Raw genomic sequence first — 56,504 nt, 5'->3', positions numbered from 1 at the left:
GTGAAGCCAACCCAGGTGGCCCGCGAGCCGGTCGCCGCCGCTTCCGCCGCCGCGCCGAAGAAGACCGTCGCCATCGAGCCCCTGAAGCGCAAGATCGAGGCCGCCGAGCAGGTCGTCATGCGCACCACCCGCCAGGTGAACGAACTGGAAGCCCAGTTGGCCGACCCTGAGCTCTACAAGAATCCCGCCAAGGTGGCCGAGCTGACCAAGCGTCGCGACAACGCCAAAGCCAAGCTGGACGAGGCCGAGGCGACGTGGATGGAGCTGGCCGAGGAGCTGGCGGCGGCGGAGGCCTGAGCTTGGCCGCGGGTGTCCAAAGTTTAAGGTAAACCCGCGTGAACCAAGAAGTTTAGCGCTTCCGCGATACCTCGGGGCGCAGGGTGCGCCCCATGAGCACCGCCCATCCTCGCAACCATGTCGTGGCCAATCCGGAAGGCTTGTCCGCGTCCGTCGTCCTGGAGGCGTTCGCCGACTGGGTGAACGCCCGGATCGGCGAGGCCATGCGGATCGAGATGGACCTGGCCTTCCGCGACCGTCCGTTCGACATCGAGGTCGGCCGCGAGCCGGCCCTGGTCGGCTGGGAGCACAAGTTCATCCAGCCCGGCGCGGCCGCGCCGAAGGGCAAGATGTGGACGGTCTATCGCCTGCACGACCAGAACGGCCGCCCGGCCCACCTGCCCCATTCCGGCGACCTGGTCGAGGATCTGACGCCGCTGCTGGGCGAACTGGGCTATCTGGGCGTCTTCGAGGACGGCGTGGCGATGTTCCCCGGCGTCGGCAAGCGCTAGCCGCCTAACGATCCCAAGACGCCGGTCGGGCGCCGCGTCAGGACAACCAGGTCTAGGCGGTCACGGGGGCGGGTCCGCTCATGGCCTGGGCCAGGGTGGACAGCAGGGACATCACCGTCAGCGGCTTGGGCGTGGCGCCGTCGAACACGGGGTCCAGCGGCCCCAACCGCACATCGGCCGAGAAGGCGATGATCGGCGCGCCGGAGCTGGGCCCCTGCTCGGCCCGGATCCGCTGAGCGGCCGAGACGCCGTCCAGACGCGGCATGCGCAGATCCATCAGAATGGCGTCATAGGTCTCGGCGGCCGCGGCGGCGACGCCCTCCTCGCCGTCCCGGGCCTCGGCGACCTCGACCCCGACGGCCTCCAGCACCGAGCGGACCAGTTCGCGGTTGCCGGCGTTGTCGTCGACGACCAGCACGCGGCTGCCGGGCGGCGGCAGGGGAAGGTCGTCCTCGTCGGAGGCCTTGTCGTCGGTCTGGGCGACATCGGCCGGGATCTCGAACCAGAAGCGCGCGCCCTTGCCCTCCTCGCTCTCGACCCCGATCTCGCCGCCCATCAGCTCGACCAGCCCGCGCGAAATGGCCAGCCCCAGCCCCGTGCCGCCGTGCTGGCGATTGAGGGCCGCGTCGATCTGCGAGAAACGGGCGAACAGCAGCGCCTGATCCTCGGCCGCCACGCCGCGGCCGGTGTCGACCACGGCGATGCGCAGCCGGTTCTCCTGGTGAACGACGGCCAGGCTGACCTTGCCGGCGTCGGTGAACTTCACCGCGTTGCCGACCAGATTGACCAACACCTGTCGCACCCGCTCGGGATCGATCATCACCTGGGCCGGCAGCGCCGCCAGGCCGTCCGCGCCCAGGGTCAGGCCCTTGGCCATCGCCCCGGCGCTCGTCAGCTCGAGCACCTCGGCGACGAGGTCGGCGACGTTGGTGGGCCGGACATTCAACGCGATGCGTCCGGCCTCCAGCCGCGAGAAGTCGAGGATGTCGTTGATCGTCGTCAGCAGGGTCTGGCCGCCGGCGGCGATGCGGTCGAGATAGCGCCGGGCGCGCGGCGACAGGTCGGCTTCCTCGGCCGCCAGGTTGGCGAAGCCGATCACGGCGGTCAGCGGCGTGCGCAGCTCGTGGCTCATATTGGCCAGGAACTCGCCTTTCACCGCGGCGGCCGCTTCGGCCTCCGCGCGGGCGGCGCGCAGGTCCATCTCCAGCGTCTTGCGGGCGGTGACGTCGCGGATGATGTCGGTGATGCCGTTGGGGACGCTGGTCAGCGGGTCAAAGGCCAGGGTCGGGCGCGACTCCAGCCAGATCATGTCGCCGTCCTTGCGGAAGGCGCGGTACTCGACCGTGGCGGCCGGAGGGGCCAAGGCGGGGTCGGAGCACTCGCGCTGGACGCGGACCACCTCGCTGATCTTGGCCAGATCGTCGGGATGCAGGGTCTTCAGATAGCCCACGCCCAGCAGTTCCTCGGGCGGATAGCCCATGATCGAACGGGCCGCGGGCGAGATGTAGGTCATCTGCCCGTGCAGGTCGCTGTGGGCGATGATGTCCAGGGCGCTCTCGGCCAGCAGGCGGAACTTGGCCTCGCTGCGTTCGGCCGCGGCGCTGGTCTCGACCAGTTCGGCCATGATCGCGCGGCGCTGGCGCTGGAAGGCGGCGACCGGCAGGGCGACGAAGGTCGAGACGGCCAGGAACAGCTGCAGCACCGTCGACTGCGTGGCCGAGCCCGACAGGATCAGGTGGATGGGTCCGCGTCCCGCGATGGTCAAGACGAGCGCGATCGCCGCGACCAGGACCCCGCCCAGGACCGCGCCCAACACCTCCTGGCGCCATGCCGCCAGCAAGATGACCGGCGGCACCAGGAACAGCAGCGGATATTTGGTCTGGCCGAAGACCACGGCGGTCATCACGCCGCAGGCCAGGATCGACAGCATCCCGTCGCGGGTCAGCGGCTGTTCGCGCAGATAGAGCTTGGCTCGGAACAGAACCAGCAGGCACGGGCCGATGGTCAGCATGCCCAGGATGTCGTTCAGCACCCAGCCGGTCACATTGGTCAGCAGGTCGCCGCCACGCACAAAGGTGTGGATCGACGAGGCGACGCCGCCGGCGATCAGGGGCGCCAGGAATCCGCCCAGCAGCACGAAGGCCAGCATGTCGCGTGGCCGCCCCAGGTCGATCGCCTGGCCCGCCACGCGGCGCACGGCGACCGCGGCCAGCAACGCCTCGGAGACATTCAGCGTCACCAGTATGGCGTTGATCGTCGGGCTGTCCCCCGCGTGGGCGCCGGCCGCCAGGGCGCCCACAAGTCCGCCGACCACCAGCGCCGGCCAGCGCCGCGAGGGCGATGACAGCAGACAGGCGGCCAGGAAGCCGTTCGACAGCCAGATGGGCGTGACGTGACCATAGACGCGGGGGATTTCGACGCAGAGATAGGCCAGACCGGCAAAGCCAATTGCGACGCCCAACGCGGCCAGAAGCGTGGCCGCTAAGTCATCGCGAGTCTTGGGCTCGATCGTTGGCTGATAGACCATGCTCTGAACCGGCCGGTCAGGAATCTCCGGCTGATTCTTTTATTTCATCCGATCCGCTAAAACGCCAGAAAAGCTTGGGATACCATGGTTTCTAGCCGCATTTGACCTCCTGGACGACGCCGGTGTCGGCGTTGAACAGGATGTTCAGGCGGTCGGCGCGGTAGTCCATCGTCACCGGGCAGGTCGTGCAGGCCACGCGCCAGCGGGATGGATCGACCGGGGCCGGCAGGCTGGTGCGCGGCTTGCCGACGAAGGCCTGGGCCTCCTTCAGCCCGCATTGATCCTTGGCGGCCTCGGCGACCGGAGGTTTAGCCGGCAAAGCGATGGCCGGCGGCGCGGTGGGCGTGCTGGGCGGCGGCGGCGGGGCCGGCTCGGGCGCGCTGGAGCACGCGGCCAGGATCAGACCCAGGATCGCCGCCGACACTACGCGCTTCATGCCTGCTTCTCCCAACCGCGTTCGGCGCCCTGGCGCCAGTAGGACACCGGATGCCCGGCCTTCTTGAAAACGGACCAACGTCCGCGCGCCACCGCCAGCGCCTGATCGTCCCGGCCGTCGAACAGCAGGATGCAGCGTGACACCCCGGCCAGATCGCCCGGCTCGGCCCCGTCGATCAGGAACAGCGCGTCACCGGCGTTCGGGTTGCCATCATCGGCCGTCAGCAATACCGGCTGACGCTCGGCCATCGGCTCGCTGGCCAGGCCGTGCGGCAGGAAGCTGTCCTCCCGCCAGGTCCAGAGGTGCTGGTCCAGCGCCTCCAGCCGCCGCGGATCGCCGCCGCGCACCAGCGCCTTCCAGCCTCTGCCCAGCGTCTTTTCCAGAAGCTCGGGCAGCACCGCCTCGAGCGGCGAACGCTCCAGGTGATAGAACCAGACCTCGCACGGCGCGGCGGTCATGCTCAGCCTTCGTAGGCGTCGGCGACAAGGCGGTTGAGCAGACGCACGCCGTAGCCGGCCGCGCCGTCCGGCACGGTCGGATCCGTCGAGGGCTTCTTCCAGGCCACCGAGGCGATGTCGAGGTGAGCCCAGGGCGTGTTGTTGACGAAGCGCTGCAGGAACAGGCCCGCCGTGATCGAGCCGGCCGGACGGCCGCCGACGTTCTTCATGTCGGCGATCGGGCTTTCGATCTGCTTCTCGTAGGCGGCGGGCAGCGGCAGGCGCCACAGGCTCTCGCGCTCGGCCTTGCCGGCGGCGAGAAGTTTTTCCGACAAGCCGTCGTTATTGCTGAACAAGCCGGCGTAGTCATGACCCAGCGAGATGATGATCGCGCCGGTCAGGGTGGCCAGGTCGATCATGAACTGCGGCTTGAAGCGGTCCTGGCAGTACCAGAGGGCGTCGGCCAGCACGAGCCGGCCTTCGGCGTCGGTGTTGATGACCTCGATTGTCTGCCCCGACATCGAGGTGACCACGTCGCCCGGACGCTGGGCGTTGCCGTCGGGCATGTTCTCCACAAGGCCCAGGACGCCAATGGCGTTGACCTTGGCCTTGCGGCCGGCCAGGGCGTGCATGACGCCGGTCACGGCGGCCGCGCCGCCCATGTCCCACTTCATGTCTTCCATGCCGTCGGCCGGCTTGATCGAGATGCCGCCGGTGTCGAAGGTGACGCCCTTGCCGACGAAGGCGATGGGCTGGGCCGATTTGTCGGCCGCGCCCGTCCACTTCATGATGACCAGCTGGCTCTCGCGGCGGCTGCCCTGACCCACGCCCAGCAGGCTGCCCATGCCCAGTTCGGCCATCTGGGCCTCGCCGAGGATCTCGACCTCCAGGCCCAGGCTCTCCAGGCTCTTGGCGCGGGCGGCGAACTCTTCCGGATGCAGGATGTTGGCCGGCTCGGAGACGAGATCGCGGCTGAAGACGATGGCGTCGGCCAGGGCGGCCAGCGGCGCGTAGGCCTTCTGGGCCTTGACCGGGTCGGCGGCGGCGATCTTCACGACCTGGACCGAGGGCTTCTTCTCGGCCTTCTCGGTGGTGCGGTACTTGTCGAAGCGATAGGCGGCCAGACGCGCGCCGAAGGCGGCGCGGGCGGCGCTCTCGGCGTCGGCGCCCAGCTTCAGGACCAGCTCGGTGACGCCCGTGGTCTTGATGGCCTGATAGGCCGAGGCGGCGGCGGTCTCGACCGCTTCCGGCTCAACGGCGCCCGAGCCGTCGACGCCGACCAGCACCAGGCGAGCGGCTTCCAGGCCATGGGGCGCGACGACGTCCAGCGTCTGGCCCTTGGCGCCGGTGAAGCGGCCGCCGGCGATGGCGCGCGCCAGGGCGCCGCCGGTCGACTCGTTGGCGGCCTTGGCTTCCGGCGACAGGGCCGCGCCCTCATGAGCCAGGACCGCGAGGGCGGCCGTGGCGCCGGCCTGGGTGTCGACGGGGACGAACTCGATACGCATGCCGCGCTCCTGCATCTGGGCGACTTCTAGATGGCGCGTCACGACGCGCCGCCACTCAATCTTGAACTAGGCGGCATAGTCCAATGCCGCGCCATAGAAAAGGCTCCGTTGGGCCCCACTCGGCACAGCTAAGTCAGGTCCCCCGTTGTGTCGACGCGAAGCCCCCGTGTAGAACGACCCATCTTCGGGGTTCGTCCCACGAATCCATCCGCCCGAACCCCACTAGATGCGCCTCATAGAACGCTATCTCTTTCGGCAGTTGCTAGGCCCGACGCTGCTGGCGACGGCGGCCCTGGTGGCGCTCGCGCTGCTGGCGCGCAGCCTGTCGGAATTCGACGTCCTGGTGGAACAGCGCCAGAGCGCGCTGGTGTTCCTGAAGATCATCCTCCTGGCCCTGCCCCAGCTTCTCGGCATCATGATGCCGCTGGCCTTGTTCGTGGCCGCGCTGGTGGCCTTGAACCGTCTGCACACCGAGCAGGAGATCGTCGTCTGCTTCGCTGGCGGCATGAGCCGCTGGGCCGTCATCTCGCCGGCCATGCGCCTGGCGGTGATCGCGGCCCTGGTGTCGCTGGTTTCGGGCCTGTGGCTGCAGCCGTGGAGCGCCCGCCAGATCCGCGAGACATCCTTCGACATCAAGACCGACGTCGCCTCGACCCTGGTCCAGCCGGGCCAGTTCACCGAGCCGGGCCCCGGCCTGACGGTCTACGCCCAGTCGATCGACCGCGACAACAAGATCCAGAACCTGTTCATCCACCAGGAAATGCCCAGCGGCGGCGCCTCAACCTATTCGTCGCGCGAAGCCGAGATCGCCACCCGCCGGGGCGAGCCGGTGCTGATCATGCGCCACGGCTCCAACCAGCAGTTCTCGCGCCAGGGCGTGCTGCAATACACCTCGTTCGACGAGTACACCTTCGACCTGTCCAGCCTGTCGCACACCGACGAGCTGCTGCACTACAAGATCGCCGACCGCTATCCGCACGAGCTGTTCTTCCCCGACCTGACCCAGGACTGGGAGCAGCGGAACAAGGGCAAGCTGCTGGCCGAGGGCCATTCGCGCTTCGCCAGCCCGCTCTACAACATCGCCCTGATGACCATGGCCCTGGCCGCCGTGCTGGGCGGCTCGTTCAGCCGCATGGGCTATGGCAAGCGGATGGCCGCCGTCGGCGCCGCCGCGGCCGTGGTCCGCATCGTCGGCTTCGGCATACAGGCCGCGTGCGAGGACAACGCCTGGCTGAACATCCTGCAGTACCTGGCGCCGCTGGCCGCCACGTGGTGGGGCCTGTCGCAGATCTTCCGGCAGAAGGTCTCGCCGCGCCGCGCCGGCCGGATGGCCAAGGCCGCCCCCGCCCTGTCGGGAGCCGCGTGATGCTGACCATGGGCATGCTGGAGCGCTATGTCCTCAAGCGCACCATGAGCGCGCTGGTCGCGGCCCTGGCCGTGCTGGGCGCGATGGTGATGCTGATCGCCTTCGTCGACATCGCCCGCAACGTCGGCACGCGCGCCGACGCCAGCTTCTTCCAGCTTCTGTACCTGACCCTTCTGCAGGCTCCCGCCACCATTCTGGTGCTGGCGCCGTTCGTCTTCCTGTTCGGCACCATGTGGGCGTTCGTCGAGCTGAACCGGCGCAGCGAGCTGATCGCCATGCGCGCCGCCGGGGTCTCGGCGTGGCGGTTCATCATGCCCGCCGCGATGGCGTCGTTCTTCATCGGCCTTCTGAGCATCACCCTGCTCAACCCACTGACCACGGCCATGACCGCCAAGTTCGAGACCGAGCGCGACCGGATCATGAACGGCTACCTCAAGGAGGCCCCCAAGGGCACCTGGCTGCGTCAGGGCGACGACAAGACCCAGATCGTCATCCGCGCCCGTGGCCGCGACCTGATCGACGGCTCGGTGCGCCTGCGGGGCGTGTCGCTGTTCGTCTACACCCTGAACAACAAGGGCGTGATGGACTTCACCCGCCGCATCGAGGCCAACGAGGCGCGGCTCGAGCCTGGCTTCTGGCGCCTGACCGGCGTGCGCGAGGCCACGCCCGGCGCCGGAGCCATCCGCTCCGACAGCCTGTCGATCCCCTCCAACCTCGACGACCGCACCGCCTCGGAGCGCTTCAACACGCCCCAGGCCGTGGCCCTCTGGCGGCTGCCGGCGACGATCCAGCGGACCGAGGACGCCGGCTTCTCGGCCGCGCCGTTCAAGCTGCGCCTGCAGCAGGACCTGGCCACGCCGATCCTGTTCGCCGCCATGTCGGTGCTGGCCGCGGCCTTTTCGCTGCGCCTGATGCGGCTGGGCGGCCTGGCCGCCCTGGCGGGCTCCGGCGTCGCTCTGGGCTTTGGGTTCTTTTTCTTCAACGAGCTATGCAGCACCTTGGGCAAGGCCGATGTTCTGGCCCCGTTCATCGCCGCATGGACACCGCCGACCGTCGCGCTTTTGGCGGGCTTCACTTTGCTTTGCTATACGGAAGATGGGTGAGTCATTGCTGCCAGGGTCATTCATGACTGAAACGCGTCCCAGCGTCCCGTCCGCCTGCCGCGCGCTGTTGCTCAGCGGCGCGGCCTGGCTGGCGTTCGCCTGCGCGGGCGCGGCCCACGCCCAGCAAAGCCTGGCCACGATCCCGCCGACGCCGGTGGTCCCCGCCCCGCCGTCCGACGGCCTGGCCGACGAGGGCTATTACCTGGAATCCGACCTGCTGATCCGGGACGACGTCAACCAGATCATGACGGCGCGCGGCAAGGTGCAGAGCCGCTATCAGGGCCGCACGCTGCGCGCCGACGAGGTGATCTACAACGCCAAGACCGGCGAGATCACGGCCAACGGCCACGTCCAGCTGATCAATCCGGACGGCACCGCCGAGTTCGCCGATCACATGGAAGTCGACAAGGACATGAAGGCGGGCTTCGCCCAGAACTTCGCTGCCCGTCTCGACCAGAACATGAAGATCGCGTCGGTCACGGCCGTGCGGCGCAACGCCAACATCCAGGAACTGAACCGGGCGATCTACACCCCGTGCGAGGTCTGCGCCGAAAAGCCGACCCCGACCTGGTCGGTCTCGGCCGACAAGATCGTCCAGGATAAGCAGAAGCAGCTGATCTACTACAAGAACGCCACCATCCGTCTGTGGGGCGCGCCGATCCTGTACATGCCGCTGTTCTGGCACCCGGATCCGCAGGCCAAGCGCAGCTCGGGCTTCCTGGCGCCGAAGATCGACTTCTCCAAGGGCCGGGGCACCTCGTACAACCAGCCCTACTACTACGTGATCTCGCCGTCGTCGGACGTGATCATCGCGCCGCAGATCAGCACGGGCGTCAATCCGTTCCTGAACGTGAACTACCGCAAGCGCTTCTACTCGGGGTCGATCGAGGCGCGCGGCGGCTTCACCTACGACAAGGATTTCGACATCCACGGCGACCGCTTCGGTCAGTCGACCGCCCGCAGCTACATCCTGGCCAACGGCAAGTTCGACATCAACGAGAAGTGGAAGTGGGGTTTCACGGCCGAGCGCGTCTCCGACGCCCTGCTGTTCGACAAGTACAAGATCAACGACGTCTATGTGCAGCGCGGCCTGTTCACGAGCGACGACCACCGTCTGACCTCGCAGATCTACGCCACCCGCCAGGACGCCCGGTCGTGGTTCTCGGTGACGGCCGTCTCGATCCAGGGCCTGCGCGTCGTGGGCATCAATCCGACGACCAACTCGGCGAACGCCTTCGAGAACAGCGGCGCCTTCCCGTTGATCGGCCCACTGGTCGAAGCCCGCTGGGAACCCGACACGCCGGTCCTGGGCGGTCGTCTGCGCCTGCAAGGCTCGGGCGTCATGCTCAACCGCTCGGAGTCGCAATACGGCGAACCGCCCTACTACCTGCCTGACTACAAGGGCCAGAACGGCGTCGATTCCAGCCGCGCCAGCTTCAAGGCCGACTGGCGCACCAGCACCATCGTCGGCAACGGCCTGAAGGTCTCGCCCTTCGCCCAGGCCCGCGGCGACGCCTATTCGATCAAGTCGTACATCACGCCGGCCGCGGCGGCCCTGGGCGACAGCGACAACGACACCTACACCCGCGCCCTGGGCGTGGGCGGCGTGGACCTGAGCCTGCCGTTCTACAAGCCGCTGAAAAACGGCGGCAACGTCGTGCTGGAGCCCCTGGCTCAGGTGGCCGTGGGTTCGGACAGTTCGCGCGTGCCCACCATCGTGGCCCGCAACGGGACCACGACCTACCTCTACAACGAGGACAGCGCGACGCTGGAGTTCGACGAAACCAACCTTTTCTCGGCCAACAAGTCGCCGGGCTTCGACCTCTATGAGGGCGGCCAGCGCCTGAACGTCGGCGGCCGCGCCACCTACACCCTGCCCGGCGGCCGTAGCGGCAGCATTCTGGTGGGCCGCAGCTTCCGGTCGAAGTTCGATCCCCTCCTGCCGGCCCGCACCGGCCTGCAGGAAAAGTCGTCCGATTGGGTGGTGGCCGCGACGGTCACGCCGGTCCGCGGCATCACGGCCTTCGCCCGCACGCGCCTCGACTCGGACACCCAGGAGATCAAGCGCCTGGAAACCGGCGTCGACGCCTTCACCACCCGCGGCTACGCCTCGGTCCGCTACCTGAAGGACGAGCTCGATTCCAACGGCAGCCGCCAAGAGAGCTTCGAAGCCCGCGGCGAACTGAAGGTGACCAAGCACTGGTCGCTGACCACCTACGGCGCGCGTGACATGGTGGCCGACGTGTGGCGTCGCCGCGACCTGGGCATCGCTTACCAGGACGACTGCATCCGCATCGACGTCATCTACCAGCAGCAGGACCGCTACGCCTCGACGGCCACCGGCCTTCGCCTGCAACCTGACCATACGATCGTGTTTAGCCTTTCGTTCGCCACATTGGGCGCAGCAGGATACGTCTCCAAATGAGTGAACACGTCTTGGGGGGGCGTGCCGCGTCCGCGCGCGTCCGCCCAGTGTGTCTCGGGGGCGACGACCGCCTGGTCGGCCAAGGGGAAACGTCAGATTTGGCGTTCGTCACTTCCGAAAACGTGATAACCGACCGCGCCCGCCGGGTGCGGCCAGGGACTAGAGGAACGACACTATCCATGCGGTCTGCGCGTAGCGTCACGACTTTCGCGGCCGGCGCCGCGTCCATTCTCGCCCTGACCGTGGCGAGCCTCGGCCTGCCCGCTCAAGCCCTTCAGGCGCAACAGCCGGCGGCCGCGCCGCCGGAGGTGGCCGCGCCGCCCGCCCAGGCCGCGCCGCCAGCGCCAGCGCCAGCGCCAGCGAACCCGCTGTCCGAAAGCGTGGCCGCGGTGGTCAACGATGAGATCGTCTCCAGCTACGACCTGATGCAGCGCATGCGCCTGCTGATGGCCACGTCGGGCATGCAGGCCACCCCGGAGAACCTGCCGCAGATCGAGCAGGAAGCCCTACGCTCGCTGGTCGACGAGCACCTGCAGATGCAGGAGCTGAAGCGCCTCGAGAAGCAGCAGAAGATCACGATCATCTCAACCGACAAGGAAGTCGACGAGCAGATCAGCGATATCGCCCAGTCCAACAAGATGACCGCCGAACAGCTGAAGCAGTCGCTGGTCCAGCAGGGCATCGGCCTCGACACCTGGCGCGCCCAGCTGCGCGCCGACTCGTCTTGGCAGAGCTGGATCCAGGGGCGCTATGGCTCGCGCCTGCGCATCGGCGACGATCAGGTCAAGGCCTACCAGAAGCGCCTCGCCGACGCCGCGGCCAAGCCGCAGTACCAGGTCAGCGAAGTGTTCCTCGACGCCGCCCGCGTCGGCGGCATGGAGGTGGCGACCAACGGCGCCGCCCAGCTGATCAACCAGATGCAGCAAGGCGCGCCCTTCGCCGCCGTCGCCCGCCAGTTCTCGGCCTCGGCCACGGCCGCCAACGGCGGCGACGTGGGCTGGGTCAGCCCGGGCGAGATGCCGCCCGAAGTCGACGCCGCGCTCGAAGAGCTCCGCCCCGGCCAGCTGTCCAAGCCGATCCAGGTCAAGGACGGCGTCTACATCGTCTATCTGCGCGACAAGCGCGCGGGCTCGAAGACGGCTATCGTCGACCTCAAGCAGGTCGCCGCGCCGCTGGCCGCCGACGCCACCGAGGCCCAGGTCGCCGCGGCGACGAAACTGCTGACCGACCTGAAGCCCAAGATCACCAACTGCGCGAGCCTTGAAGGCGTCGCCGGCAAGGTGGACGGCCTGGTCGCCGGCGACCTCGGCGAGGCCGAGATCACCGACCTGGCCCCCGCCTTCCAGGAAGCGGCCAACAAGCTGGACGTCGGCCAGATCTCGGATCCGATCCGCACCGACGCCGGCATGCACCTGATCGCGGTCTGCGGTAAGCGCCAGGGCGGCGCCAACGCCCCGTCGCACGACCAGATCGAGAACCGCCTGCGCGGCCAGCAGCTGGCGCTGATCTCCAAGCGCTACCTGCGCGACCTGCGCAACCAGGCGACCATCGAGACCCGATAGGCCAGAACCGGTGACACTCCGCCCCCTCGCCCTCAGCGCTGGTGATCCCGCCGGCGTCGGCGCGGAGATCATCGCCAAGGCCTGGGGCGCCCTGCGCCAGGACGGTCCGGTCTTCGTGGTGGTGGGCGACGCCCAGCTGCTGGCCTCGGCCGGCGGCGGGGTGAAGGTGCGCGCCGTCACGGGTCCTCACGAGGCCGCCGGCGTCTTCGCCGAGGCCCTGCCGGTCATCGACATCCCCCTGCTCTCTCCGGTCGTCTCCGGCCAGCCTTCGCCGACCTATGCGCCACAGGTGATCCGCTGGATCGAGACCGGCGTGGGCCTGGCCTTGTCCGGCGCCGTTTCGGGCCTGGTCACCGCCCCGATCGCCAAGGCTCCGCTCTACGAGGCTGGTTTCAAGTTCCCGGGCCACACCGAGTTCCTGGCCGAGCTGACCGCCGCGGCGACCTTCGACGGTCCGCGCGGTCCGGTCATGATGCTGGCGGCCGGCGATCTGCGGGCGACTCTGGTGACCATCCACACCGCCCTCGCCAAGGTCCCGGCCGCCCTGACCGTCGAGAGCATCGTCAACAGCGGCCTCGTCACCGCCCAGGCCCTGCGCCAGGACTTCGGGATCGCCAATCCTCGTCTGGCCGTCGCCGCCCTCAACCCGCACGCCGGCGAAGGCGGGGCCCTGGGGCGCGAGGAGATCGAGATCATCGCCCCCGCCGTACGCGCCCTGAAGGACCTGGGGGTCGACGCCGTCGGTCCGGCCCCGGCCGACACCCTGTTCCATCCGGAAGCCCGCGTCCGCTACGACGGCGTGCTGTGCATGTATCACGACCAGGCTCTGATCCCGGTCAAGATGCTGGACTTCTGGGGCGGCGTGAACATCACCCTGGGCCTGCCGATCGTGCGCACCTCGCCCGACCACGGCACCGGCTTCGACATCGCTGGACGCGGCCTGGCCCGGCCCGATAGCCTGATCGCCGCCATCAGGCTGGCGGCCGACATCGCCGCCCGCCGCGGCGCCTGAGAGAAACGACCATGAGCCTGGCCGACCTGCCGCCCTTGCGCGAGGCCCTGGAGCGCCACGACCTGCTGGCGCGCAAGAGCTTCGGCCAGCACTTCCTGCTGGACCTGAACATCACCCGCAAGATCGCCCGCATGGCTCAGGTCGGCGAAGGCGACATCGTGGTCGAGGTCGGTCCTGGTCCCGGCGGCCTGACCCGCGCCCTGCTGGAGACCGGCGCCCGCGTCGTGGCCATCGAGAAGGACAGCCGCTTCCTGCCCCTGTTGTCGGAACTGGCCGAGGTCGCCGACGGGCGCCTGGACCTGGTCGAGGGCGACGCCCTGAAGGTCGACGCCCTGAAGGCCGCCGGCGGACCGGCCCACGTGGTCTCCAACCTGCCCTACAATGTCGGCACCCAGCTGCTGATCAACTGGCTGACCGGGCCGTTCAAGCCGCTGTCCATGACCCTGATGTTCCAGAAGGAAGTCGCCGACCGTATCGTCGCCCACACCGATGACGACGCCTACGGCCGCCTGGCGGTGATCTCCCAGGTCCTATGCGACGCCAGGACGGTCATGGACCTGCCGGCCAAGGCCTTCACCCCGCCGCCCAAGGTGGCCTCGGCCGTGGTCCGCCTCGTGCCCAAGGCCGATCCGCCGCCCGCCGACCTGATCGCCGCCCTCGAACGCGTCACCGCCGCCGCCTTCGGCCAACGCCGCAAGATGCTGCGATCGAGTCTGAAGGGGCTGGGCGGCGGCGCGTTGTGCGAAAAGGCCGGCATCAGCCCCGACGCCCGCGCGGAGGTCATCGACCTGGCCGGCTTCCTGGCGCTGGCCCTAGCGAGCCTGGCCCAAGCTTCAGCTTAGGTTCATCTGGACGGACGCTTCCTGGCCCAACACCGCCAGGGAGGCTCCCATGTTCGTCCGCCTGTCCATCGCCTGCGCCCTGCTCGGCTTCTCGGCCCTGGCGATCCTGGTCTAGGCCCCCTCGAACGCCGCGATGATCGGGCACGGGCCGGTGTCGGACGCCGCGCAGGCGCGCGCCAGCTTGTCGAGGGAGGCCCGCGCCGCCCGCAGCTCGGCGATCTTCTCATCCAGCGCCATGATCCGTTCCCGCGCCAGCGCCCTCGCGCGGGCGCGATCCTCGCCGGAGTCCAGCGCCAGCAACTCGCCGATCTGCTCAAGCGTGAACCCGGCGCCCTGCGCGGCGCGAATGAACTTCAACCGCCGCAGGTCCTCGGCGTCGTAGCGCCGGACGCCGCCGGACAGCGCCGAACCGCCGGACTTGTCGGGCGTTCGCAACAGACCCCGCCGCTGATAGTAGCGCACCGTCTCCACCCCGACTCCGCCTTCGCGCGCCAAGGTCGCGATCGTGTTGGCCATGCCTTGACTCCGTACCATGGTACGGACCCTACATGGGGCGGACCCAGTCGCGCGCCAAGGAGTTCAAGCGATGAGTCCCGTGAAAACCGCCGTACTGTACCGCATGGTCATGCCCGGGCACGTCTGCCCCTATGGCCTGAAGGCGATGCACCTGCTGAAGGCCAGAGGCTATGTCGTCGAGGATCATTGGCTGAAGACTCGCGCCGAGACCGACGCCTTCAAGGCCGAGCACGACGTCAGGACCACGCCCCAGGCCTTCATCGACGGGCAGCGGATCGGCGGTTACGACGATCTGCGCCGGCATTTCGGCGCGAGGGTCCGCGATCCCAAGGCCCTGACCTACACCCCGGTGATCGCCGTCTTCGCCGTCGCCGCCCTGATCGCCCTGGCGGCCAGCCAGGCGGCCTTTCATACGCCTCTGACGGCGCAGGCCGCCGAGTGGTTCGTGGCTTTCTCCATGAGCCTGCTGGCCATGCTCAAGCTGCGCGACGTCGAGGCCTTCTCGACCATGTTCCTGAACTACGACCTGCTGGCCCGCCGCTGGATCCCCTACGGCTATGTCTATCCTTTCGCCGAGCTGACGGCCGGGGTGCTGATGGCGGCGGGCGTGCTGACGGGATTTGCCGCGCCCTTGGGCCTGTTCATCGGCGGCGTGGGCGCGGTTTCGGTGTTCAAGGCCGTCTATATCGACAAGCGCGAGCTGAAATGCGCCTGCGTTGGCGGAGACACCAACGTGCCGCTGGGCTTTGTGTCCCTGACCGAAAATTTGCTGATGGTGGCGATGGCCCTCTGGATGCTGACCCGTCACCACGGCTAATCTGCCCTGAAGTCTATTGACGGTGGGGCCGGCGCTCTCGAGCCTTGGCCAGGCGAAGTGGGGCGAATGTGACTATCAAAAGCGCGGTGAAGGCGCCATCGACGGTTGCGCGGCGCTTGCTCTTCATGGCGCTGACCCTCGCGGCCCCCGCCATCCTGCTGATGGGCGCGCTGGCGGCCCAGCAGTATGCCGAGGGGCAGCGCCGCTTCTCCACCCAGCTGATCGCCATGACCCGGGCCCTCTCCCTGGCCACCGATCGCCAGATCGGCCAGGGACAGAGCATTCTGCAAGGCCTGGCCGTCTCGCCGGCCCTGGCTCAAGGCGACCTGGCCACCTTCGAAAAACAGGCGCGCGAGGCCGTGGAGGGGCGCGAAGGCTGGATCGTGCTGATGACCCACGACGCCCAGTTGATCAATACGCGGATAGCCCCTGGTCGGCCGACACCCTACGCGCCCCTCTCGCCCACGTCCTGGCGCGAGATGACCACGGGCAAGTCGAACGTCAGCAATCTGATCCCGCGCCGGGGGGCCGGCCCAATCATCGGCGTGAACATGCCCGTCCTGGTCAACGGCAAGCTGCTGGTGCTGGCCTATATGCAGAAACCGGCGGCCTTCCACGCCCTGATGACCGCCCAGACGTTTCCCCAAACCTGGACCGCCAGCATCGTCGACCGCAATGCGGCCCTGGTGGCCCGTTCGCGCGATCAGGAAAGGATGTTGGGCAAGCACGCCAGCCTGGACATGCGGCAGGCCATGGCGCGGGCGAACGACGGCGTCGTGCGGACCCACACCCTCGACGGCGTCCAGACCTTGTCGGCCTTCAGCCGCTCGCCGACCTATGGGTGGACCTTCATCGTCGGGGTGCCGCGCGAAGAACTGAACAGGACGGTGCTGAGTTCGCTGGGCCCGGCCATCGCCGGCGCGGCTCTGCTGATCGCCCTGGGCGTGGCGGCCGCGTTCGCCTTCGCCCGTCCCATCTCCCGCGACGTCCGGGGCCTGGTGTCCGAGGCCGAGGCCCTGGCCTCCGGCCAGCCGCTGGATCCGGCCCCCTCGCACCTGCAGGAAATCGCCGAGGTGCGCGGTTCGCTGCGGGCCGCGGCCGATGTCCTGCGGGCTCGCGACGGCGACGCACGCCGCGCCGCCGACCGGCAGCAACTGATGATCAACGAGCTGAACCACCGGGTGAAGAACACCCTGGTCGTGGTCCAGTCCCTCGCCCGCCACAGCCTCCGTACAGGCGACCAGAACGGCCTCGCCCAGTTCAACGATCGCCTCTACACCCTGGCCTCCGCCCACGACCTGCTCACCCGTCGCAACTGGGAAGGCGCCGACCTGGGCGAACTGCTGGCCGAGGCGCTGAAGCCCTATGCCAGCCAGGTGACCCTTGATGGTCCGCAACTGCCGTTGGCGCCGAACGCCGCGCTGGCCCTGGCGATGATCTTCCACGAACTGGCCACCAACGCTTCGAAATACGGCGCGCTCTCGAACGAGAACGGCCGCGTGGCCGTCTCCTGGAGCCTGGGCGGCCGCACCCTGCTGACCATCGAGTGGCGCGAACGCGGCGGACCTCCGGTCAGGCCGCCCGAGCGCGGCGGCTTCGGTTCGCGCCTGATCGCCGCCAGCCTCAAGGGCGACCTGGCCGGCTCGGCGACCTTCGACTACGCCCCCGAGGGCCTGACCTGCGTGATGAGCATCATCGCGCCTCCGAAAGCCGCCTGAACGGGCGAAGCCAAGACCGATCGTCGCAGCGCCCCGTTGTCGCCTTGGCTTGGCCACACCGCGTCTGCAATAGCTCCTACCAGTCGTAGGGAAAGTACCGATGGATCTCACATTCCTGATCGGAGCCATTCTGGGCTCGGGCCTGTTCATCGTTTTCGGCCGACCGCCGGCCGAAAAGCTGATCGCCCTCGTGCAGGAACGCATGCGCGGGAACTAACGGGACGGTCGAGGACTTGATTGGGCAAGGTCGCGCAGGGCGACCGCTCACGGAGTCCCTAAGATGTCCATTCTCGCCTGGCTCCTTCTGGGCCTGATCGCCGGCTTCATCGCCAGCAAGCTCGTGAACCGTTCCGGCAGCGGCGTGCTACTCGATATCGTCCTCGGCATCGTCGGCGCGTTCGTCGGCGGCTGGCTGTTCAACCAGTTCGGCAACGCCGGCGTGTCCGGCTTCAATCTCTACAGCCTGCTGGTGGCCACCATCGGCGCCGTCGTCATCCTGGCGCTCTATCACCTGATCTTCGGCCGTCGAGCGCTCTAAGGCGCGGCGGCCCCGGCGGCGGGCGAAAGCCCGCCGTTAGGTCTCAGATCTCTTCCTTGAGAAGATCGCTCACCAACCCGCCGATCCACGGGTTGCGCGCCCGTTTCAGACGTTCGGCGTGATAGATGTGGGCCAGGTCCGAATAGGCCCGATCGAAATCCTCATTGAGAATGACGTAGTCGAAGCGCTCCCAGTCGGCGACCTCGTCCTTGGCGCGCGAAAGACGGCGGTGGATCACCTCCTCGCTGTCCTGGCTGCGCGCGTGCAGACGCCGGCTCATCTCGGCCAGAGACGGCGGCAGGATATAGACCAGCACGCTGTCGTCCTTCGCCTGGGCGTGCACCTTCATGGCGCCCTGGAAATCGATGTCGAACAGGGCGCTCTCGCCCCGTTCGAGCGCCTGCATGATCGGCGGCTTGGGGCTGCCGTAGAAATTTCCGTAGACCTCCGCCCATTCCAGGAAGGCGTCATCGTCGATCATGGCCTGGAACGCTTCGCGCGTGACGAAGTGATAGTCGCGGCCATCGTGTTCGCCAGGACGCGGCTCGCGCGTGGTGTAGCTGATCGACAGGTGCAAGTCGTTGTGGTCGGCCACCAGGCGGCGGGTCAGCGAGGTCTTGCCGACGCCAGAGGGCGCGACGACCATCAAGAGCAGGCCGCGATGGGGATGGTGGGGCTTATTCAACGTTCTGAACCTGCTCGCGGAACTGCTCGATCACGGCCTTCAGCTCCAGACCGATCGCGGTCAGGGCGGTCAGGGCCGATTTCGAGCAGAGGGTATTGGATTCTCGCATGAATTCCTGGGAGAGGAAGTCGAGCCTGCGGCCGGACGCGCCCTCGCCGGACAGGAGCGCGCGCGCGGCGACGACGTGGCTCGCCAGGCGATCGAGTTCCTCGCGCACATCGGCCTTCACGGCCTGGGCGGCGGCTTCCTGGACGATGCGGTCTTCGCTGGCCGCCTCCCCGACCAGTTCGGCCATGCGGCGGGCGAAGCGGTCCTTCAGCACCGCGGGCTGGCCGGCGGCCTCGCTTTCGGCCTGGCCCGTGAGCGCCTCGATCCTGTCGATCAGACCGTTCAGCACCGGATCGAGAGCCGCGCCTTCCTCCAGGCGCGTGGTCTTCAGCCCGTCGAGGGCCTGCCCGATCGAGCCGGCCATGCCGGCCTCGACGGCGGCGCGGTTCTCGGCGTCGTCCTCGTCCTCGCGGGCCTCGATGACGCCCTTGAGGGCCAGCAGGCCATCCAGGCTGGGCTTGGCGACCATGCCGGTGGCTACATAGGGGCCGCCGGCGGTCAGGTAGCGCTCCAGGGTCGCGATATTCACCTGGGTCTCGCCCGAGGTCTCGGCGCGCTTGGCCTGGACGTTGAGCGTCAACTGCCCGCGCTGAAAACGGGCTTGCGCGCCTTCGCGCGCGGCGCGCTCCAGGGCCTCGAAGCCCGGTGGGCCGCGGAAGCGGGTCTCGAGGTTGCGGCCGTTTACGCTGCGCGCCTCGACAGCCCAGGTCCAGGCGCCGTGGGCGCCCTCGACCCGCGCGAAGCCGGTCATCCCCGAGATCGACATGGTCTAGCCCCCCGCCAGCGGCTTGGCGGCTGGCGGAGCCGGAACCACGGGGACGCCCGCCCCGGCCCGGTCACGCTCGATCTGGCGCCACTTGGCGACGTTGGCGTTGTGCTGCTCCAGCGTCGAGGCGAACACGTGGCCGCCCGTGCCATCGGCGACGAAATAGAGGTCGTTGGTCCTGGCCGGGTTCAGCGCCGCCTCCAGGGCCGCGCGGCCCGGATTGGCGATCGGCGTCGGCGGCAGGCCATCGATCTTGTAGGTGTTGTAGGGCGTGAACGCATCCAGCTCGGACCGGCGCAGGCCGCGGCCCAGCGGACGGCCACGCGAGATGCCGTAGATCACGGTCGGGTCGGTATCGAGACGCATCCCGGTGCGCAGACGGTTGACGAAAACGGCCGCCACCTGTGGGCGCTCGCCCTTCACGCCCGTCTCCTTCTCGACGATCGAGGCCATGATCACGGCCTCTTCCTTCGACCGGTAGGGCAGGCCCGACTGGCGGTTGGCCCACAGCTGGTTCAGCAGCTTGTCGCGGTCGTCCATCATCCGCTTGAGGACGGCGGCGCGGTCCTCGCCGCGCTGGACCTCGTAGGTCTCGGGCAGGATCGCGCCCTCGGGCGGGGTCGCGGCGCTGCCTTCCAGGATGTCCGACTTGGCCAGGATGTCCATGACCATGTCCGAGGTCAGACCCTCGGGAATGGTGATCCAGTGGCGGACGATGCGGCCGTGGCGGATGGCGTCCAGCACCTGGGCCATAGAGGCGCGGCTGGCGAATTCGTATTCGCCGGCCTTCAGCGTCCGGGCCGCCCCCGTGGCCTTGGCGGCGGTCATGAAGATCGACGAGGAGCGGATCACCCCGCCCCGCTCCAGGCTGGAGGCGATCTCCGGCAGGCTGGCGCCCTTGCGCAGGACGACGGTGGTCTTGTCGCCGGCCTTCGCGGCGGGACCGGGACCGTTATAGACCCAGGCCGCGCCGAGAATGGCGACCATGCCGATCACGACCAGGGTCGTGACGGCGCCGAAGACGGCGCGGATCAGCCGCCGCCCCACGGACGCGGTTTCGCGACGGTTCGCCCGAGGGGACGAACGCTTCGGGGCGCGAGGGGCCCGAGGGGCCCGAGGGGCTGACGGCTTCTTGCTCACGAGACCTTCTTGAACACCACGGTGGCGTTGGTGCCGCCGAAGCCGAAGCTGTTGGACACCGCCACGTCGATCTTCATCGGCACGGCCTTGTTCGGCGCCAGGTTCATGGCGACGTGGACGTCGGGATTGTCGAGGTTGATGGTCGGCGGAGCGATCTGGTCGCGGATCGCCAGGATCGAGAAGATCCCCTCGATCGCGCCGGCCGCGCCCAGCAGGTGGCCCGTCATCGACTTGGTCGACGACATGACGACGTTCTTGGCGTGATCGCCCAGGAAGCGCTCGACGGCGCCGGCTTCCAGGCCGTCGGCCATGGTCGAGGTGCCGTGGGCGTTGATGTAGTCGATGTCCGAGGGCTTGAGGCCCGCGTCCTTGATCGCCGACGCCAGGGCGCGGCCGCCGCCTTCGCCGTCTTCCGACGGCGCGGTGATGTGGTGGGCGTCGCCCGACAGGCCATAGCCGACCACCTCGGCGTAGATCTTGGCCCCGCGCGCCTTGGCGTGCTCGTACTCTTCCAGCACCAGGGCGCCGGCGCCCTCGCCCATCACGAAGCCGTCGCGGTCCTTGTCATAGGGGCGCGAGGCTTTCTCAGGCGTGTCGTTCCAGTCGGTGGAGACGGCGCGGCAGGCGATAAAGCCGGCGATGCCGACCTTGCAGACGGCCGCCTCGGCGCCGCCGGCCACCATCACGTCGGCGTCGCCGTACTTGATCAGGCGCATGGCGTCGCCGATGGCGTGGGCGCCGGTGGCGCAGGCCGTGACGACCGCGTGGTTGGGGCCCTTGAAGCCGTACTTGATCGAGACCTGACCCGAGATCAGGTTGATCAGGGCCGAGGAGATGAAGAACGGGCTGACCCGGCGGGGCCCCTTGGCTTCCAGCTCGAGCGCGGTGTCGGCGATCGTCGACAGGCCGCCGATGCCCGAACCGAGGATGACGCCCGTGCGCCACTTGTCCTCGTCGGTCTCGGGAACCCAGCCCGAATCCTTGATCGCCTCGTCGGCCGCGGCGATGCCGTACAGGATGAAATCGTCCACGCGCTTCTGGTCGCGCGGGCTCATGGTCTGGTCGGGATCGAACGAGCCCTCGACGTCCGGGCCGCCGCCGCCGCGTCCGTCGACGCGCGGAACCTCGCAGGCGACCTTGCAGGCATAGTCGGTCGGATCGAAGGCCGTGATGCGGTTGGCGCCGGACTTGCCGGCCAGAATGTTCTTCCAGGTAACGTCAACACCGTGGCCCAGAGGGGTCAGCAGGCCGATACCCGTGACGACAACTCTACGCATGGATCACTCCCAAACCTTCGATGCGGGACGCGGGATGTGGGGAGAACCCCAGGGCCGCGCCACTCGCGAATCTTGGCCTCAAACGAAAACCGCCGCGCGCACGATGGCAAGAGCCCGTGCGACGCGGCGGAAATGGTCAGGTTCGACTAGCGAACTCGACGCCTTTTAGGCGGTCTTTTCCGTGATGAACTTCACGGCGTCGCCAACGGTCTGGATGTGCTCGGCGGCGTCGTCCGGGATTTCGATGTCGAACTCTTCTTCGAACGCCATCACCAGCTCAACGTTGTCGAGGCTGTCGGCGCCCAGGTCATCGATGAAGGAGGCCTTCTCGGTGACCTTCTCGGGATCGGCATCCAGGTGTTCGATGACGATCTTACGCACGCGCTCGAGAATGTCGGACATTCTGTTCAGTCCCTCGTTATGAGATTTCGGCCCTCGGACAATGAGGTTGCGCCTCACCATCTGCGGGAATTGTCGGGCTCCGCCTATCACGTTCCTTTTCGGCTTGCTAGCGGGCAGACCGAAGGAGCGACAACGGTTTTAGATCATGGCCATGCCGCCGTTGACGTGCAAGGTCTGACCGGTGACGTAACCGGCCTGGTCGCTGGCCAGGAAAACGCACGCCGCGGCGATATCGCTCCCCTCGCCCAGCCTGCCCGCCGGAATCGTCGACAGGATGCCGGCTTTCTGCTGCTCGTTGAGGGCGTCGGTCATCGGGCTGGCGATGAAGCCGGGGGCCACGCAGTTGACCGTCACGCCGCGGCTGGCCAGTTCCTGGGCCAGGGCCTTGGAGAAGCCGATCATGCCGGCCTTGGAGGCCGCGTAGTTGGTCTGGCCGGGGTTGCCGGTCACGCCGACCACCGAGGTGATGCCGATGATGCGGCCGGCGCGGCGCTTCATCATGCCCTTGGCGGCGGCGCGCGAAAGGCGGAAATAGCCTTCCAGATTGACCTTGATGACGGTTTCCCAGTCCTCGTCCTTCATGCGGACAAGCAGGCCGTCGCGGGTCACGCCGGCGTTGGCGATCACGATGTCCAGCGGCGCGCCGGCGGCTTCCTCGGCCTTGGCGACCAGCCCGTCGACGGCGGCGGAGTCGGAGAGATTCGCCGCCACGAACGACACGCGCTCGCCGAACTGGGCGGCCAGCTCCGAGAGAGCCGATTCGCGGGTGCCCGAGAGCACGACGTGCGCGCCCTGCTCGTGCAGGGCCTTGGCGATGGCGCCGCCGATGCCGCCGGTGGCGCCGGTGACAAGAGCGGTCTTGCCGGTCAGATCGAACATGTGTCGGTCTTCCTTATGGATTAGAGCGAGGCCGCGAAGGCTTCGAGATCGGCGGGCGTGTTCAGCGGGGTCGCCTCGGAGTCCGGCGCGATGCGCTTGGCCATGCCCGACAGCACCTTGCCGGCGCCGGCCTCGGCGAAACGCGTGACGCCGCCTTCCGTGGCCAGCCAGGTCATGCTCTCGCGCCAGCGGACGCGGCCGGTGACCTGCTCGACCAGCAGCTTGCGGATGACGTCCGGATCGTGGACCGGGGCGGCGGTGACATTGGCCACCAGCGGCGCGCGCGGGGCGATGATGGTGGTCTTGGACAGGGCCTGCGCCATCTCGTCGGCCGCCGGCCGCATCAGCGGGCAGTGGAACGGGGCCGAAACGTTCAGCGGGATGGCCCGCGCGCCCAGCTCCTTGGCCTTTTCGATGGCCTTGTCGACCGCGGCCTTGGCGCCGGAGATGACGACATTGCCGTTGTTGTTGTCGTTGGCCACGACGCAGACGCCGACTTCCGAGCCGGCGGCGGCGGCGGCCTCGGCCAGGGCCAGGTCGGTCTTGGGCCCGATCAGCGAAGCCATGGCGCCCTCGCCCACCGGCACGGCGCGCTGCATGGCCTGGCCGCGCAGCTTCAAGAGGCGCGCGGTGTCGGCCAGGGTGATGGCGCCGGCGGCGGCCAGGGCCGAGTACTCACCCAGCGAGTGGCCGGCGACGAAGGCGGCGCGGTCGACGCCCACGCCGAATTCCTTTTCCAGGGTCCGGGTGACCGCCAGGCTAACGGCCATCAGGGCTGGCTGAGCGTTCTCGGTCAGGGTCAGGTCGCCCTCCGGACCGTCCTTCATCAGCGCGAACAGCTTCTGGCCCAGGGCGTCGTCGACCTCCTGGAAGACCTCGCGGGCGCTGGCGAAGGCCTCGGCGAGATCGACGCCCATGCCGACCGACTGGCTGCCCTGGCCGGGGAAAATGAAGGCGATGCTCATGGCGGCCCGCTCCTTCTCAAGTCAATTCAAGGCCGGGAGGGTTAGGGGAAAGGCCCCATTGGGGCAAGTGCGGCGCGTGACGCCCAACGCTTGCAATTACGGGGCGGCCACATCCAAAGTGCGCCCGCCAGCGTAGCTGGGCCATCCTTCCTCGGAGTCGCGCCATGAAACTCATCCTCGCCGGCGTCGCCGCGTTCGCCCTCGCCGCCGCTTCGCCCGCCCTCGCCGCCCTCAAGGTCGGCGACAAGGCGCCCGACTTCACCGCCAAGGCCGCGCTGGCCGGCAAGGACTTCGACTTCAAGCTGGCCAAGGCGCTGAAGAAGGGCCCCGTGGTCCTGTACTTCTTCCCGGCCGCCTATACCGCCGGCTGCACCGCCGAGGCCCACGAATTCGCCGAGGCCACGCCCGAGTTCGAAAAGCTGGGCGCCACGGTGATCGGCGTCACGGCTGGCAATGTCGACCGCATCAAGGACTTCTCCAAGGAGCACTGCCGCGACAAGTTCGCGGTCGCCGCCGCCGACAAGGCGCTGATCAAGAGCTACGACGTGGTGCTGTCGATGAAGCCGGAATGGTCGAACCGCACGTCCTACGTGATCGCGCCCGACGGCAAGATCCTGCTCAGCTACACCGACGGGAACTTCGCTGGCCACGTCACCCAGACCATGGACGCGGTGAAGGCCTACAAGGCCAAGAAGTAGCGGCTTCAAGAAGCAACCAGCCTTTTCGGGTTCCGGCTAGCCGCGCGGGTTGAGGCGCGCGCGGCTGACGGGAGATGATCGGCCCATGACATACATTGGGATCGATCCCGCCCATATCGACCCCTCCGGCCTTGAGCTGGGGCTGCGCGGCGTCGCCATCGGCGCCTTCGCCGCTACGGGCGTGTCCCTGGCCGCCAGCCGCGAGATGACGCCGACGCGCTGGGTCGGCGTGCTGCTGATGGCTTGCGCCATGGCGCACGGCTTTGAGAGCCATTTCTACTACACGGCCCGCCTGCACCTGAGCCTGCTGACCTGGCTCCTGAGTTCGATGGCGGCCGCGGTGCTCTGGTTGTTCTGCTCGGTGCTGTTCGAGGACGAGCCGAAGATCCCGACCTGGCGCTTGGCCTTGCCCGCCGCGGTGCTGGCGCTCTGGATACCCGGCGCGTTCCTGCCCCCCTCGCCGGCGCGCGTCATCGCCTGGTGGATCTTCGCGGCCGTGTCGTTGGCGATCAACGCGCACATCCTGTTGATGACCTGGCGCGGCTGGCGGATCGACCTGGTGGAGCGCCGCCGACATCTGCGCGCGCCGATCGCGGCGGCGGCGACCGGCTACATGCTGGTCCAGACCCTGTGCGACTTCGGTTTGGGCAAGGGCCCCATGCTGCCCAGCCTGGTCCAGGCCATCGCCCTGGCCGCCCTGGGCGTCGGCTCGGCCCTGGCCCTGCTGCGCGCCGAGCCGGTGCTGGTCCAGGCCCGGCCCGCGGCCGGCGAGCCGCCCGTGGTCAAGCACGCCGAGACCCTCGACCTGACCCCCGCCGACCGCCTGGTGCTGGCCCGCCTGGACAAGGCGATGAACGACAGCGAGGTCTGGCGCGGCGAGGACCTGTCGATCGGCGCTCTGGCGGCCCTGGTCGGCGCGCCCGAACACCGCCTGCGCAAGCTGATCAACGGCACCCTGGGCCACCGCAACTTCGCCGACTACGTCAACGGCCGGCGGATCGAGGCGGCCAAGGTCGCCCTGGCCGATCCGGAGCAGGCGCTGAAGTCGGTGTCGACCATCGCCTACGATCTGGGCTTCGCCTCGCTGGGTCCGTTCAACCGCGCCTTCCGCGCCGCCACCGGCGTCACCCCGACCGCCTGGCGCCAGGACGTCACGCCCACGCACCCGCGTCTCCGGCTTATCGAAACCGGCGAAGGTCCGCCGAAAAGCGACAAACGGGCCTGATTTCAAGTTCGGCGCGACGGGCGAAGAACCGGCCGCTTCCTTGGCGAGGTCTTTCGCTCTGGAGCCCGGATAAATGCTCGACACTCTCCTCCCCTTCGCCCGCAACTGGCTGGACGCCATGTGGGTCGATGTCACCCGTTATGCGATCTTCTCGGTCGGCCTCTGGCTGGTGCTGTGGGTCGTCCTGGCGATCCCGCTTGCCGGCCGCAAGATCCGCGACAGCAAGCCCCCCGCTCGCCAACTGCTGACCGAGTTCGCGACCTCGATCCGTTCGATCGCCATCTTCTCGACCGTGGGCCTGCTGACCTTCGGCCTGTTCCGCGCCGGCTGGCTGCCGGGACCCGATATCGCCAAGAGCTGGGGCCCGGTCTGGTTCTGGACCAGTCTCGTCCTGATGATCGTCGCCCACGACGCGTGGTTCTACTGGACCCACCGGCTGATCCACGACCGCCGCCTGTTCCGGCGCTTCCACCGCCGGCACCACAGGTCGAACAACCCCTCACCGTTCACCGCCTACAGCTTCGACCTGGGCGAGGCCTTCATCAACGGCGTGTTCGTGCCGCTGTGGATGATCGTGGTTCCCACCCAATGGCCGGTGGTGGGCCTGTTCATGCTGCACCAGATCGTCCGCAACACGATCGGCCACTCGGGCTACGAGCTGTTTCCCGCCCGCAAGGACGGCCGGCCGCTGCTCCCGTTCCTGACGACCGTGACCCACCACGACCTGCACCACGCCCAGGCGGGGTGGAACTACGGCCTCTACTTCACCTTTTGGGACAAGGTCATGGGCACCGAGCACCCTGAGTATCTGAAGCGCTTCGCGGCCGTCACCGCCAAAAAGCCGAAGAACGACGGGGATCGCGAGCTGGAGGCTACCAGCCGACCTTCACCAGCTTGATCATGGCGCGGGCGTCCTGCAGCCGCCAGCTTTCGCGCTCGTTGCTGACGCCCCGCACGCTGACGGTGAATTCGGCGGGGATGTCGAACGGCCGGGTCAGGCTCAGGTCGACGCCCTCGTCGCCCGTGGAGCCGCCGCCAAAGGCGATCGAGCCGACCGGCTTGCCGTCCAGGGTCAGGGACGAGCGGATATTGGCGCGGGCCACGGGGATCTTGCCAGGCACGGCGATCGCCTGGCTGGCGTCCATGTCCATCGAGACGCGGATATAGTTGGCGCGCGGCAGGAGTCCGAAGCCGAAGGCCTTGGACATCGAAGAGCGCACCTTGGCCTCGTTCTCGTTCCACGAGGCGCCGAGCGCCACCGACCGCTGGCCGACGCGCTGGTCGTCGGGCTTCTGGGTCAGGTTGAGATCGAAGTCGTAGGTCGGATTCTCGATCATGCCCGAGGACCTGACCGTCAGGGCGACCTTCTCGGTGTCGGTGGACAGATCCAGCGGGATGGCCGCGGAATAGCCAGCGAACCGGCCTTCGCGCGCCGAGACCGAGGTGACGGGCTTCTGGATGATCTCGGCATGCGCCGTCCCGGCGGCCAAGGCCGCTGCGAATGCCACCAAGAGACGATCACCGATCCTCATGTTCGCCTGCTAGCATAGTTGGGCGGCGGGATGAACCCGGCCAATGTCGTTTATCGGACACCGCCCCGCATCGCCTGGTTCGGCGGCAAACCTCGATGCGGCTTGCCTTTCAAGCCCATCTTCTGTAAGAGCGCGCGTTCTCACGGAAGAGCGGTCTTGCACGCACCCATCCGGGACCGGGGATTTCCCCGCTCGGTGTGCAGGATCCATCGTGGACGTCGGACTTCCGCCGACGACCGCGCCGCCTTCCCCAACGGAAGAAGGAAAACATGGCGTTCTACGAACACGTGGTCATCGCGCGGCAAGATATCTCGCCGCAACAGGCCGAAGCTCTGAACGAGCAACTGAAGACCCTCATCGAAGAGAATGGCGGCCACATCGCCAAGATCGAGTACTGGGGCCTTCGCAACCTCACCTACCGCATCAAGAAGAACCGCAAGGGCCACTACTCCCTGCTCGCGATCGACGCCCCGGCGCCGGCCGTGAAGGAAATGGAACGTCAGCTGCTCATCAACGAAGATGTGCTGCGCTTCATGACCATCCGCGTGGAAGAGCTGGACCTGGAACTGTCGCCGGTTCTCGCCCGTCGTGACCGTGGCGATCGCCCGGAACGTCCGCGCGAAGACTTCGCGCCCCAGGCTCAAGCGTAAGGGAGAGATAGATCATGACCGATACGACCGCTCCCGAAGCCGGCGCTCCGGCCGCCGCCGCTGGCGGCGCCCGCCGCCCGTTCTTCCGTCGCCGCAAGGTTTGCCCGTTCTCGGGCGCCAACGCGCCGAAGATCGACTACAAGGACGTGAAGCTGCTGCAGCGTTACGTTTCCGAACGCGGCAAGATCGTCCCGTCGCGCATCACCGCGGTGTCGGCCAAGAAGCAACGCGAACTGGCCAAGGCCATCAAGCGCGCCCGCTTCCTGGCTCTGCTCCCCTACGTCGTGAAGTAAGGGAGACACCACGATGAAAGTCATTCTGCTCGAACGCGTCGAAGGCACCGGCGTCCTGGGTGACGAAGTCACCGTGAAGGACGGCTTCGCCCGTAACTTCCTGCTGCCCCGCGGCAAGGCCCTGCGCGCCACCAAGGCGAACCTGGCCACCTTCGAAGCTCAGCGCGCTGAGATCGAAGCCCGCAACGTCAAGAACCGTGAAGCCGCCGGCAAGAACGGTGAAGCGCTGGACGGCACACAATACATCCTGATCCGTCAGGCTGGCGAAAGCGGCCAGCTGTACGGTTCGGTCGCGGGCCGCGACGTCGCCGACGCCATCAAGGCCGAAGGCGGCAAGGTCGACCGCTCGATGATCGTGCTGGACAAGCCGATCAAGACGCTGGGCGTCCACGAAGTGAAGGTGAAGCTGCATGCTGAAGTGACCATCACGGTCACCCTCAACATCGCGCGCAGCCAGGACGAAGCCGAGCGCCAAGCGCGCGGCGAAAACGTGATCAACTCGCAGTTCGAGGAAGATCGCGCGGCCGAAGCCGAAGCCGCCCAAGACATGGCGGAAGGCGGCGCCGGCTCGTTCGAAGGCGACCACTACGAAGCCTAAGACCCGTCTGGGTTCTGAACGTTTCAAGAGAACGGCGCGGAGCGATCCGCGCCGTTTTTTTCTGCGTCGAAGCGTAGAAATGTTCAGCTTGTACGCACACCGATGAAATCCCATGTTCGCCGTGGGGGCAATCAAGACCCCCGCTTCGGGGCTTGAGGACGTGCGCCTCATCCCCGGCCACGAGAGGGGATTTCTCATGCGTTACAGAAGCTTATTGCTGGCCGCCGCTTCGCTGACGGCCTTCGCCGCGGCCGCCAACGCCCAGACGGCCACGCCGCCGGCGGACGAAAACACCAATGTCGACGAGATCGTCGTCACCGGCACCCGCACCGCCGGCCGCTCGCGCCTGGACACCCTGGCCCCGGTCGACGTCGTCACCGCCAAGACCCTGCAGCAGCGCGGCAGCACCGAGCTGGCCACCGCCCTGGCCGCCACGGTTCCGTCGATCACCTTCCCGCGCCCGTCGAACACCGACGGCACCGATTCGGTTCGTCCGGCCGTGCTGCGCGGCCAGGGCCCCGACCAGACCCTGGTTCTGGTCAACGGCACGCGCCGCCACACGACCGCCCTGGTCAACCTGAACGGTTCGGTCGGCCGCGGCTCGGCCGCCGTCGACCTCAACGCCATCCCGTCGGTCGCCCTGGACCGCATCGAGGTCCTGCGTGACGGCGCCGCGGCCCAGTACGGCTCGGACGCCATCGCCGGCGTCATCAACCTGCGCCTGCGCGAAGCCGACCACGGCGGCGGCGTCACGGTCACGGCCGGCAAGTACATCACCAGCTTCGACGGCCTGCAGACGGGCGCCAAGCAGAAGCGTCGCGACGGCGCGACCAAGACGGTGGCGGGCTGGCAAGGCCTCAAGCTCGGTTCGGACGGCTTCCTCACGCTGTCGGCCGAGTATGTTGACCGCGACTTCACCAACCGAAGCGACACCGACACCCGCGTCACCCCGCAACGCGTCACCTCGCGCTTCGGCGATCCCGAGGTCGAGCAGGTCAGCTTCTACGCCAACGCCGGCAAGCCGATCGGCGACAACTGGCAGCTCTACGGCTGGTACGGCTATCAGCAGCGCGACAGCGAGGCCTCGGCCACCTACCGCCTGCCGACCGACGCCAGCCAGAACATCCCCAGCGTCTATCCCAACGGCTATCTGCCGCTGATCACCACCAACACAGAGGACGTCACCGCCGCCATCGGCCTGCGCGGCGACCTGGCCGGCTGGAAGATCGACACCAACCTTGTCTACGGCAAGAACGACCTTGATTTCGGGGTCAAGAACACCCTCAACCCGTCGTATGGCCCGACCTCGCCCACCAACTTCCAGGCCGGCGGCCTGACCTATGACCAACTGGTCTTCGGCCTCGACGCCAGCCAGGAATTCGATGTCGGCCTCGCCGGCCCGCTGAACGTCGCCTTCGGCCTGGAGGCCCGCCGCGAGACCTACAAGATCAACGCCGGCGAAGTGGCGTCCTACGCCCGCGGCACGGTCTCGCCGACCCTGGCCTTTGGTTCGCGCGGCTTCACCGGCTTCACACCCAGCAACGTCATCGACGTCGATCGCGACGCCGTCGGCGCCTATCTGGACCTGGAAGGCAAGCTGACCGATAAGCTGACCGCTTCGGCCGCCGTCCGTCGCGAACACTATTCGGACTTCGGCAACAACACGAGCTGGAAGCTGGCGGGCCGCTACGACTTCACCGACGCCTTCGCCCTCCGCGGCGCGGTCTCGACCGGCTTCCGCGCCCCGAGCCTGCAGCAGCAGTACTTTACCTCGACCTCGATCCTGTACATCAACCAGCTGGTCGGCGGCGTGACCACGGCCGTACCGTTCGAGACCGGCACCTATCCGTCGGTCAGCACGGTCGGCCAGGCCCTGGGCGGCAAGCCGCTGGAGCCAGAGAAGTCCAAGAACTTCTCGCTGGGCGCGGTCTACCACAAGGGTCCGTTCGAGCTGACGATCGACGCCTACCAGATCAATGTCGACAACCGCATCGTCCTCAGCGAGACCCTGACGGGCAGCGCCACCGCGGCCGCGGGCACCAACGCCCGGGTGATCTTCGACCTGCTGTCGCGATACGGCGCCTCGGCCGGCCGCTTCTTCACCAACGGCGTCGACACCAAGACCAAGGGCGTCGACATCGTGGCCCGCTATCGGATCCTCGACGAACAGGCCGGCACGTTCGACCTGACGGCGGCGGCTAACGTCAACGACTTCAAGGTCAACCGCACGCCCACCACCACCGTGCTGCCGACCCCGACCACGCTGTTCGGCCGCCAGGCCACGCTGCGCTTCGAGGAAGGCACGCCGCGCAACAAGGTCTCGCTGCAAGGCGACTGGAGCAAGGGCCCCTGGGGCGCCACCCTGCGCACCACGCTCTATGGCAACGTCCTGTCGCCCGGCACCGCCGCCGACGGCAGCGGCGACTGGCACACGGGCTCGCAGGGCATCGTCGACCTGGAGGCGCGCCGCCGCTTCGGCGAGCACACCACGGTGTCGCTGGGCGCGGACAACCTGTTCGACCAGTATCCCGACCAGGTGCCGCCGAACCTCAACACCAGCGGCGGCAACCCGTTCTCCAGCTTCTCGCCGTTCGGCTTCAACGGCCGCTACCTCTACGGCCGCCTGGCGATCAACTGGTAAGCCGCGAAATCGCGCAAACGTTTGGGCTCGGAGAGCGATCTCCGGGCCCTTTCTTATGGCGAAAGTGCAAGCGCACAGGCTTCGGGCGAGCGTCCGTTTCTGACGTAACACGATCAGAACATACACAGAATATCCCCATTCATGTGGAGCCGCGCGGCCATCCGACCCGCGCGTCCAGAGCCCTGTCGCGTTAATATCTGGCGATGTCCCTCGTACCCGCGCTTGATCTTGTTCCTCCCGGCCTTCCCGAGCCCACGATCAACGTGGCGCCGCACAACATGGAGGCCGAGCAAGCGCTGCTGGGCATCCTGCTCTACGACAACGCCGCCTACGAGCGGTTGAGCGACAACCTGCAGGCCCGCTGTTTCTACGAGCCCTTCCACCAGCGGCTGTTCCAGTCGATCGAGACCCACGTCCGCAAGGGCCAGTTGGCCGAGCCGATCCTGCTGGCCGACGAGTTCAAGAAGGATCCGGCGTTCGAGGAGCTGGGCGGCCTGCGCTACCTGGCCGACCTGGTCGACCGCGCCCCGCCGGCGGCCAATGTCGGCGACTACGCCCGGGTGATCTTCGACCTGTCGCTGCGCCGCGAACTGATCCGCATCGGCGGCGACATCGCCACGGCCGCGCAAGGCGGCAACGAGGAAAAGCGCAGCGCCCGCGACCAGATCGAGTCGGCCGAACAGAGCCTCTACAGCCTGGCCGAAAGCGGCGCGGCCTCGTCGGGCTTCGTCAGCTTCGGCGACGCCCTGCGCGGCGCGGTCGAGATGACCGCCGAGGCCTACAGCCGCGACGGCGGCATGTCGGGCGTCGCGACGGACCTGATCGATCTCGACCAGAAGATCGGCGGCCTGCACCCTTCCGACCTCGTGGTCCTGGCCGGCCGCCCCTCAATGGGCAAGACCGCCCTGGCGACCAACATCGCCTTCAACATCGCCAAGAAATACGCCTACGAGATCCAGCCCGACGGCACCAAGAAGACCGTCCAGGGCGGCGTCGTGGCCTTCTACTCGCTGGAAATGAGCGCCGAGCAGCTGGCCCTGCGTATGCTGGCCGACGCCTCGGGCGTGTCGGGCGACCGCCTGCGCAAAGGCGAGATCGACGCCAGCGAGTTCGGCCGGGTTCGCGACGCGGCCATGGAGCTGCAGGAAGCGCCGCTTTATATCGACGCCACCGGCGGCATCTCGATCGCCAAGCTGACCGCCCGCGCCCGTCGCCTGAAGCGCCAGGTCGGCCTCGACCTGGTCGTGGTCGACTACCTTCAGCTCGTCACCGGCTCGGACCTCGGCGCCAACGCCAACCGGGTGCAGGAAGTCTCGCAGATCACCATGGGCCTCAAGGCCCTGGCCAAGGAACTGGCCTGCCCGGTCATCGCCCTCTCACAGCTGTCGCGTCAGGTGGAAGCCCGCGACGACAAGCGGCCCCAGCTCTCCGACCTTCGGGAATCGGGCTCGATCGAGCAGGACGCCGACATGGTCTGGTTCGTGTATCGCGAGGCCTATTACGTGGGCCGCGCCGAGCCGCGCGAGGGCACGCCCGAGCACCTGACCTGGCAGGAAGAGATGGACCGCCTGCACGGTCTGGCCGAGGTCATCATCGCCAAGCAACGTCACGGCCCCATCGGCACCGTGCGCCTGTCGTTCAACAGCGACACCACCCGCTTCGGCAACCTGGCCAAGGACCACTACTTCGCCCAGGCGCGGAACATTCCGTCGGACGAGTAGGCGCGTTCAGCACCTGGGGCGTTTGACTAGACCCGCCCCTCTAAGCCACCGTCCCCACCTCGCCTTCCCCTGTTCCGACGAGTCACATGGACTTCAGCCCCCTGCCCACGTCCAGCCTGGTCGGCGCCTTCCTGCTGGCGTTTCCGGCGCTGTTCTCGATCGTCAATCCGGTCGGGGCCTCGCTGATCTTCGACCAGGCGATGGCGGGCCGGGATCGGTCCGAGCGGCTGCGACTGGCGCGACTGATCGGCTTGTACGCCTTCCTGGTGCTGCTGGGGTCGCTGCTGCTGGGCGGCTATATCCTCAACTTCTTCGGCGTCAGCCTGGGCGCGCTGCGGGTGGCCGGCGGCCTCGTCGTGGCGATCCGCGCCTGGGGCCTGCTGATGGACCCGCAGGAGCACGAGGACCGCAAGACCAGCCAGACCGAGCCGGCCCAAAGCCACGAAGACGTGGCGTTCTTCCCGCTGACCATGCCGTTCACCACCGGCCCCGGCTCGATCTCGGTGGCTATCGCCCTGTCGTCCCAGCGTCCGACCGAGGGCAGCGGCGTGGCGCCCTTCTTCATCGGCGCCAGCCTGGCCGCGGCCCTGGTGGCGATCCTGGTCTGGCTGCTCTACAGCGCTTCGGGCCGGGTCATGCGGCTGCTGGGCCCCGGCGGCGCGCGGGTGCTGTCGCGGCTGGTGGCGTTCCTGCTGCTGTGCATCGGCGTGCAGATCATCGCCTCGGGCGCGGAGAACCTGGTGGCGCGGTTCCTGGCCACTCATCACGGTTAAGGCGTTGAACCGCCCGCCCGCGTCCGGTACGTCGGCCTCGTGACCGACCTCACCGACACACGCATCACCATCGACCTCGACGCCCTGGCCGCCAACCACGCGGCCTTGCGCGCGCGCGCCGGCGGGGCCGAGGTGGCGCCAGCGGTCAAGGCCGACGCCTATGGCCTGGGCGCGGCCCAGGTCGCCGACCGCCTGTGGGCCGAAGGCGCGCGGAGCTTCTATGTCGCCCGCCTGTCCGAGGGCGTGGCCCTGCGCCAGGCGCTGGGCGGCCGCGAGGCGACCATCCACGTGCTGGACGGCGTCACGCCAGGCTCCGGCGACACGCTGGAGGGCGCGAAGCTGACGCCCGTGCTCAACAGCCTGCCCCAGGTCGAGGCCTGGAACGCCCAGGCCCGCGCGGGTCGGCTGAAGGCCGCCCTGCACGTTGACACCGGCATGAACCGCCTGGGCCTGCGCCCGGAAGAGCTGAAGGTGCTGGTCGGCGCCGTCGACCGCCTCAAGCGCGTCGAGATCGACCTCGTCGTCAGCCACCTGGCCTGCGCCGACGAACCGACCCATCCGCTGAACGCCATCCAGCTGCAACGCTTCCAGGAGGCCGTCGCCCTGCTGCCGAACGCCCGGCGCAGCCTGGCCGCCTCGGCGGGCCTGTTCCTGGGCGCGGCCTATGGCTTCGATCAGGCGCGGCCGGGCATCAGCCTCTACGGCGGCGGGCCGGAGGGGCGTCCGCATCCGGAGATCCGCGCCGTCGCGACGGTCGAGGCGCCGATCCTGCAGGTCCGCGTCGTGCCGCGCGGCGAGAGCATCGGCTACGGCGCCGGCTGGACGGCCAGCCAGACAACCCGTGTCGCCATCGTCGCCGCCGGCTATGCGGACGGGATTCCACGCGCCGCCTACCCGCGCGGCGCGGTGTGGTTCGACGGTGCGCGCCGGCCGATGCTGGGCCGCGTCTCCATGGATCTGATCGCCATCGACATCACCGACTGCGACGCCGCCCGGCCCGGCGCCATGGTCGAACTGTTCGGTCCGAACCTGCCTGTCGACGACGCGGCCGAGGCCGCCGGCACATCGGCCTACGAACGCCTGACGCGATTGACGCTCCGCGCGACGCGCCGCTATGTGGGGCTGCGGGGCGGGTAAGGCTCAGCCTGCAATAGAGTTTCGCCCGGGGGCGCGTGATGTCGGAGCTGTACGAAGAAGCCAAGCGCGCCTTGCAGACAGCCGCGCGCCAGGAGGCCGGCTGGCGCTGGGTCGCCCTGGCCGTCGTGGTCGCCGCCATCGGCCTGTTCCACCACCTGATCGGCTTCAAGCTGGTCGGCGCCCACGCCGACTTCTGGCGCGCGCCGCACAACGACATGGCCACCATGCTGGCCGGGCAGGAGGCGGTGTTTCGCCAGGCCTGGCGCTTCCCGCTGGTCGTCACCGACCGCCTGCTGTCCCCGGCCCTGCTGTCGACCGTCTATACGGACAGCATCCCCTGGATGACGGTGGCCCTGAAGGCGACGGGCCTGTGGCGTTGGCTGAACGGCCTGGGCCTGTTCTTCCTGATCTCCTACATCCTGCAGCCGGTGGCGATGATCACCCTGCTACGAGCGCTGGGCGTGCGCCAGGTCGTGCTGCTGGCCGCCGGCGCCCTGCTGGCCCTGCTGACGCCCGCCTTCCTGATGCGCCATGGCCACGTGGCCCTGAGCGGACACTGGGTGGTGATCTTCGCCCTAGCCGCGGCGGTCGACAGCATCCGCCACGGCCTGACCTTGCGTCGCGCCGGCGTCTTCGCCGGCCTGGCGGCGCTGGCCATGGGCGTGCACGCCTATCACCTGCCGCCGATCGGCTTCTGCTTCGCCGCCGCCATGGCCTCGGAGATCGCCCAGAAGCGTCCAAAGGCCTGGCTGAACTGCGCCAAGGCGTCGGCGATGGTGCTGCTGGGCATGGCCCTCACCGCCCTCGTGCTGGGCTATGGCGTCGGCCAGGGCGCCGGCGGCGGCAAGAGCCCGATCATCGGCTACTACTCGATGAACATCCTGGGCCCGATCCTGCCCCAGGGCTCGGCTCTGTTCGGGCAGACCTTCGAGGGCGGCTGGTTCAAGCAGACCCTGGACCCCAATGGCGGACAGTGGTTCGAGGGCTACAACTATCTGGGCGCGGGCGTCCTCTTCACCATCGCCGCCGGAATCTTCCTGTCGGTGCGACACGGCTGGCTGCCGACGCCGGTTCGCGACTGGAGCCGCCGCTGGCTGCCGCTGACCCTGGCCATGGTCGTGCTGACCCTCTGGGCCATCGGGCCCAACCCGTACCTCGCCCAGCGCCTGCTGTTCACCGGTCCGAAGCTGTCGGGCGTGTTCGAGTGGCTGAGCCTGTTCCGCGCCCACGGCCGCCTGTTCTGGGCCGCCGGCTATCTGCTGACCGCCGTGTCGATCGCGCAGATCGGCCGCTACGCCCGCCCCGTCACCCTGCTGGCGATCGCCGCGATCGCCGTCGGCCTGCAATGGGGCGACAGCCACGAGATGAGGGCCGGCGTGCGCCACACCTTCAGCGAGGGCGCGCCGTCTTACCACCCGGTCGACCTCGAGAAGTCGACGGTGCTGCACAATCGGCCCTGGGTGTTCGCGCCGACCTATTTCTGCGCCAACAACGTCATCGATCAGATGGAGATCTCGCAGCTGACACTTGCGGCGGTGCGCACCGGCGGTACGTCGAACAGCGCCTCGACGGCCCGCGACCAGGGCATCGCGTGCCAGACGCCGGAAGACCTGTTCAAGGTCGCCGCGCCGAGCGATCCGCGCATCACCGTGGTCATGGAGGAAAGCGCCGGCGCCGAATACGGCCGCTTCACCCAGCGCACCGACTGCCGCCGCTTCCTGCGCGGTCTGATCTGCGGCCAGGGGCTGGACAAGGTTCCGGGCCTGACCGAGATCGCGCCCTATGTTCCGAACGGCAGCCGCGTGCTGGCGCAGGTCAATTTCGACCAGGGTGTCAGTCCGCCGGAGCTGATCTCGGGCTGGTCGGCCGCCGATCCCAAGGGGATCTGGTCCAATGGCCCGCATTCGGTGATGGCGATCAATGTCCCCGACATCACGGCCGGCGCGCCGCTGATCGTCGAACTGCACGCCATGAGCTTCAACAAGCCGCCCGAGGTGATGCAGAAGATCGAGGTGTCGGTGAAGGGCCGCAAGCTGGTCACCTGGAACGTCGAAAAGGCCAACTGGCGTCCCTACCGGGTCAGCGTCCCCGCGGACCTGATCAAGCCTGGCGAGCCGCTGACGCTGGAGTATGCGATCGGCGCCCCGATGCCCTCGACCCCGGAAGACCCGCGCAGCATCGGCCTGGGCGTCGAGAAGGTGATCATCAGCCAGTAGGCGTCGCGCGCTACGGGACGGCCAGGGCCCGCAGCCGCGCGGCGTTGACCGTCTCGACGGCCGCCTTCAGCACGGCCGCGCTGTCGGCGGCGCCGTCGGCCGCGATGCTGTAGCGGTCGGCGGCGACCACGGCGTAGCGGCCGGACTTGGCGGTGTCGTCCCACTGCTCGGTGACGGTGCGACCACCGGCCGTGGTGACGGTCTCGTAGCCTGTGGCCGTCCGCCGGGTGCTGTGCGCGCCGACCGCGCTGTCGCTGGCCCCGACCGAACCGATCGCGCCCAGGTCCACGACCTCCAGCGTGAAAGCCGCGCCATCCTTGACGTAGCGGGCGCTGACCTTGGTCATGCCCGGCTCGGTCCCGGCCTGGCTCCGGACATCGGTGCGCGCGAAGCCGCCGACCGTGGCCGGCAGCAAGGCCGGCAGGCTGGCCGGCGCCAGGGGCTTGGTTCCCTTCACCGCCGCCGTCTCGGCGCGGGCGGAGTCCTTTTGCAGTTGGCCGACGGTGACCTCGCCGCCATTGACCTCGACGCGCGTGGAGGCGTCAGGGTCCTTGGGCTGGGCGCGACCACAAGCCGCCAAGGCCGCCAGGGCGGCCGTCGCCAGGATCGCCGCGCGCCAGGTCTTGTTCCGCATCGTCTCGCTCCTCGACAGTCGCCCCCGTTCAAACGCATCGGCCCACAGCTTGGCTGCGTCCGGCTTTGGCGCAGAGCCTCGTCAACCTGTAGTCTCCCGCTATCCGAGAATCAGGAGACCTCATGGCCCGCGACGGCGCCGTCTACGCCTGCCAGTCCTGCGGCGCGGTCCAGACCAAGTGGTCCGGACAATGCCCAGCCTGCCAGAGCTGGAACACCCTGGTCGAGGAAATCGGCGCCAAGCCGCCCGGCGCCCTGTCGTCGACCAAGGCCACCCGCGTGCGTGGCCTGCAGTTCACGGGCCTGCAAAGCGATACCGCCCCGCCTCCGCGCATCATGACGGGCGTCGACGAGTTCGACCGGGTCTGCGGCGGCGGCGTGGTGCCCGGCTCGGCCATCCTGATCGGCGGCGACCCGGGCGTCGGCAAGTCGACCCTGCTGCTGCAGGTCTGCGCCAGCGCCGCGCTACGCGGCGTCTCCTGCGCCTACATCTCGGGCGAAGAAGCCGTCGAGCAGATCCGCGGCCGCGCCGACCGGATGGGCCTGGCCCAGGCCAATGTCAGCCTGGCGGCCGAAACCTCGCTGCGCGACATCCTGGACGGTCTGAAGCGCGACAATTTCGACCTGGTGGTCATCGACTCGATCCAGACGATGTGGAGCGACGCCCACGAGGCTGGGCCCGGCACGGTCACCCAGGTCCGCGCCTGCGCCACCGAGCTGGTGCGCCTGGCCAAGAAGAAGGGCGTGGCGATCCTGCTGGTCGGCCATGTGACCAAGGACGGCCAGATCGCCGGCCCGCGCGTGGTCGAGCACCTTGTCGACGCGGTCCTGGCCTTCGAAGGCGAGCGTGGCTATCCGTTCCGCATCCTGCGTGGGGCCAAGAACCGTTTTGGGGCCACCGACGAGATCGGTGTCTTCGAGATGGGCGATGTCGGTCTGCGCGAGGTCAAGAACCCCTCGGCCCTGTTCCTCAACGAGGGCGGCGAACGTTCGGCCGGCGCGGCGGTGTTCGCCGGCATCGAGGGCTCGCGGCCCGTTCTGGTGGAGTTCCAGGCCCTGGTCGCGCCTTCCGCGTACGGGACGCCCCGCCGCGCCGTGGTCGGATGGGACTCCGGACGCCTCGCCATGGTTTTGGCGATCCTGGAATCCCGATGCGGCCTTGGTTTTGGCGACAAGGACGTCTATCTGAACGTCGCTGGCGGCATCCGGATCACGGAGCCGGCGGCGGATCTCGCCGCGGCGGCCGCCCTGGCCTCCTCCGCCCTGGACGTCGCCCTGCCCCAGGACTGCGTCGTGTTCGGCGAGCTCAGCCTGTCGGGTGAAGTACGGCCCGTCAGCCGGATGGAGACGCGTTTGAAGGAAGCCGCGAAACTGGGATTTGGCCGGGCGCTCGGACCGCTCTCCGGCCTCCCCGAAGGCGGCGGAGCCTTGCCGGTCGCGGGCGTCGCCCGCGTCGCGGACGCCGTCCGCCGGATCGGCGACGAGATCTGGAGCAGCCTGACGTGACGCCGTTCGACATCATCGCCGGGCTGCTGCTGCTGGTCTCCGGCGTCACCGGCTGGGTGCGCGGCGCCTCGCGCGAGCTGACCTCGGCCCTGTCGTTCATCATCGCCGCCGCCATCTCGCTGTTTGGCCTGCGCGTTTCCGGGCCGATCTTCCGCAGCCTCATGGACCCGGACTGGGCCGCCACGGCCGCCGCGATCGTGGTGGTGTTCGTCGTTTTCTTCCTGATCATCCGGCTGATCGGCGGCCAGCTGACCGCCAGCCTGCACGAGACCTCGGCCGGAACCCTGGACCGCGCGGTCGGCGCGACCTTCGGGGTGATCCGGGCCGTGGTTATCCTTGGCGTCTTCAACCTGCTGCTGCACCTGGCGACGCCGCCGGACCGCATGCCGCATTGGGTTCAGGATTCGATATTCTATCCCTTGTCCCAGGCCAGCGGCGCGGTGCTCAAGGTCTTCGCCCCGAAGGGCAAGGCCCTGGCCGGCAAGCTGGCCCCCGCGATCAAGGAAGCCGTCCATGAGGGCGGCGACAATACGTCCGGCGAGAACTCGTCGGATAAAGGCTATGATGATGACCAGCGTCGGAAGCTCGACGACCTGGTGGAGAAATCGCGATGACCTTCCTGGGCCAATCGACCGACCGCTATTCCTCGTCGCCGTGGCGGGATCCCGAGGATGACACCCCGCGCCTGGAGTGCGGCGTGTTCGGCGTGTTCGGCGTCCGTGACGCGGCGGCCATCGCGGCGCTGGGCCTGCACGCCCTGCAGCACCGCGGCCAGGAGGCCTGCGGCATCGCCGCCTTCGACGGCAACCGCTTCCATACCGAACGCCATATGGGCCATGTCGGCGACGCCTTCACCGGGGCCGACCTCGTCCAGCGCCTGCCGGGCGCCCTGGCCATCGGCCACACCCGCTATTCAACCGCCGGCGGCAGCGGCATCCGCAACGTCCAGCCGATGTTCGCCGATCTCGAGACCGGCGGCGTGGCCATCGCCCACAACGGCAACCTGACCAACTTCCTGACCCTGCGCGAGCGCCTGGTGCAGGAAGGCGCGATCTTCCAGTCGACGTCCGACTCGGAAGTGATCCTCCATCTGATCGCCCGCTCGCGGAAGGCCAAGATCGTCGACCGCTTCATCGACGCTGTCGGCCAGATCGAGGGCGGCTACGCCCTGGTGGCCATCACCAACAAGAAGATGATCGGCCTGCGCGACCCGCTGGGCATCCGCCCGCTGGTGCTGGGCGACCTGGACGGCAAGCCGGTCCTGGCCTCGGAAACCTGCGCGCTGGACATGATCGGCGCCCGCTTCGTCCGCGACATCGAGCACGGCGAGATGGTGGTGATCGAGGAGACCGGTATCACCTCGACCAAGCCCTTCCAGACCCAGGCCGCGCGCCCCTGCGTGTTCGAATATGTCTATTTCGCCCGCCCCGACAGCGTCGTGAACGGCCGCTCGGTCTATGGCGTGCGCAAGCGCATGGGCCGCAACCTCGCGAAGGAAACCGGCGTCGAGGCCGACGTCGTGGTCCCGGTGCCCGACTCGGGCGTGCCGGCAGCGCTGGGCTACGCCCAGGAAAGCGGCATCCCGTTCGAGATGGGCATCATCCGCAACCACTATGTGGGCCGCACCTTCATCCAGCCGACCCAGGGCGTCCGCGAGCTGGGCGTCCGCATGAAGCACAGCCCCAACCGCGCCATCCTGGCCGGCAAGCGCGTGGTGCTGATCGACGACTCGATCGTGCGCGGCACCACCTCGCTGAAGATCGTCCGCATGGTCCGCGAGGCCGGCGCGAAGGAGGTCCACCTCCGCTCCGCCAGCCCGCCGATCAAGTGGCCCGATTTCTATGGCATCGACATGCCGGAACGCGAACAGCTGCTGGCGGCCAACAAGTCGCTGGAAGAGATGGCCAAGTTCCTGGAAGTCGACTCGCTGGGCTTCCTGTCCGTCGAGGGCCTCTACGACGCCCTGGAAGCCGGTCCGCGCGATCCGGCCGCCCCGCAATTCACCGACCACTACTTCACCGGCGACTATCCGACCCGCCTGACGGACCGCGAGATCGCCGAGGGCCGCAACGAGACCAACGACAAGCAGCTGTCGCTGCTGGTCAGCGCCTAAGCCCGTCCGACCCGATGAGCCTGAAGAGCGTTCTCGAGAAGCTGAAGCTCGAGCCGTATGTCCTCGCCCTGTTCGGCATGGTCGTGCTGGCCTCGATCCTGCCGGTGCGCGGCGAGACGGCGCATGGGCTGAACATCGTCGTCAAGCTGGCCATCGCCCTGCTGTTCTTCCTGCACGGCGCCAAGCTGTCGCGCGACAACGTGGTGGCGGGTCTGACGCACTGGCGTCTGCACCTGCTGATCCTGGCCTTCACCTTCGTGATGTTCCCGATCCTGGGCCTGCTGACCAGCAAGCTTGGCTTGCTGCCGCCGACCCTGGCGGCGGGCGTCCTGTTCCTCTGCTGCCTGCCCTCCACCGTGCAGTCGTCGATCGCCTTCACCTCGATCGCACGCGGCAATATCGCCGCCGCCGTCGTGGCGGCCAGCGCCTCCAACCTGTTCGGCATCTTCATCACCCCGGTTCTGGTCGGCTTGCTGATGCACACCCAGGGCGGGGCGGCGGACGGCTGGAAGTCGGTGCGGGACATCGTCGTCCAGCTGCTGCTGCCGTTCATCGCCGGCCAGTTGGCCCGACCGCTGGTCGCCGAATGGATCGGGCGCCACAAGTCGCTGATCGGCTATGTCGATCGCGGCTCGATCCTGCTGGTCGTCTACGCCGCCTTCAGCGAGGCCGTGGTCGGCGGCATCTGGCACAAGATCTCGCCGCTGCAGCTGGCGACCCTGCTGGCCGTGTGCGGCGCGCTGCTGGCCGTCGTGCTGGCCGCCACCACCTTCGGGGCGCGGGCGCTGGGCTTCTCGCCCGAGGACGAGAAGGCCATCACCTTCTGTGGCTCCAAGAAGAGCCTGGCCACCGGCGTGCCGATGGCGGGCATCCTGTTCCCCGGCCCGACCGCGGGGATCATCGTCCTGCCCCTGATGATCTTCCACCAGATCCAGCTGATGGCCTGCTCGGTCATCGCCCAGCACTACGCGCGCAAGGCGGCCGAACAGGAGATGGAAGCTTAAGGGCTTGCCCCGGTTTCCGTCCGCCCTTCCCTGTTCTAGAACCCGCCCATGACTTCCGACTCCCAAAAGCCGCTGGCCGGCCGCATCGCCCTCGTCACCGGCGCCACGCGCGGCATCGGCGGGGCGGTCGCCCTGGGCCTAGCCCAGGCCGGCGCCCACGTGATCGCGGTGGGCCGCACACAAGGCGCCCTCGAGGCCCTGGACGACGCCATCCTGGAGGCCACCGGCGAGCGCGCCACCCTGGTCCCGCTGGACCTGCGCGAGCCCGACGGCCTGGACCATCTCGGCGCGGCCATCCACCAGCGCTGGGGCAAGCTCGACATCCTGGTCGGCGCGGCCGGCCTGCTGGGTCCGCTTACGCCGGTGAGCCACCTGGAGCCCAAGGGCTGGGACATGATCCTGTCCACCAACCTGACGGCCAACTGGCGCCTGATCCGCGCCATGGACCCGCTGCTGCGCGCCTCGGACGCCGGCCGGGCCCTGTTCTTCTCCAGCAGCGTCGCCAAGACCCGGCCGGCCTTCTGGGGCGCTTACGCGGCCACCAAGGCGGCCCTGGAGGCCATCGTCGACGTCTATGCCGACGAGATGGAGAACACCGCCGTCCGCGCCCTGTGCGTCGATCCCGGCGCCATGCGCACCCGGATGCGCTCCGGCGCGTTCCCGGGCGAGGATCCCCAGACCGTTCCGGCGCCCGAGACCATCGTCCCGTTCGTCATCGACCTGGTGCGCCCGGACCGCCAGCCGCCCAAGGGCGTGGCCCGCTTCAAGGATCGCGGCCAGGAAGCGCCCAGCATCGACGCCTAGGGCCCGAGCCCCGCAGGGCGCACGGGAAGCCTTCTAACGGCGAAGCTGCTTTAGCAGCAGGTTCGCCGTGGCCGTCGCCGAGCCGTCTCCGGTCACGGCGGCGGCCACGACCGCCTTGTCCCTGACCGAATACGCCACGACGGCGCTCGCGCCCGGCGCGCCACCCAGATGGCCCAGCCACAGACTTTTCGAGCCGTCGGCCTCTGGAACCTCGATGACCATCGCGCCCAGGCCGTAGAAGCTGCCGGCGTCGAACATCGGATAGAGCTGGCCGAACATCGCCGTCAGCGTCTCCTGCTTCAGCAGCTTGCCGCCCAGCAGCGCCGCCCACACCCGGGCCATGTCCTCGGCCGAGCCCACGGCGCCGCCCGCTGCGCCGGCCCAGGCGGGCTCGATCGGGGTTTCCTTGGCCGAAACCAGCTTGGCGACGTCCTCGGCCCTGTCGCCGTAGGCCAACATCCGCAGCGACTTCAGGCCCAGCGGCTTGACGATCCGCGCCTCGACGGCGGCCTGCCACGTCTGACCATCGACCGTCTCGATCACCTTGCCCAGCAGGGCGTAGCCGGTGTTGGAATAGCGCCAGCGCTCGCCGGGACACGACATGGCGCCATGGCGGGCGATGATCTTCACATCCTCGTCCAGAGTGTGGGCGCGGTGCTCGGCGCGGGCCTTGAGATCCTCGTTGGCGCTGAACAGGCCGCCGGTGTGGGCCAGCAGGTCGCGGAGAGTCACCACGTCGCCGTTGGGCGCGCCGGCCACGTACTTCGAGATCGGATCTTCCAGCTTGAGCTTGCCGGCCTCGGCCAGCTGCAGGACGACGATGGCGACCAGGCTCTTGCCCGCGCTGGCCCAGAACAGCATCGGCGGCTGCTCACCGCTGTCGGTGCGACTCCAGCCGCCCCTGCCGGGGATCAGCACGGCGGTGGTCATGGCCGGCGCCTTGGTCGCGGCCTTGGCCTGGACGAACGCCGCCTCCAACCGCGCGACTGTTTCCGGATCGAGCTCAGCCTTGGGGACCTCGGCTAGCAGCGGCGGCGCGACGGCCGGATGCAGCGGCGGGCCGGCATAGCTCACCGCGCTGGTGCAGACCACGGGCTTGTAGTCGGCCGCCGACGCCGCCACAGGCAGCGCCATCACGATCAAAGCCAGTCCCAAGCCTCGCATCGCCGTCCTTCCACGTTCAGCCCCCAAGGCTGAACGCGTATGGCGAAGTTTAGGCTCAGCGCCCCTTCGGCTTGCCGGGCCCGGTGTTGCCCCGCACGGTGCGCGCGCCGGACACCGGACGCTTGGGTCCCGCCGCCTTGCCGCCGGCCGACTTGGCGCCGACCTTGTAGCTGGGCGCGGTCGAGACCTTCTTCTGGACCTTGGGGCCCAGCTTCTTGACCGACTTGACCGCGGCCTTGCCCGGTTCGGCGGCCGCGGCGCTCTCGACGGACGGCGAGGCCTTGGCGGCGGCGGGCGGCTTCTTCTTGACCGGCTTGGCCTCGCGGGGGTCGGGCAGGCCCGCCTCGATCGCGGCCTTGGCGGCGGCTTCGTCGGCCAGGCGCTTGGACTTCTTGACCGTGTTGCGGGAGGCGCGGATGCGTTCCTCCTCGCGCTCGCGGCGTTCGAACTCGCGCTTGCCCCGGCCGCTGTGGCCCTTGGCCTCGCCGTCGGCATAGGGGTTGGCGCCCGACTTGATGGTGATGCGCAGCGGCACCCCCGGCAGGTCGAAGCTCTCACGCAAGGAATTGATCAGATAGCGCCGATAGTGGTCGGGCATCTGGTCGGCGCGGCTGGAGAACAGCACGAAGGTCGGCGGACGGGCCTTGGTCTGGGCCATGTACTTGGGCTTCACACGGCGGCCGCTGACGGCGGGCGGCGGGTGGCGCTGCATGGCCATCTGCAGCCAGTCGTTCAGGTCGCGCGTCTTGACCTTGGTCGACCAGTCCTTGTGGATCTTCAGCACGGCCGGCATCAGCTTGTTGACCCCGCTGCCGGTCTCGCCCGACAGCGCCACCACCGGCGCGCCGCGCACCTGGGGCAGCATGCGCTCGGCGTGCTCGCGGAAGGCGGCCAGGGTCGCGGCCTGGTCCTCGACCAGGTCCCACTTGGCCAGCACGAACACCAGGGCCCGCCCTTCCCGCTCGGTCAGGTCGGCGATCTGCAGGTCCTGGATCTCAAAGGGGTGGGTGGCGTCCATCACCAGCACCACGACCTCGGCGAAGGTGATGGCGCGGATGGTGTCCTGGGTGGAGAGCTTCTCCAGCTTCTCCTGGACCTTGGCCTTCTTGCGCAGGCCGGCGGTGTCGACCAGGCGGACCTTCTTGTCGCCCCAGATCCAGTCGACCGAGATCGAGTCGCGGGTGATGCCGGCCTCGGGTCCGGTCAGCAGCCGCTGCTCGCCGATCAGGCGGTTGATCAGGGTGGACTTGCCGGCGTTCGGACGGCCGACGATGGCCAGCCGGATCGGCTTGTCCTCGTCATCCTCGTCGTCGGAATACTGGTCCTCGGGAACGGCTTCCAGCATGGCGGCGTACAGCTCGGCCATGCCCTCGCCGTGCTCGCCCGAGATCGGGATCGGCTCGCCCAGGCCCAGCTTGTAGGCCTCGCCGATGCCCGACTGGCCGGCTTTGCCCTCGGCCTTGTTGGCGGCGATGATCACCGGCTTGCCGCGACGGCGCAGCAGGGCGGCGAACACCTCGTCCAGCGGCGTAACGCCTTCGCGGGCGTCGTAGATGAACAGCGAGAGGTCGGCTTCCTCGATCGCCAGTTCGGTCTGGGCGCGCATGCGGGCTTCCAGGCTCTCGTCGGCGACGTCCTCGAAGCCGGCGGTGTCGATCAGTTGCAGGTCGAGGTCGCCCAGGCGGCCGTCGGCGTAGCGACGGTCGCGGGTCACCCCCGGCTGGTCGTCGACGATGGCCAGCTTCTTGCCGGCCAGACGGTTGAACAGCGTGGACTTGCCCACATTGGGGCGGCCGACGATGGCGAGTTTCAAAGGCATAGGCGTCCAGTAGTCGATTTTGCGCCTTCTCGCAAAAGCAACGGCCCGGGACGGCTTTCACCGCCCCGGGCCCGAAGGCGCTTTGATTGTCTTTTCGGCTCCGGCTGGAGCCGAAAGTCAGCGGATGGCGATCAGTTCCGCGTCGTCCGTGACGAGGTAGATCATGTCGCCGACCGCGATCGGATTGATCAGCACCGAGGCGCCGACCTTGAGCGTCTTTTCCTTGGCGCCGGTCTTGGCGTTCAGGGCGACCGCCTCGCCGGCGCTGGACACCGTGATCAGGCGGCCATTGGCCAGGATCGGCGTCGACCACAGGATCGGGTGCTTGGCGCGCTTCTTCTTCTGCTTCTTGGACAGGGCCTCGGTGTTGTTGAGGTCCTGGATCCAGTAGACTGAGCCGTTCTCCCGCGAAACGCAGATCACCTGGCCGGCCTTGTCGACGACATAGACCACGTCGCCGGCGGCCCACGGGGTGGTGATGGCGGTGACCGGCAGGCTCCAGCGGGCCTGGCCCGAGCGCAGGTCGGTGGCGGCGAAAACGCCCGAGTGGCTGACGGCGAAGACGTCGCCCTTGTAGATCACCGGGCGGCCCGGAATGTCGCGGATTTCCGACAGCGCGTTGGTGCGGCTGGCGCGGCTGAGGGCCTCGCTCCACAGGTCGTTGCCGTTGGTCGCGCGCAGGGCCACCAGTTCGCCCGAGGCGAAGCCGGCCACAACGGTGTCGCCGCTGACGGCGGGGGTGGAGGCGGCCAGGATGCGGGCCGGTTCGCTGAGCGCCTGGTAGGTCCAGCCCGGCGCGCCGGTCGCGGCGTCGAAGGTCAGCAGTTCGTTGTCGGTCGAGACCACGAACAGGCGGCCGTCGGCGACGGTCGGCGCGGCGTGGATCGGGGTCGCGGACTGTTGCGTCCAGTTCACGGCGCCCGAAGCGGCGTCGATCTGGGCCACGAAGCGGAAGCCCGACGCGACATAGAGCTTGTTGTCGGCGCCGATGGCCAGGCCGCCTCCGAAGCCCGTGCGGTCGTTCTTCTTGGGCAGCAGCCCCATGAAGCCGGCCTTCTTGATCGAACCGGCGGCCGGACGCATGTCCCTGCGCCAGATCTGCGAGCCCGACTTGGCGTCGATCGCCACGACGTCGGCCTCGCCGTCCATCACGAAGATGCGGCCCTCGGCCGAGACCGGCGGCGCGGTGACGTGGAAGGTCTTGCCGCTCTTCTTTCCGAAGCCCCGCTTCCAGGCGATCTGGAAGTCCTTGCCGGCGTTGACGTGCTCGATCGACTGTTCGGCGTTGCCGCCCGGCAGTCGCCATTCGGTCTGGACGACCGGCTCGGGCAGGAAGAAGTCGGCGCCCTTCAGCGCCTCGTTGGCCTCGACCTTCTGGTCAAAGGCGATGATCGAGATGCGCTGTCCCTGGCTGGCCGTGGACTTGTTCTTGTCCTTGCCGTGGAACGGATTGAGTTTCGAAACCGTCGAGCAGCCGGTGACGGCCATGGACGCCGACATCAGCGCGACCAGGGCGACGGAACGCTTGGAGATCATCAGGCGGCTCATTGGGCGTTAGGGGCGGCTTGCGGAGCGAGACCCGCGGGCAGTTGGCTGATCGGCGGCGTCGGCGGCAGGGCGGCGGCGGCCTTCACGGCGGCGGCCAGGTCCTTGGCGGTGCCCGAGTCGATCAGCTGCATGGCCGCCTGAGCGCGCTGACGCACCTCTTCGGAGGTGCTGGTGTCCAGCGAATTGGCCAGGATCACGAAATCTCCCCGCGCGCCCTTGAGGTCGCCGGCCTGCAGCTTGGCGAAGGCCAGGGCTTCCTTGGCGTACACGCGGTACGGACTCTTTTCCCCCGCCAACGGCGTCAACCTCGACTCAAGATCCTTGTAGGGAGCCGTGTCCATCAGGGCGAAGGCGGATTTGAGGCGGGCCAGATCGCCCAGCAAGGCGTTCGGCGCGGCCTTGGCGGCCTCGTCGAAATAGCCGACCGCCTCCTTGGTCTTGTTTTCTTCCAGGCGGATGTCGCCCATCTGCAGCAGGGCCAGGGCCTTATACCCCGCCGCGCCGCCATCGGCGACGGTCTTGAACTGGCTGAAGGCGGCCGCCGGCCCCTGCTTCTGGGCGGTTTCCAGCGCGGCCTGATAGCCTTCCGAGGCCTTGTTGGCCTGGGTCGTCTGGTACGAGGTCCAGCCCCAGTAGCCGCCGACGCCGATCACCACGGCCGCCACCGCCGCCGCCACCAACGGCAGCGATTTCACCGCCAGCGTACGATAGCGCTCCGAGCGAAGCTGTTCTTCGACTTCGTCAAAAACATCGACCACGAAACGAGGCTCCGAAACAGGCGCTAACCCAGGCACGCCGCCCGCACTGGGGCGACGCCGCTGGGTTGAAGACAGATTGTGGCGGGCGGAGGGCCGCTCACCGAGGCGGCGAACCTATAGCGTGCCGCGCCGGGCCGCAACGCCCGCTGGAACGGCGATCTCGATCGTCGCTCCAGGCTCGCCGCGAAAGCGCCTAGGACTTCTTGGCGTAATAGGTCTCGGCGTCGCCCGGGAAGCTGCGATCCCTCACGTCACGGGCGAATTCGGCGGCGGCGCGCTCGATCTCGCCCTTGAGGTCGGCGTAGCGGCGGACGAACTTCGGGGTCCAGTCGAACAGGCCCAGCATGTCGTCGACGACCAGCACCTGGCCATCGCAGCCGGCCGAGGCGCCGATGCCGATGGTGGGGACAGATACCGCTTCGGTCACCTCGCGGGCCAGGCTCTCGGCCACGCCCTCGACGACGATCGCGAAGGCGCCGGCCTCCGCCGTCAGACGGGCCTCCTCCAGCACCTTGGCGCGGCCGGCCTCGTCCTTGCCCTTGGCCTTGAAGCCGCCTTCCAGCAGCACGGCCTGGGGGCGCAGGCCGACATGGCCCATGACCGGCACGCCGCGCTGGGTCAGGTAGGCGATGGTCGCCGGCACGGTCAGGCCGCTCTCGACCTTCACGGCCTGGGCGCCGGTTTCCTTCATGATCCGCACGGCGTTGGCATAGGCCTCTTCGTGCGAGTTCTCGTAGGAGCCGAACGGCATGTCGACCACGACCATGGCCTTCTTGGAGCCCCGCATGACCGCTTGGCCGTGCAGGATCATCATGTCGAGGGTCACGCCGACGGTGTTGGGCAGGCCGTGGACCACCATGCCCAGCGAATCTCCCACCAGCAGCAGGTCGCAGGCATCGTCGAGCGCGGCGGCGACCGGGGCGGTGTAGGCCGTCAGGCAGACGATGGGCACGCCGCCCTTGCGGGCGGTGATGTCGGGGGCGGCCAGACGGCGGACCGTCTCTTCACGATGGGCGGACACGGCGAGCGCTCCCTAAGCGGCGTTTTTTGAGGCGCCGTTTGTGGGCCGGATCGCGCCGCGCCGCAACATGAACGGCGATAACACCGTCAAGGCGGCGCGGCGCGACGGACCTTCAGCCCGTGGCGTCAGAAGTCCTCGACCGCGCGAGTCACGAAGAACGCCAGCGCCACCACCGCCAGACCCGCGGCCAGCCAGACCGCTTCGGCGCTGGACGGAGTCGTCAGCACCGCGTTGAACTTGGCCACGCTAGCGCTGATCTCGTTCTCCAGCGTGTGGCTGCCATTCTTAGACAGCTGCGCGACCTCGTTGGAAAAGCGCGTCGACAGCAGCTGGAAGGCCGCAACCAGACCCGCCGCGCCGCCCGCCACGGCGATGAACATGCGCCGCATCGCCCAGCCGCGGTCCAGCTTGGCCGCGACCTCGGCGTTGAACAGAGCCGCGTCGGGAAACGACGGCGGCTCGGCGAACATGCGGCTCAGTTGGGCTTCGAAATCGGGTTCAGCCATGCGCTTCCCTCCTCGCCCCTTCCTCTGGCCGGGCGAGCTTCGCCCGGAGTTTATCCAAACCACGTTTGACATGGGATTTGACCGTGCCGATCGGGATATTCAAGGCCTCGGCCGCTTCGGCGTGAGACCAGTCGGCGCCGTAGCACAGGGAAACGCAAAGGCGCTCCCCGCGTGACAGCGACTTCAGGGCCTCGTCGAGGTCGATGCGGCTGGCCGCGTCCTTCGACGCGTCGCGCACCATGACATCCTCGACCGGCTCGACGGTGTCGGAGAAGATCAGCCGCGCCTCGCGCTTGACCTTCTTCAGGTAGAGCCGCGCGGCGATCTTCTTGATCCAGGCCCCGAAGGTCCCTTCCCCGCGAAACTCGGCCACCTGTTCGAAACCGGTCATGAAGGCGTCCTGGGCCAGGTCGTCGGCGGTGGCCGAGTCGGCGCCCATGCGTCTCAAGAGACCCCGGACGGCCGAGCCGTGCCTGCGCACCAGCTCCCCATAGGCCCGTCGGTCGCCCGCCGCCGCTTGCGCGGCGAGCTCGACATCGTGGCCAGTTGGTGGGCGTTCCATGCCCATTGGATCAAGCCCCTCCCAAGGCTCGCGAGCCGTCCTAGACTCGCTCTTCCTTGTTGGGATTGAAGAAGCTGAGGACGATGAAGGCCACGCCGATCACGACCGGGATGCATGCGAAGCCGAAGCCGTCGAAGTCGTTTCCGCCGTGGATGAAGTCGCCGAAGTAGGTGGCGCCGGCGATGCCGATGCCGACGGCCAGCCAGATCACCCCGGTGCGCAGGTCGCGCAGGCGGGTCGGCGGGGTCTTCACACTGCGGCTCATGGCCTCGATCACCTCGGGCGGGACCGGCTGGCCCTTTTCGATGGCCACGCGCAGGGTGCGCTGCATCTCGCGACGCTCGCGGCTTCTGAAGTAGAACGGCAGGCAGACGATGGCGACGATCATGGCGAAGGCGCCGATCGGAACGATGATTTCAGGACCCATTTTAAATCCTCCAACGAGTTGTTTGGACGACGCCCCCGCGCCGCCTTCACTAGTAAGAGGCGTTCACGGTCCCGTTTGGAGGCGCCCGCCGGGATGAAACTTTCGTAAGGCCGACAAAAGCCAGGACGCTACTGGATCGGCGGTCCAAGGCTGCGCCACACCGAAGGGCCGCCGACCATCAGGATCGCCGCGACGAAAACCCCAAGAGGCGCGGCAGGCGCCCTCGAAGGTTAGTCGCCGCCGAGCGCCGGTCTGGATGCGCCGACGTACGAAATAATTTCGGACATCGTGGCGAACGACACCGTGGGCCGGTGCTCGGCCAGGATCGAGGGCTTGGCGTAGCCCCAGCCGACGGCGCCGCAATCCAGCCCCACCGCCCGGGCGGCCTCGATGTCGCGGGTCTCGTCGCCGATGCAGATGATCTTGTCGCGCGCCACGCCGCGGCGGGTGACCTGCTTGAACTTGCGGGCCTTGCCGAACAGCGAGGCCCCGCAGGCGTAGAGACTGATCAGCTCGCCCAGCTCCTCGCCCAGCACGCGGCGGATCACCGCCTCGCTGTTGGAACTGACCACCGCGATCTTCACGCCGGCCGCGTGCAGGGCGCGCAACATGCGGGCCGTCTCGGGAAACAGTGGGATCGTATGGGCGTCGGCGGCCATCAGCTTCTTGCCGGCCCGAGCGATGAGCGGCAGCTTCCAGGGCGAAACGCCCAGATAGCGGATGACCTCGCGGGTGCTGCGGCCGCGCAGCATCTCGATCTCCTCGTCGGTGACGGTCTTGAAGCCGTACCGGCGCGCCATCGGATTGACAGCCCGCATCATCCAGGCCGCGCTGTCGGCCAGCGTGCCGTCGAAATCGAAGATGACCAGTTCGTACCGCGAGACAGCGTCCCCCACGCGTCCAAAACCCCCTCATGGCCCGCGACGACGCGGAACCTTCCGTCCAGTGATAGACCGATCCCCGGGAAGTTGTCGTCCTAAACTTCGCTCACGACGCGAGAGACAGCATCGGTGATCGGGCGGCTCAGACCATGGCGGCTTCATAGATCTCCGGCTTGAAGCCAACGATGCGGCGGTCACCCAGGTCCAGAATGGGCCGCTTGATCATCGACGGCTGGGCCAGCATCAGGGCGACGGCCTTGTCGGCGTCCAGGTTCTGGCGATCGACCTCGGCCAGCTTGCGGAAGGTTGTGCCGGCGCGATTGAGGATCGTCTCCCAGCCGTGCTCCTGGACCCAACCCTCCAGCGTCGCGCGATCGACACCGGCCGTCTTGTAGTCGTGGAAGTCATAGGCCTGGCCGCGCGCCTCCAGCCATTTGCGCGCCTTGGCGACCGTGTCGCAGTTCTTGATGCCGTACATCGTCGGGGTCATGGCCGGGTCTCCTGGCGCGAATCCCCTTGATCCTAGCCGGTCAGGTCCCAGGCCTGGAGCACGATGTGCTGGGTCTGGCCCAGCTTGCTCTGCACCAGCACGAAGCGATCGACCGTCCAGCGGATCGGGGCGATGGCCTGGGCCGGGACCACCTGGCCGTCGTAGAGCAGCGTAATGTGGGGCGTGAAGCTGCTGTCTGGCTTCAACCTGACCCACGCCATCGCCTCGCCAAGCGCCTTCTGAAACGCGATCAGCTCATGCACGCCCTCGCCGCCCTGCAGCGTGAAGGGATTATTGCCCGGCCGGTTGGCGAAGCTGACGGCCTGATCGAACGCGACCTCGAAGGGCGCGGCCTTCAGAGCCGCCCCGGCGTCCTTGCCTTTCGCCACGATGTCATTGGGCAGGCCCACATAGTCGCCCAGGTGATGCAGGGTGATGTGGAAGCGGTCTGTCAGCAGCGGCTGGCCGCGCAGGCCAAGCGCCTCCTTCAGCCGGCGCGCCTCGGCGGCGATCCGCTCGGCGGTCGCCGGGTCGGGATACAGCAGAAACATCAGCCGGTCGGTCGGCGTCGGCGGGTCGAAGCCCGGCAGGCCCATCTGCAATGTCTCGGCCATCCGGCGCCTCCTGTCTCGCCGCCAGGATTAGGCCGCTTCGGCTTTGCATCCAACCATCGCATTACAATTCGTTTACACGCGTAATCGTTGGCTTGACTGGAACGTTTACGTGCGTAATCGTTAGGACATGGATACGAACCCGCAACGCATCAGCGCCGCCGAGAGCGAAGTCATGAAGGTGCTCTGGGCCGACAGCCCCAAGCCCGCCGAGGACGTCCTGGCCATCCTGGCCAAGGACCACGGTTGGGCCGAAGGCACGGTGAAGACCTTGCTGAACCGCCTGTTGAAGAAGGGCGCGATCGCCGCCGACAAGGACGGCCGCCGCTTCCTCTACCGTCCGCTGGTCGGCCGCGAGGACTACGTGGATTCCGAGAGCCAGGGCCTGCTGGACCGCCTGTTCGACGGCCGCCTGGCGCCGCTCGTCAGCCACTTCTCCAAGCGCGAGAAACTGAACCCCGAGGACATCGCGGAACTGCGCCGCCTGCTGGACAAGATCGACGATGACCAGTGACCTGATCCTCTTCCTGGCCAAGGCCAACCTGGCCCTAGCGGCGGCCGTGCTGCTGGCGCTGGCCCTGCGCAAGCCGGTCCGCGCCGCGTTCGGGGCCCGCAGCGCCTATGCGCTTTGGCTGGTCATACCGCTGTCGATCCTGGCCCTGCTGATCCCGGCCCGCACCGTCGTCCTGCCCGCACCCGTCGTCGCCGGAACGGCCGTCGCGACCGCCAGGGCGGAGGCGCCGTCGCGGCCCACGACCGCGCCGTCTTCGCCGTCCGCCCCAAACCAAGTCCGCGCCCTGCCGATCACCGAGATCGTGTTGGGCCTCTGGGGTCTCGTCGCCGTGGCCAGCCTGATCGTCCAGGCCGAACGCCAGCGCCGCTTCGTCCGGTCGCTGGGCCGGCTCAGCGTCACCGACGACACCAGCCTGTTGCTCGCCGAGCGCCCCGGCGTCGGTCCTGCCGTGATCGGAGCCCTGGCCCCGTGCGTGGTGCTGCCCGCTGACTTCGCCGAGCGCTTCACGCCCGAGGAGCAGGCCTTGATCCTGGCCCACGAGCGCAACCACCTGGCCGTCGGCGACGCGCAGATCAACGCCGTGGTCACCGGCCTGCGGTGCCTGTTCTGGTTCAACCCGTTCATCCATCTGGGCGCGGCCGTGCTGCGGATCGATCAGGAAATCGCCTGCGACGCCGCCGTGCTGGCGCGTCACCCCAAGACCCGCCGCGCCTATGGCGAAGCCATGCTGAAGACCCAGTTGGCCGCCTTCGCCCCGCCGCTGGGCTGCCATTGGCCCGCCTCGGCCAACAACCAACTGAAGGAGCGCTTCACCTTGCTTAGCCGTCACCATGCCCATCGCGGCCGCCACCTGGCCGGCGCGGCCGCCGTCGCGATCCTGAGCCTCTCGGCCGGCGTCGCCGCCTGGGCCGCCCAACCCGCGCAGGTCGTCCAGCAGCCCCCCGCCCGCGCCAAGTCCGCCGCCGCTCGCCACCTGGGCCAGCCGCTGTTCGAGGCCGTCCGCGCCAGAGACATCGGCGCCGTGCGGGAACTGATCGCCCTGGGGGCCGACGCGAACACGGTGCTGCCCGGCGACGGTTCACCGCTGATCGAGGCCGCGCGCCGGGGCCGCATGGACATCGTCCAGGCCCTGCTGGCGGCCGGCGCGGATCCGAACCTGGCCGTGCGCGGCGACGGCGCCCCGCTGATCCAGGCCTCGCTGTCGGGTCACCTCGATATCGTCCAGGCCCTGGTCGAGCGCGGCGCGAACGTTGAGATCTTCGTTCCCGGCGACGAGACTCCGCTGATCAACGCCGCCCAGGCCGGAAGCCTGCCCATCGTCGCCTACCTGGTCGAGCACGGCGCCGACGTGAACCGCGCGGTCCAAGCCAATCCGGGCGAGATGCGATCGCCGCTCGGCCAGGCCCGCAGGAACGGCCACGGCGCCGTCGTCGACTATCTGAAGAGCCGGGGCGCGCGGTCCTAAGGGACCGCCCCGCACTTTCCCCAATAAAATCAGCGAGTTTTTCAACGATGGCGATCATCGACGCCCGGACTTTGCCTGACGCCAGCCGGATCGAGGCCGATCTCGTGATCATCGGCGGCGGTCTGGCTGGCATCACCCTGGCCAAGGAGCTGGCTGGCGGCCCGCTGAAGGTCGCCATCCTCGAAAGCGGCGGCCTCGAGATCGACATGGAGAACCAGGCCCTCTACGCCGGCTCCGGCGTCCAGAAAGCCCCCGGCAATCCCGATCGACCGTTCGACACCTATCCGGCTCAGTCACGCGTCCGGGCCCTGGGCGGCTCTGGCCACGTCTGGGGCGGCAAGTGCGGACCACTGGACCCCGCCGACTTCGCCGAGCGGTCCTGGATCCCCTACAGCGGCTGGCCGGTCACCCGCGCGCAGATGCACGCCTATTACGACCGGGCCTGCGACCTGCTGGAGATCCCGCGGTTCCCGCTGGAGATGCCCAAACCGACCGAACCGGACCGCCAGCCCCTGGCGCTGGACCCGGCGGACGGCTTCTTCCCGGCCCCGCGCGTGTTCTCGAAGCTCTCGGGCGGTGGCGACAAGGCGGCCTTCGACGCCTGGCGCACGAAGTTCGCCGACGCCCCGAACATCACTGTCTATCTCCATGCCAACGTCGTGAAGATCCGCCGACAAGGCGCTGAAATCACTGGCCTGGACGTCGCCTGCTTGAAAGGTTCGCGCCACACCGCCACGGCCAGGCGCTACGTCCTGGCGACCGGCGGGATCGAGAATGTCCGCCTGCTGCTGGCCTCCGACGATCTGGGCAACGGCCACGACCTGGTCGGGCGGTTCTTCCAGGGCCACGTCACCTATTCGAACGACGGCGACGCCGAGACCGAAGGCTCGGTCGTCGCCGTCACGCGCACGGCGCCGCTGGAGCTCTATGCGCCGACCAAGCGGCTGTCGCCCCACTGCGTGATCGGCTCGGGCCTGAAGGCCCAGGCGCGGATGAAGACCGGCAATTTCACCGCCACGCTCTACAAGGCCACGCCCTCCGGGGCCGACACCAAGGTCGGCGCCGACACGCAGGCGATCCGTCGGACCAGCGGCCGCATCGCCGGCCAGGACGAGGCCCAACTGCTGGGCTACTTCGCCATGACCGAGCACTTTCCCAATCCCGACAGCCGCGTGACCCTGGACCCCGAGCACAAGGATCCTTTGGGCATGCCGCGCGTGCGCCTGACCTGGACCTATGGCGAGAAGGACTATGCCGACCTGGAGCGGTCGGTGGCGGGCCTGGCCGACGCGTTCGGCGCCTCTGGCCAGGGGCGACTGTGCTGGTCGATCCCGCGCGACAAGTTGCTGGCGACCTCCAGCGCCTCGCGCCACCACATGG

55 protein-coding genes (2 of these 55 cut by a window edge) are annotated in these 56,504 nt (G+C 68.4%); 30 read left to right on the top strand and 25 right to left on the bottom strand.

Translation table 11 applies throughout. The annotated features are described in order from the left end of the window. Together EIK80_RS15400 and EIK80_RS15395 are read left to right on the top strand one after the other, a co-directional pair. A protein-coding gene (locus EIK80_RS15400; protein ID WP_125157873.1) for an ABC-F family ATP-binding cassette domain-containing protein crosses the window boundary here: on the top strand, positions 1-297 show its final stretch. Its footprint begins 1,572 nt before the window's first position; the window shows 297 of its 1,869 coding nt (coding positions 1,573-1,869); its start codon lies beyond the left edge, outside the window; its stop codon occupies positions 295-297. Positions 298-389: 92 nt separating this feature from the next. After that, entirely contained in the window at positions 390-788 is a 399-nt protein-coding gene (locus EIK80_RS15395; protein ID WP_125157872.1) for a hypothetical protein, read from the top strand. A 52-nt stretch (positions 789-840) separates the two neighbouring features. On the opposite strand, the gene EIK80_RS15390 is transcribed toward EIK80_RS15395, so the two are convergent. From EIK80_RS15390 to EIK80_RS15375, 4 genes are all read right to left on the bottom strand, one after another. After that, on the bottom strand, positions 841-3,315 hold the full coding sequence (locus tag EIK80_RS15390) for an MASE1 domain-containing protein (RefSeq protein ID WP_125157871.1): 2,475 nt from the start codon (positions 3,313-3,315) through the stop codon (positions 841-843). A 91-nt stretch (positions 3,316-3,406) separates the two neighbouring features. Next, positions 3,407-3,751, bottom strand: coding sequence for a peptidase inhibitor I78 (locus EIK80_RS15385; protein WP_199743493.1), 345 nt, complete (start codon positions 3,749-3,751; stop codon positions 3,407-3,409). Continuing rightward, positions 3,748-4,209 (bottom strand): DNA polymerase III subunit chi, encoded by a 462-nt coding sequence (locus tag EIK80_RS15380; RefSeq protein WP_125157869.1) that lies wholly within the window; start codon positions 4,207-4,209, stop codon positions 3,748-3,750. Before EIK80_RS15380 ends, EIK80_RS15385 begins: the two co-directional genes overlap by 4 nt. A gap of 2 nt (positions 4,210-4,211) precedes the next feature. Next, positions 4,212-5,693: a leucyl aminopeptidase gene (locus EIK80_RS15375; protein WP_125157926.1), complete on the bottom strand. Its 1,482-nt coding sequence runs from the start codon at positions 5,691-5,693 to the stop codon at positions 4,212-4,214. A 226-nt stretch (positions 5,694-5,919) separates the two neighbouring features. Here EIK80_RS15375 and lptF point away from each other — a divergent pair, with 226 nt between their 5' ends. From lptF to rsmA, 6 genes are all read left to right on the top strand, one after another. Beyond that, complete coding sequence (gene lptF / locus EIK80_RS15370; RefSeq protein ID WP_125157868.1) at positions 5,920-7,059, top strand: LPS export ABC transporter permease LptF; 1,140 nt, start codon at positions 5,920-5,922, stop codon at positions 7,057-7,059. Then, positions 7,056-8,162, top strand: a complete 1,107-nt coding sequence (lptG, locus tag EIK80_RS15365) for an LPS export ABC transporter permease LptG (protein ID WP_125157867.1) — start codon at positions 7,056-7,058, stop codon at positions 8,160-8,162. Before lptF ends, lptG begins: the two co-directional genes overlap by 4 nt. After that, complete coding sequence (locus EIK80_RS15360) at positions 8,155-10,587, top strand: LPS-assembly protein LptD (protein ID WP_125157866.1); 2,433 nt, start codon at positions 8,155-8,157, stop codon at positions 10,585-10,587. The genes lptG and EIK80_RS15360 overlap by 8 nt, the downstream gene beginning before the upstream one ends. A gap of 179 nt (positions 10,588-10,766) precedes the next feature. Beyond that, positions 10,767-12,149, top strand: coding sequence for a peptidylprolyl isomerase (locus EIK80_RS15355; protein WP_199743492.1), 1,383 nt, complete (start codon positions 10,767-10,769; stop codon positions 12,147-12,149). 10 nt (positions 12,150-12,159) lie between these two features. Further along, positions 12,160-13,161 carry a 4-hydroxythreonine-4-phosphate dehydrogenase PdxA gene (gene pdxA / locus EIK80_RS15350; RefSeq protein WP_125157864.1) on the top strand — a complete coding sequence of 334 codons (1,002 nt, stop codon included), beginning with the start codon at positions 12,160-12,162 and terminating at the stop codon, positions 13,159-13,161. A gap of 11 nt (positions 13,162-13,172) precedes the next feature. Then, entirely contained in the window at positions 13,173-14,003 is an 831-nt protein-coding gene (rsmA, locus tag EIK80_RS15345; protein ID WP_125157863.1) for a 16S rRNA (adenine(1518)-N(6)/adenine(1519)-N(6))-dimethyltransferase RsmA, read from the top strand. Positions 14,004-14,114: 111 nt separating this feature from the next. Here rsmA and EIK80_RS15340 read toward each other — a convergent pair whose 3' ends face one another. Beyond that, a complete protein-coding gene (locus EIK80_RS15340; protein WP_125157862.1) occupies positions 14,115-14,519 on the bottom strand; it encodes a MerR family DNA-binding protein in 405 nt (134 codons plus the stop codon). 70 nt (positions 14,520-14,589) lie between these two features. On the opposite strand from EIK80_RS15340, the gene EIK80_RS15335 reads away from it, so the two are divergent. The 3 genes from EIK80_RS15335 to EIK80_RS15325 all read left to right on the top strand — a co-directional run bounded on the left by EIK80_RS15335 (position 14,590) and on the right by EIK80_RS15325 (position 17,592). Beyond that, complete coding sequence (locus EIK80_RS15335; RefSeq protein ID WP_199743490.1) at positions 14,590-15,336, top strand: MauE/DoxX family redox-associated membrane protein; 747 nt, start codon at positions 14,590-14,592, stop codon at positions 15,334-15,336. A 68-nt stretch (positions 15,337-15,404) separates the two neighbouring features. Continuing rightward, complete coding sequence (locus EIK80_RS15330; protein ID WP_199743489.1) at positions 15,405-17,054, top strand: sensor histidine kinase; 1,650 nt, start codon at positions 15,405-15,407, stop codon at positions 17,052-17,054. A gap of 280 nt (positions 17,055-17,334) precedes the next feature. Then, a complete protein-coding gene (locus tag EIK80_RS15325) occupies positions 17,335-17,592 on the top strand; it encodes a GlsB/YeaQ/YmgE family stress response membrane protein (protein WP_125157860.1) in 258 nt (85 codons plus the stop codon). 43 nt (positions 17,593-17,635) lie between these two features. Here EIK80_RS15325 and gmk read toward each other — a convergent pair whose 3' ends face one another. The 7 genes from gmk to fabD form a co-directional block, all read right to left on the bottom strand. Next, positions 17,636-18,277, bottom strand: a complete 642-nt coding sequence (gmk, locus tag EIK80_RS15320) for a guanylate kinase (protein WP_125157859.1) — start codon at positions 18,275-18,277, stop codon at positions 17,636-17,638. After that, positions 18,270-19,151 (bottom strand): YicC/YloC family endoribonuclease, encoded by an 882-nt coding sequence (locus EIK80_RS15315; protein ID WP_125157858.1) that lies wholly within the window; start codon positions 19,149-19,151, stop codon positions 18,270-18,272. The genes gmk and EIK80_RS15315 overlap by 8 nt, the downstream gene beginning before the upstream one ends. Before the next feature lie 3 nt (positions 19,152-19,154). After that, the gene (gene mltG / locus EIK80_RS15310; protein ID WP_125157857.1) at positions 19,155-20,291 is read right to left on the bottom strand and encodes an endolytic transglycosylase MltG; all 1,137 of its coding nucleotides are present in this window, start codon (positions 20,289-20,291) and stop codon (positions 19,155-19,157) included. Further along, positions 20,288-21,568, bottom strand: coding sequence for a beta-ketoacyl-ACP synthase II (fabF, locus tag EIK80_RS15305; RefSeq protein WP_125157856.1), 1,281 nt, complete (start codon positions 21,566-21,568; stop codon positions 20,288-20,290). The genes mltG and fabF overlap by 4 nt, the downstream gene beginning before the upstream one ends. A gap of 165 nt (positions 21,569-21,733) precedes the next feature. After that, entirely contained in the window at positions 21,734-21,970 is a 237-nt protein-coding gene (locus EIK80_RS15300) for an acyl carrier protein (RefSeq protein WP_004615098.1), read from the bottom strand. A 138-nt stretch (positions 21,971-22,108) separates the two neighbouring features. Continuing rightward, positions 22,109-22,849 carry a 3-oxoacyl-[acyl-carrier-protein] reductase gene (gene fabG, locus EIK80_RS15295; protein ID WP_125157855.1) on the bottom strand — a complete coding sequence of 247 codons (741 nt, stop codon included), beginning with the start codon at positions 22,847-22,849 and terminating at the stop codon, positions 22,109-22,111. Between the two features lie 20 nt (positions 22,850-22,869). Further along, positions 22,870-23,814, bottom strand: a complete 945-nt coding sequence (fabD, locus tag EIK80_RS15290) for an ACP S-malonyltransferase (protein WP_125157854.1) — start codon at positions 23,812-23,814, stop codon at positions 22,870-22,872. Positions 23,815-23,978: 164 nt separating this feature from the next. On the opposite strand from fabD, the gene EIK80_RS15285 reads away from it, so the two are divergent. From EIK80_RS15285 to EIK80_RS15275, 3 genes are all read left to right on the top strand, one after another. Then, on the top strand, positions 23,979-24,512 hold the full coding sequence (locus tag EIK80_RS15285; protein ID WP_125157853.1) for a peroxiredoxin: 534 nt from the start codon (positions 23,979-23,981) through the stop codon (positions 24,510-24,512). 85 nt (positions 24,513-24,597) lie between these two features. Beyond that, positions 24,598-25,737, top strand: a complete 1,140-nt coding sequence (locus tag EIK80_RS15280) for an AraC family transcriptional regulator (RefSeq protein ID WP_125157852.1) — start codon at positions 24,598-24,600, stop codon at positions 25,735-25,737. Positions 25,738-25,810: 73 nt separating this feature from the next. Beyond that, the gene (locus EIK80_RS15275) at positions 25,811-26,635 is read left to right on the top strand and encodes a sterol desaturase family protein (RefSeq protein ID WP_125157851.1); all 825 of its coding nucleotides are present in this window, start codon (positions 25,811-25,813) and stop codon (positions 26,633-26,635) included. On the opposite strand, the gene EIK80_RS15270 is transcribed toward EIK80_RS15275, so the two are convergent. Beyond that, entirely contained in the window at positions 26,610-27,269 is a 660-nt protein-coding gene (locus EIK80_RS15270; RefSeq protein ID WP_125157850.1) for a hypothetical protein, read from the bottom strand. The genes EIK80_RS15275 and EIK80_RS15270 overlap by 26 nt on opposite strands. Before the next feature lie 269 nt (positions 27,270-27,538). Here EIK80_RS15270 and rpsF point away from each other — a divergent pair, with 269 nt between their 5' ends. From rpsF to EIK80_RS15230, 8 genes are all read left to right on the top strand, one after another. Continuing rightward, entirely contained in the window at positions 27,539-27,919 is a 381-nt protein-coding gene (rpsF, locus tag EIK80_RS15265) for a 30S ribosomal protein S6 (RefSeq protein ID WP_099577449.1), read from the top strand. Positions 27,920-27,933: 14 nt separating this feature from the next. Next, positions 27,934-28,212, top strand: a complete 279-nt coding sequence (gene rpsR, locus EIK80_RS15260; protein WP_004615089.1) for a 30S ribosomal protein S18 — start codon at positions 27,934-27,936, stop codon at positions 28,210-28,212. Between the two features lie 13 nt (positions 28,213-28,225). Then, on the top strand, positions 28,226-28,810 hold the full coding sequence (rplI, locus tag EIK80_RS15255; protein WP_125157849.1) for a 50S ribosomal protein L9: 585 nt from the start codon (positions 28,226-28,228) through the stop codon (positions 28,808-28,810). A gap of 196 nt (positions 28,811-29,006) precedes the next feature. Further along, positions 29,007-31,451, top strand: a complete 2,445-nt coding sequence (locus EIK80_RS15250; RefSeq protein ID WP_125157848.1) for a TonB-dependent siderophore receptor — start codon at positions 29,007-29,009, stop codon at positions 31,449-31,451. A 197-nt stretch (positions 31,452-31,648) separates the two neighbouring features. Then, the gene (locus tag EIK80_RS15245; RefSeq protein WP_125157847.1) at positions 31,649-33,172 is read left to right on the top strand and encodes a replicative DNA helicase; all 1,524 of its coding nucleotides are present in this window, start codon (positions 31,649-31,651) and stop codon (positions 33,170-33,172) included. Positions 33,173-33,258: 86 nt separating this feature from the next. After that, entirely contained in the window at positions 33,259-33,945 is a 687-nt protein-coding gene (locus EIK80_RS15240) for a MarC family protein (protein WP_125157846.1), read from the top strand. 39 nt (positions 33,946-33,984) lie between these two features. After that, complete coding sequence (gene alr / locus EIK80_RS15235) at positions 33,985-35,082, top strand: alanine racemase (protein ID WP_125157845.1); 1,098 nt, start codon at positions 33,985-33,987, stop codon at positions 35,080-35,082. A gap of 38 nt (positions 35,083-35,120) precedes the next feature. Then, a complete protein-coding gene (locus EIK80_RS15230) occupies positions 35,121-37,298 on the top strand; it encodes a hypothetical protein (protein ID WP_125157844.1) in 2,178 nt (725 codons plus the stop codon). Positions 37,299-37,308: 10 nt separating this feature from the next. Here EIK80_RS15230 and EIK80_RS15225 read toward each other — a convergent pair whose 3' ends face one another. Next, a complete protein-coding gene (locus EIK80_RS15225) occupies positions 37,309-37,932 on the bottom strand; it encodes a hypothetical protein (RefSeq protein WP_125157843.1) in 624 nt (207 codons plus the stop codon). A 122-nt stretch (positions 37,933-38,054) separates the two neighbouring features. On the opposite strand from EIK80_RS15225, the gene radA reads away from it, so the two are divergent. Genes radA through EIK80_RS15200 form a run of 5 tightly spaced genes read left to right on the top strand, consistent with a single transcriptional unit; the run spans position 38,055 to position 43,358 of the window. Beyond that, entirely contained in the window at positions 38,055-39,437 is a 1,383-nt protein-coding gene (radA, locus tag EIK80_RS15220) for a DNA repair protein RadA (protein WP_125157842.1), read from the top strand. Further along, the gene (locus EIK80_RS15215) at positions 39,434-40,051 is read left to right on the top strand and encodes a CvpA family protein (protein ID WP_125157841.1); all 618 of its coding nucleotides are present in this window, start codon (positions 39,434-39,436) and stop codon (positions 40,049-40,051) included. Before radA ends, EIK80_RS15215 begins: the two co-directional genes overlap by 4 nt. After that, entirely contained in the window at positions 40,048-41,550 is a 1,503-nt protein-coding gene (gene purF, locus EIK80_RS15210; protein WP_125157840.1) for an amidophosphoribosyltransferase, read from the top strand. The genes EIK80_RS15215 and purF overlap by 4 nt, the downstream gene beginning before the upstream one ends. A gap of 14 nt (positions 41,551-41,564) precedes the next feature. Next, the gene (locus EIK80_RS15205; protein ID WP_125157839.1) at positions 41,565-42,554 is read left to right on the top strand and encodes a bile acid:sodium symporter family protein; all 990 of its coding nucleotides are present in this window, start codon (positions 41,565-41,567) and stop codon (positions 42,552-42,554) included. A 48-nt stretch (positions 42,555-42,602) separates the two neighbouring features. Beyond that, the gene (locus EIK80_RS15200) at positions 42,603-43,358 is read left to right on the top strand and encodes an SDR family NAD(P)-dependent oxidoreductase (RefSeq protein WP_125157838.1); all 756 of its coding nucleotides are present in this window, start codon (positions 42,603-42,605) and stop codon (positions 43,356-43,358) included. Positions 43,359-43,391: 33 nt separating this feature from the next. Here the strand turns inward: EIK80_RS15200 and EIK80_RS15195 are convergent, their stop codons facing one another. From EIK80_RS15195 to EIK80_RS15145, 11 genes are all read right to left on the bottom strand, one after another. After that, entirely contained in the window at positions 43,392-44,492 is a 1,101-nt protein-coding gene (locus EIK80_RS15195) for a serine hydrolase (protein ID WP_233586679.1), read from the bottom strand. 85 nt (positions 44,493-44,577) lie between these two features. Next, entirely contained in the window at positions 44,578-46,341 is a 1,764-nt protein-coding gene (der, locus tag EIK80_RS15190; protein WP_125157836.1) for a ribosome biogenesis GTPase Der, read from the bottom strand. Positions 46,342-46,458: 117 nt separating this feature from the next. Further along, positions 46,459-47,889, bottom strand: a complete 1,431-nt coding sequence (locus EIK80_RS15185; protein ID WP_125157835.1) for a PQQ-like beta-propeller repeat protein — start codon at positions 47,887-47,889, stop codon at positions 46,459-46,461. Further along, the gene (locus tag EIK80_RS15180; protein WP_125157834.1) at positions 47,886-48,647 is read right to left on the bottom strand and encodes a tetratricopeptide repeat protein; all 762 of its coding nucleotides are present in this window, start codon (positions 48,645-48,647) and stop codon (positions 47,886-47,888) included. Before EIK80_RS15180 ends, EIK80_RS15185 begins: the two co-directional genes overlap by 4 nt. 193 nt (positions 48,648-48,840) lie before the next feature. Continuing rightward, a complete protein-coding gene (gene panB, locus EIK80_RS15175; protein WP_125157833.1) occupies positions 48,841-49,668 on the bottom strand; it encodes a 3-methyl-2-oxobutanoate hydroxymethyltransferase in 828 nt (275 codons plus the stop codon). Between the two features lie 125 nt (positions 49,669-49,793). Next, entirely contained in the window at positions 49,794-50,174 is a 381-nt protein-coding gene (locus tag EIK80_RS15170) for a hypothetical protein (RefSeq protein WP_199743488.1), read from the bottom strand. After that, positions 50,167-50,742, bottom strand: coding sequence for an RNA polymerase sigma factor (locus tag EIK80_RS15165; protein WP_125157831.1), 576 nt, complete (start codon positions 50,740-50,742; stop codon positions 50,167-50,169). The genes EIK80_RS15170 and EIK80_RS15165 overlap by 8 nt, the downstream gene beginning before the upstream one ends. Positions 50,743-50,776: 34 nt before the next feature. Continuing rightward, positions 50,777-51,163 carry a DUF6249 domain-containing protein gene (locus EIK80_RS15160; RefSeq protein ID WP_125157830.1) on the bottom strand — a complete coding sequence of 129 codons (387 nt, stop codon included), beginning with the start codon at positions 51,161-51,163 and terminating at the stop codon, positions 50,777-50,779. A gap of 230 nt (positions 51,164-51,393) precedes the next feature. After that, the gene (locus EIK80_RS15155; protein ID WP_125157829.1) at positions 51,394-52,059 is read right to left on the bottom strand and encodes an HAD family hydrolase; all 666 of its coding nucleotides are present in this window, start codon (positions 52,057-52,059) and stop codon (positions 51,394-51,396) included. 127 nt (positions 52,060-52,186) lie between these two features. Beyond that, positions 52,187-52,534, bottom strand: a complete 348-nt coding sequence (locus EIK80_RS15150; protein WP_125157828.1) for an ArsC family reductase — start codon at positions 52,532-52,534, stop codon at positions 52,187-52,189. A 32-nt stretch (positions 52,535-52,566) separates the two neighbouring features. After that, the gene (locus EIK80_RS15145; protein ID WP_125157827.1) at positions 52,567-53,148 is read right to left on the bottom strand and encodes a 2'-5' RNA ligase family protein; all 582 of its coding nucleotides are present in this window, start codon (positions 53,146-53,148) and stop codon (positions 52,567-52,569) included. 127 nt (positions 53,149-53,275) lie between these two features. On the opposite strand from EIK80_RS15145, the gene EIK80_RS15140 reads away from it, so the two are divergent. The 3 genes in view from EIK80_RS15140 to EIK80_RS15130 are tightly spaced (at most 47 nt apart) and all read left to right on the top strand, a layout consistent with a single transcriptional unit that may run on beyond the window. Next, a complete protein-coding gene (locus tag EIK80_RS15140; protein WP_125157826.1) occupies positions 53,276-53,659 on the top strand; it encodes a BlaI/MecI/CopY family transcriptional regulator in 384 nt (127 codons plus the stop codon). Beyond that, positions 53,649-55,124 (top strand): M56 family metallopeptidase, encoded by a 1,476-nt coding sequence (locus EIK80_RS15135; RefSeq protein WP_125157825.1) that lies wholly within the window; start codon positions 53,649-53,651, stop codon positions 55,122-55,124. The genes EIK80_RS15140 and EIK80_RS15135 overlap by 11 nt, the downstream gene beginning before the upstream one ends. A 47-nt stretch (positions 55,125-55,171) precedes the next feature. Next, positions 55,172-56,504, top strand: partial view of an FAD-dependent oxidoreductase gene (locus EIK80_RS15130; protein ID WP_125157824.1) — the 5' portion only. 191 nt of this gene lie beyond the right edge of the window; 1,333 of the gene's 1,524 nt are visible here — the first part of the coding sequence; its start codon is at positions 55,172-55,174; its stop codon lies beyond the right edge, outside the window.

Source organism: Caulobacter sp. 602-1, from assembly GCF_003931565.1.
Taxonomy (GTDB): Bacteria; Pseudomonadota; Alphaproteobacteria; order Caulobacterales; family Caulobacteraceae; genus Caulobacter.
Note: the sequence above shows the minus strand (reverse complement) of the source record. Positions and strands in the feature narration are given on the sequence as shown.

Bases quoted from the DNA above. Each gene is read 5' to 3' on its own strand.
- purF (WP_125157840.1), top strand. From the start codon at position 40,048: ATGACCTTCCTGGGCCAATCGACCGACCGCTATTCCTCGTCGCCGTGG.
- EIK80_RS15200 (WP_125157838.1), top strand. From the start codon at position 42,603: ATGACTTCCGACTCCCAAAAGCCGCTGGCCGGCCGCATCGCCCTCGTC.
- EIK80_RS15380 (WP_125157869.1), bottom strand. From the start codon at position 4,209: ATGACCGCCGCGCCGTGCGAGGTCTGGTTCTATCACCTGGAGCGTTCG.
- EIK80_RS15325 (WP_125157860.1), top strand. From the start codon at position 17,335: ATGTCCATTCTCGCCTGGCTCCTTCTGGGCCTGATCGCCGGCTTCATC.
- EIK80_RS15170 (WP_199743488.1), bottom strand. From the start codon at position 50,174: ATGGCTGAACCCGATTTCGAAGCCCAACTGAGCCGCATGTTCGCCGAG.
- EIK80_RS15390 (WP_125157871.1), bottom strand. From the start codon at position 3,315: ATGGTCTATCAGCCAACGATCGAGCCCAAGACTCGCGATGACTTAGCG.
- EIK80_RS15140 (WP_125157826.1), top strand. From the start codon at position 53,276: ATGGATACGAACCCGCAACGCATCAGCGCCGCCGAGAGCGAAGTCATG.
- fabG (WP_125157855.1), bottom strand. From the start codon at position 22,849: ATGTTCGATCTGACCGGCAAGACCGCTCTTGTCACCGGCGCCACCGGC.
- EIK80_RS15150 (WP_125157828.1), bottom strand. From the start codon at position 52,534: ATGACCCCGACGATGTACGGCATCAAGAACTGCGACACGGTCGCCAAG.
- EIK80_RS15225 (WP_125157843.1), bottom strand. From the start codon at position 37,932: ATGCGGAACAAGACCTGGCGCGCGGCGATCCTGGCGACGGCCGCCCTG.
- EIK80_RS15395 (WP_125157872.1), top strand. From the start codon at position 390: ATGAGCACCGCCCATCCTCGCAACCATGTCGTGGCCAATCCGGAAGGC.
- rsmA (WP_125157863.1), top strand. From the start codon at position 13,173: ATGAGCCTGGCCGACCTGCCGCCCTTGCGCGAGGCCCTGGAGCGCCAC.
- EIK80_RS15355 (WP_199743492.1), top strand. From the start codon at position 10,767: ATGCGGTCTGCGCGTAGCGTCACGACTTTCGCGGCCGGCGCCGCGTCC.
- fabF (WP_125157856.1), bottom strand. From the start codon at position 21,568: ATGCGTAGAGTTGTCGTCACGGGTATCGGCCTGCTGACCCCTCTGGGC.
- EIK80_RS15240 (WP_125157846.1), top strand. From the start codon at position 33,259: ATGGACTTCAGCCCCCTGCCCACGTCCAGCCTGGTCGGCGCCTTCCTG.
- EIK80_RS15385 (WP_199743493.1), bottom strand. From the start codon at position 3,751: ATGAAGCGCGTAGTGTCGGCGGCGATCCTGGGTCTGATCCTGGCCGCG.
- lptF (WP_125157868.1), top strand. From the start codon at position 5,920: ATGCGCCTCATAGAACGCTATCTCTTTCGGCAGTTGCTAGGCCCGACG.
- der (WP_125157836.1), bottom strand. From the start codon at position 46,341: ATGCCTTTGAAACTCGCCATCGTCGGCCGCCCCAATGTGGGCAAGTCC.
- EIK80_RS15315 (WP_125157858.1), bottom strand. From the start codon at position 19,151: ATGTCGATCTCGGGGATGACCGGCTTCGCGCGGGTCGAGGGCGCCCAC.
- EIK80_RS15360 (WP_125157866.1), top strand. From the start codon at position 8,155: ATGGGTGAGTCATTGCTGCCAGGGTCATTCATGACTGAAACGCGTCCC.
- EIK80_RS15375 (WP_125157926.1), bottom strand. From the start codon at position 5,693: ATGCGTATCGAGTTCGTCCCCGTCGACACCCAGGCCGGCGCCACGGCC.
- EIK80_RS15160 (WP_125157830.1), bottom strand. From the start codon at position 51,163: ATGGGTCCTGAAATCATCGTTCCGATCGGCGCCTTCGCCATGATCGTC.
- radA (WP_125157842.1), top strand. From the start codon at position 38,055: ATGGCCCGCGACGGCGCCGTCTACGCCTGCCAGTCCTGCGGCGCGGTC.
- EIK80_RS15135 (WP_125157825.1), top strand. From the start codon at position 53,649: ATGACCAGTGACCTGATCCTCTTCCTGGCCAAGGCCAACCTGGCCCTA.
- EIK80_RS15185 (WP_125157835.1), bottom strand. From the start codon at position 47,889: ATGAGCCGCCTGATGATCTCCAAGCGTTCCGTCGCCCTGGTCGCGCTG.
- EIK80_RS15280 (WP_125157852.1), top strand. From the start codon at position 24,598: ATGACATACATTGGGATCGATCCCGCCCATATCGACCCCTCCGGCCTT.
- EIK80_RS15205 (WP_125157839.1), top strand. From the start codon at position 41,565: ATGAGCCTGAAGAGCGTTCTCGAGAAGCTGAAGCTCGAGCCGTATGTC.
- EIK80_RS15270 (WP_125157850.1), bottom strand. From the start codon at position 27,269: ATGAGGATCGGTGATCGTCTCTTGGTGGCATTCGCAGCGGCCTTGGCC.
- EIK80_RS15300 (WP_004615098.1), bottom strand. From the start codon at position 21,970: ATGTCCGACATTCTCGAGCGCGTGCGTAAGATCGTCATCGAACACCTG.
- EIK80_RS15145 (WP_125157827.1), bottom strand. From the start codon at position 53,148: ATGGCCGAGACATTGCAGATGGGCCTGCCGGGCTTCGACCCGCCGACG.
- EIK80_RS15275 (WP_125157851.1), top strand. From the start codon at position 25,811: ATGCTCGACACTCTCCTCCCCTTCGCCCGCAACTGGCTGGACGCCATG.
- EIK80_RS15335 (WP_199743490.1), top strand. From the start codon at position 14,590: ATGAGTCCCGTGAAAACCGCCGTACTGTACCGCATGGTCATGCCCGGG.
- EIK80_RS15340 (WP_125157862.1), bottom strand. From the start codon at position 14,519: ATGGCCAACACGATCGCGACCTTGGCGCGCGAAGGCGGAGTCGGGGTG.
- rpsR (WP_004615089.1), top strand. From the start codon at position 27,934: ATGACCGATACGACCGCTCCCGAAGCCGGCGCTCCGGCCGCCGCCGCT.
- EIK80_RS15165 (WP_125157831.1), bottom strand. From the start codon at position 50,742: ATGGGCATGGAACGCCCACCAACTGGCCACGATGTCGAGCTCGCCGCG.
- EIK80_RS15195 (WP_233586679.1), bottom strand. From the start codon at position 44,492: ATGGCGCTGCCTGTGGCGGCGTCGGCGGCCGACTACAAGCCCGTGGTC.
- rplI (WP_125157849.1), top strand. From the start codon at position 28,226: ATGAAAGTCATTCTGCTCGAACGCGTCGAAGGCACCGGCGTCCTGGGT.
- fabD (WP_125157854.1), bottom strand. From the start codon at position 23,814: ATGAGCATCGCCTTCATTTTCCCCGGCCAGGGCAGCCAGTCGGTCGGC.
- EIK80_RS15285 (WP_125157853.1), top strand. From the start codon at position 23,979: ATGAAACTCATCCTCGCCGGCGTCGCCGCGTTCGCCCTCGCCGCCGCT.
- EIK80_RS15230 (WP_125157844.1), top strand. From the start codon at position 35,121: ATGTCGGAGCTGTACGAAGAAGCCAAGCGCGCCTTGCAGACAGCCGCG.
- rpsF (WP_099577449.1), top strand. From the start codon at position 27,539: ATGGCGTTCTACGAACACGTGGTCATCGCGCGGCAAGATATCTCGCCG.
- EIK80_RS15250 (WP_125157848.1), top strand. From the start codon at position 29,007: ATGCGTTACAGAAGCTTATTGCTGGCCGCCGCTTCGCTGACGGCCTTC.